General features: G+C 41.8%; 53 protein-coding genes (2 of these 53 cut by a window edge). 30 read left to right on the top strand and 23 right to left on the bottom strand.

The window, feature by feature from the left end; all coding sequences use genetic code 11:
- Together DPF90_RS09520 and DPF90_RS09515 are read right to left on the bottom strand one after the other, a co-directional pair.
- Positions 1 to 909, bottom strand: partial view of a putative bifunctional diguanylate cyclase/phosphodiesterase gene (locus tag DPF90_RS09520; protein ID WP_114786104.1) — the start only. The gene continues 942 nt to the left of window position 1, outside the view; the window shows 909 of its 1851 coding nt (coding positions 1-909); it begins with the start codon at positions 907 to 909; its stop codon lies off the left edge, out of view.
- A 123-nt stretch (positions 910 to 1032) separates the two neighbouring features.
- Positions 1033 to 1911, bottom strand: a complete 879-nt coding sequence (locus DPF90_RS09515) for a LysR family transcriptional regulator (protein WP_114786103.1) — start codon at positions 1909 to 1911, stop codon at positions 1033 to 1035.
- A 112-nt stretch (positions 1912 to 2023) separates the two neighbouring features.
- Here DPF90_RS09515 and DPF90_RS09510 point away from each other — a divergent pair, with 112 nt between their 5' ends.
- Together DPF90_RS09510 and DPF90_RS09505 are read left to right on the top strand one after the other, a co-directional pair.
- Entirely contained in the window at positions 2024 to 3202 is a 1179-nt protein-coding gene (locus DPF90_RS09510; protein WP_114786102.1) for a multidrug effflux MFS transporter, read from the top strand.
- Between the two features lie 58 nt (positions 3203 to 3260).
- Positions 3261 to 3608, top strand: a complete 348-nt coding sequence (locus DPF90_RS09505) for a hypothetical protein (protein WP_114786101.1) — start codon at positions 3261 to 3263, stop codon at positions 3606 to 3608.
- Between the two features lie 44 nt (positions 3609 to 3652).
- Here DPF90_RS09505 and DPF90_RS09500 read toward each other — a convergent pair whose 3' ends face one another.
- The 5 genes from DPF90_RS09500 to norR all read right to left on the bottom strand — a co-directional run bounded on the left by DPF90_RS09500 (position 3653) and on the right by norR (position 7960).
- On the bottom strand, positions 3653 to 4276 hold the full coding sequence (locus DPF90_RS09500; protein ID WP_114786100.1) for a glutaredoxin domain-containing protein: 624 nt from the start codon (positions 4274 to 4276) through the stop codon (positions 3653 to 3655).
- A gap of 52 nt (positions 4277 to 4328) precedes the next feature.
- Positions 4329 to 5219, bottom strand: coding sequence for a DMT family transporter (locus tag DPF90_RS09495; RefSeq protein ID WP_114786099.1), 891 nt, complete (start codon positions 5217 to 5219; stop codon positions 4329 to 4331).
- A gap of 92 nt (positions 5220 to 5311) precedes the next feature.
- Positions 5312 to 5941 (bottom strand): HAD family hydrolase, encoded by a 630-nt coding sequence (locus tag DPF90_RS09490; protein WP_114786098.1) that lies wholly within the window; start codon positions 5939 to 5941, stop codon positions 5312 to 5314.
- Between the two features lie 18 nt (positions 5942 to 5959).
- The gene (locus DPF90_RS09485; protein ID WP_114786097.1) at positions 5960 to 6319 is read right to left on the bottom strand and encodes a glutaredoxin family protein; all 360 of its coding nucleotides are present in this window, start codon (positions 6317 to 6319) and stop codon (positions 5960 to 5962) included.
- A gap of 51 nt (positions 6320 to 6370) precedes the next feature.
- Positions 6371 to 7960: a nitric oxide reductase transcriptional regulator NorR gene (gene norR, locus DPF90_RS09480; RefSeq protein WP_114786096.1), complete on the bottom strand. Its 1590-nt coding sequence runs from the start codon at positions 7958 to 7960 to the stop codon at positions 6371 to 6373.
- Positions 7961 to 8183: 223 nt separating this feature from the next.
- On the opposite strand from norR, the gene hmpA reads away from it, so the two are divergent.
- Positions 8184 to 9356: an NO-inducible flavohemoprotein gene (gene hmpA / locus DPF90_RS09475; protein WP_114786095.1), complete on the top strand. Its 1173-nt coding sequence runs from the start codon at positions 8184 to 8186 to the stop codon at positions 9354 to 9356.
- A 35-nt stretch (positions 9357 to 9391) separates the two neighbouring features.
- Here the strand turns inward: hmpA and DPF90_RS09470 are convergent, their stop codons facing one another.
- The 3 genes from DPF90_RS09470 to DPF90_RS09460 all read right to left on the bottom strand — a co-directional run bounded on the left by DPF90_RS09470 (position 9392) and on the right by DPF90_RS09460 (position 10739).
- A complete protein-coding gene (locus tag DPF90_RS09470; RefSeq protein WP_240314491.1) occupies positions 9392 to 9928 on the bottom strand; it encodes a hypothetical protein in 537 nt (178 codons plus the stop codon).
- Complete coding sequence (locus tag DPF90_RS09465) at positions 9921 to 10460, bottom strand: YaeQ family protein (protein WP_114786094.1); 540 nt, start codon at positions 10458 to 10460, stop codon at positions 9921 to 9923. The genes DPF90_RS09470 and DPF90_RS09465 overlap by 8 nt, the downstream gene beginning before the upstream one ends.
- Positions 10461 to 10529: 69 nt before the next feature.
- Positions 10530 to 10739, bottom strand: coding sequence for a cold-shock protein (locus DPF90_RS09460; protein WP_038204438.1), 210 nt, complete (start codon positions 10737 to 10739; stop codon positions 10530 to 10532).
- Positions 10740 to 11120: 381 nt separating this feature from the next.
- Here DPF90_RS09460 and arfA point away from each other — a divergent pair, with 381 nt between their 5' ends.
- From arfA to folM, 9 genes are all read left to right on the top strand, one after another.
- The gene (gene arfA / locus DPF90_RS09455) at positions 11121 to 11348 is read left to right on the top strand and encodes an alternative ribosome rescue factor ArfA (protein ID WP_114786093.1); all 228 of its coding nucleotides are present in this window, start codon (positions 11121 to 11123) and stop codon (positions 11346 to 11348) included.
- A 331-nt stretch (positions 11349 to 11679) separates the two neighbouring features.
- Positions 11680 to 12036 carry an NADH:ubiquinone oxidoreductase gene (locus DPF90_RS09450; protein ID WP_114786092.1) on the top strand — a complete coding sequence of 119 codons (357 nt, stop codon included), beginning with the start codon at positions 11680 to 11682 and terminating at the stop codon, positions 12034 to 12036.
- Between the two features lie 242 nt (positions 12037 to 12278).
- Positions 12279 to 13445, top strand: a complete 1167-nt coding sequence (locus DPF90_RS09445) for a D-alanyl-D-alanine carboxypeptidase family protein (protein WP_114786091.1) — start codon at positions 12279 to 12281, stop codon at positions 13443 to 13445.
- 109 nt (positions 13446 to 13554) lie between these two features.
- A complete protein-coding gene (locus DPF90_RS09440) occupies positions 13555 to 13908 on the top strand; it encodes a helix-turn-helix domain-containing protein (protein ID WP_114786090.1) in 354 nt (117 codons plus the stop codon).
- Positions 13909 to 13989: 81 nt separating this feature from the next.
- On the top strand, positions 13990 to 14208 hold the full coding sequence (locus DPF90_RS09435) for a DUF3820 family protein (protein WP_114786089.1): 219 nt from the start codon (positions 13990 to 13992) through the stop codon (positions 14206 to 14208).
- 126 nt (positions 14209 to 14334) lie between these two features.
- Entirely contained in the window at positions 14335 to 16905 is a 2571-nt protein-coding gene (locus DPF90_RS09430) for a hypothetical protein (RefSeq protein WP_114786088.1), read from the top strand.
- 357 nt (positions 16906 to 17262) lie between these two features.
- Positions 17263 to 17640, top strand: coding sequence for a dihydroneopterin triphosphate 2'-epimerase (gene folX, locus DPF90_RS09425; protein ID WP_114786087.1), 378 nt, complete (start codon positions 17263 to 17265; stop codon positions 17638 to 17640).
- Entirely contained in the window at positions 17641 to 18279 is a 639-nt protein-coding gene (folE, locus tag DPF90_RS09420) for a GTP cyclohydrolase I FolE (RefSeq protein WP_114786086.1), read from the top strand.
- On the top strand, positions 18276 to 18983 hold the full coding sequence (folM, locus tag DPF90_RS09415; protein ID WP_114786085.1) for a dihydromonapterin reductase: 708 nt from the start codon (positions 18276 to 18278) through the stop codon (positions 18981 to 18983). Before folE ends, folM begins: the two co-directional genes overlap by 4 nt.
- 157 nt (positions 18984 to 19140) lie before the next feature.
- Here folM and DPF90_RS09410 read toward each other — a convergent pair whose 3' ends face one another.
- The 3 genes from DPF90_RS09410 to glgX form a co-directional block, all read right to left on the bottom strand.
- Positions 19141 to 19389, bottom strand: coding sequence for a hypothetical protein (locus DPF90_RS09410; protein ID WP_114786166.1), 249 nt, complete (start codon positions 19387 to 19389; stop codon positions 19141 to 19143).
- Between the two features lie 120 nt (positions 19390 to 19509).
- Positions 19510 to 20370, bottom strand: a complete 861-nt coding sequence (locus tag DPF90_RS09405; RefSeq protein WP_114786084.1) for a glycerol kinase — start codon at positions 20368 to 20370, stop codon at positions 19510 to 19512.
- Between the two features lie 75 nt (positions 20371 to 20445).
- Positions 20446 to 22395, bottom strand: a complete 1950-nt coding sequence (glgX, locus tag DPF90_RS09400) for a glycogen debranching protein GlgX (RefSeq protein ID WP_114786083.1) — start codon at positions 22393 to 22395, stop codon at positions 20446 to 20448.
- 444 nt (positions 22396 to 22839) lie between these two features.
- On the opposite strand from glgX, the gene lamB reads away from it, so the two are divergent.
- Positions 22840 to 24063 carry a maltoporin LamB gene (gene lamB, locus DPF90_RS09395; RefSeq protein ID WP_114786082.1) on the top strand — a complete coding sequence of 408 codons (1224 nt, stop codon included), beginning with the start codon at positions 22840 to 22842 and terminating at the stop codon, positions 24061 to 24063.
- A gap of 116 nt (positions 24064 to 24179) precedes the next feature.
- Positions 24180 to 25031, top strand: a complete 852-nt coding sequence (locus DPF90_RS09390; RefSeq protein ID WP_114786081.1) for a MalM family protein — start codon at positions 24180 to 24182, stop codon at positions 25029 to 25031.
- 82 nt (positions 25032 to 25113) lie between these two features.
- On the opposite strand, the gene DPF90_RS09385 is transcribed toward DPF90_RS09390, so the two are convergent.
- Entirely contained in the window at positions 25114 to 26733 is a 1620-nt protein-coding gene (locus DPF90_RS09385) for a methyl-accepting chemotaxis protein (RefSeq protein ID WP_114786080.1), read from the bottom strand.
- A 343-nt stretch (positions 26734 to 27076) separates the two neighbouring features.
- On the opposite strand from DPF90_RS09385, the gene DPF90_RS09380 reads away from it, so the two are divergent.
- Positions 27077 to 28987: a methyl-accepting chemotaxis protein gene (locus DPF90_RS09380; protein WP_114786079.1), complete on the top strand. Its 1911-nt coding sequence runs from the start codon at positions 27077 to 27079 to the stop codon at positions 28985 to 28987.
- Between the two features lie 17 nt (positions 28988 to 29004).
- Here DPF90_RS09380 and DPF90_RS09375 read toward each other — a convergent pair whose 3' ends face one another.
- Positions 29005 to 29730, bottom strand: coding sequence for a UTRA domain-containing protein (locus tag DPF90_RS09375; protein WP_114786078.1), 726 nt, complete (start codon positions 29728 to 29730; stop codon positions 29005 to 29007).
- 247 nt (positions 29731 to 29977) lie between these two features.
- Entirely contained in the window at positions 29978 to 30526 is a 549-nt protein-coding gene (locus DPF90_RS09370) for a hypothetical protein (protein ID WP_114786077.1), read from the bottom strand.
- Positions 30527 to 30645: 119 nt separating this feature from the next.
- On the opposite strand from DPF90_RS09370, the gene soxR reads away from it, so the two are divergent.
- The 4 genes from soxR to DPF90_RS09350 all read left to right on the top strand — a co-directional run bounded on the left by soxR (position 30646) and on the right by DPF90_RS09350 (position 38929).
- Complete coding sequence (gene soxR, locus DPF90_RS09365; protein WP_114786076.1) at positions 30646 to 31110, top strand: redox-sensitive transcriptional activator SoxR; 465 nt, start codon at positions 30646 to 30648, stop codon at positions 31108 to 31110.
- 334 nt (positions 31111 to 31444) lie between these two features.
- Positions 31445 to 36436: a pullulanase-type alpha-1,6-glucosidase gene (gene pulA, locus DPF90_RS09360; protein ID WP_114786075.1), complete on the top strand. Its 4992-nt coding sequence runs from the start codon at positions 31445 to 31447 to the stop codon at positions 36434 to 36436.
- 365 nt (positions 36437 to 36801) lie between these two features.
- On the top strand, positions 36802 to 37227 hold the full coding sequence (locus tag DPF90_RS09355; RefSeq protein WP_114786074.1) for a BLUF domain-containing protein: 426 nt from the start codon (positions 36802 to 36804) through the stop codon (positions 37225 to 37227).
- A gap of 10 nt (positions 37228 to 37237) precedes the next feature.
- On the top strand, positions 37238 to 38929 hold the full coding sequence (locus tag DPF90_RS09350) for a methyl-accepting chemotaxis protein (RefSeq protein ID WP_114786073.1): 1692 nt from the start codon (positions 37238 to 37240) through the stop codon (positions 38927 to 38929).
- 21 nt (positions 38930 to 38950) lie between these two features.
- Here DPF90_RS09350 and DPF90_RS09345 read toward each other — a convergent pair whose 3' ends face one another.
- The 3 genes from DPF90_RS09345 to DPF90_RS09330 all read right to left on the bottom strand — a co-directional run bounded on the left by DPF90_RS09345 (position 38951) and on the right by DPF90_RS09330 (position 41996).
- Positions 38951 to 39445, bottom strand: coding sequence for a peptide-methionine (S)-S-oxide reductase (locus DPF90_RS09345; protein WP_114786072.1), 495 nt, complete (start codon positions 39443 to 39445; stop codon positions 38951 to 38953).
- Positions 39446 to 39598: 153 nt separating this feature from the next.
- Positions 39599 to 40597 carry a cytochrome d ubiquinol oxidase subunit II gene (cydB, locus tag DPF90_RS09335; RefSeq protein WP_114786070.1) on the bottom strand — a complete coding sequence of 333 codons (999 nt, stop codon included), beginning with the start codon at positions 40595 to 40597 and terminating at the stop codon, positions 39599 to 39601.
- A gap of 4 nt (positions 40598 to 40601) precedes the next feature.
- Positions 40602 to 41996 carry a cytochrome ubiquinol oxidase subunit I gene (locus tag DPF90_RS09330; protein WP_114786069.1) on the bottom strand — a complete coding sequence of 465 codons (1395 nt, stop codon included), beginning with the start codon at positions 41994 to 41996 and terminating at the stop codon, positions 40602 to 40604.
- A gap of 135 nt (positions 41997 to 42131) precedes the next feature.
- On the opposite strand from DPF90_RS09330, the gene DPF90_RS09325 reads away from it, so the two are divergent.
- Positions 42132 to 43379: an NADH:ubiquinone reductase (Na(+)-transporting) subunit B gene (locus tag DPF90_RS09325; protein WP_114786068.1), complete on the top strand. Its 1248-nt coding sequence runs from the start codon at positions 42132 to 42134 to the stop codon at positions 43377 to 43379.
- Positions 43380 to 43391: 12 nt separating this feature from the next.
- Here DPF90_RS09325 and DPF90_RS09320 read toward each other — a convergent pair whose 3' ends face one another.
- Positions 43392 to 44099: an SDR family oxidoreductase gene (locus DPF90_RS09320; protein WP_114786067.1), complete on the bottom strand. Its 708-nt coding sequence runs from the start codon at positions 44097 to 44099 to the stop codon at positions 43392 to 43394.
- A 217-nt stretch (positions 44100 to 44316) separates the two neighbouring features.
- Between DPF90_RS09320 and DPF90_RS09315 the strand changes: the two genes are divergently transcribed.
- A complete protein-coding gene (locus tag DPF90_RS09315; RefSeq protein WP_114786066.1) occupies positions 44317 to 45312 on the top strand; it encodes an ABC transporter substrate-binding protein in 996 nt (331 codons plus the stop codon).
- Between the two features lie 3 nt (positions 45313 to 45315).
- Positions 45316 to 46659: a diguanylate cyclase domain-containing protein gene (locus DPF90_RS09310; RefSeq protein ID WP_114786065.1), complete on the top strand. Its 1344-nt coding sequence runs from the start codon at positions 45316 to 45318 to the stop codon at positions 46657 to 46659.
- Here DPF90_RS09310 and DPF90_RS09305 read toward each other — a convergent pair.
- Positions 46656 to 47183: a flavodoxin family protein gene (locus DPF90_RS09305; protein ID WP_114786064.1), complete on the bottom strand. Its 528-nt coding sequence runs from the start codon at positions 47181 to 47183 to the stop codon at positions 46656 to 46658. The genes DPF90_RS09310 and DPF90_RS09305 overlap by 4 nt on opposite strands.
- 294 nt (positions 47184 to 47477) lie before the next feature.
- Here DPF90_RS09305 and DPF90_RS09300 point away from each other — a divergent pair, with 294 nt between their 5' ends.
- From DPF90_RS09300 to DPF90_RS09270, 7 genes are all read left to right on the top strand, one after another.
- On the top strand, positions 47478 to 48623 hold the full coding sequence (locus DPF90_RS09300) for an efflux RND transporter periplasmic adaptor subunit (RefSeq protein ID WP_114786063.1): 1146 nt from the start codon (positions 47478 to 47480) through the stop codon (positions 48621 to 48623).
- Positions 48624 to 48634: 11 nt separating this feature from the next.
- The gene (locus DPF90_RS09295) at positions 48635 to 51757 is read left to right on the top strand and encodes an efflux RND transporter permease subunit (RefSeq protein WP_114786062.1); all 3123 of its coding nucleotides are present in this window, start codon (positions 48635 to 48637) and stop codon (positions 51755 to 51757) included.
- A gap of 662 nt (positions 51758 to 52419) precedes the next feature.
- A complete protein-coding gene (locus tag DPF90_RS09290; protein WP_114786061.1) occupies positions 52420 to 53214 on the top strand; it encodes a winged helix-turn-helix domain-containing protein in 795 nt (264 codons plus the stop codon).
- Positions 53201 to 53683, top strand: coding sequence for a hypothetical protein (locus DPF90_RS09285; RefSeq protein ID WP_114786060.1), 483 nt, complete (start codon positions 53201 to 53203; stop codon positions 53681 to 53683). Before DPF90_RS09290 ends, DPF90_RS09285 begins: the two co-directional genes overlap by 14 nt.
- 488 nt (positions 53684 to 54171) lie before the next feature.
- The gene (gene tpx / locus DPF90_RS09280; protein WP_114786059.1) at positions 54172 to 54681 is read left to right on the top strand and encodes a thiol peroxidase; all 510 of its coding nucleotides are present in this window, start codon (positions 54172 to 54174) and stop codon (positions 54679 to 54681) included.
- Positions 54678 to 55286 carry a redoxin family protein gene (locus DPF90_RS09275; RefSeq protein WP_114786058.1) on the top strand — a complete coding sequence of 203 codons (609 nt, stop codon included), beginning with the start codon at positions 54678 to 54680 and terminating at the stop codon, positions 55284 to 55286. Before tpx ends, DPF90_RS09275 begins: the two co-directional genes overlap by 4 nt.
- A 595-nt stretch (positions 55287 to 55881) precedes the next feature.
- Positions 55882 to 56256, top strand: coding sequence for an SgrR family transcriptional regulator (locus DPF90_RS09270; RefSeq protein WP_114786057.1), 375 nt, complete (start codon positions 55882 to 55884; stop codon positions 56254 to 56256).
- A gap of 25 nt (positions 56257 to 56281) precedes the next feature.
- Here DPF90_RS09270 and DPF90_RS09265 read toward each other — a convergent pair whose 3' ends face one another.
- Positions 56282 to 56641 carry a hypothetical protein gene (locus DPF90_RS09265; RefSeq protein ID WP_114786056.1) on the bottom strand — a complete coding sequence of 120 codons (360 nt, stop codon included), beginning with the start codon at positions 56639 to 56641 and terminating at the stop codon, positions 56282 to 56284.
- A 68-nt stretch (positions 56642 to 56709) separates the two neighbouring features.
- Entirely contained in the window at positions 56710 to 56988 is a 279-nt protein-coding gene (locus DPF90_RS09260) for a hypothetical protein (protein ID WP_240314497.1), read from the bottom strand.
- Between the two features lie 406 nt (positions 56989 to 57394).
- On the opposite strand from DPF90_RS09260, the gene DPF90_RS09255 reads away from it, so the two are divergent.
- Positions 57395 to 57671: the 5' portion of a hypothetical protein gene (locus DPF90_RS09255; RefSeq protein ID WP_114786055.1), read on the top strand. 20 nt of this gene lie beyond the right edge of the window; 277 of the gene's 297 nt are visible here — the first part of the coding sequence; the start codon lies at positions 57395 to 57397; its stop codon lies off the right edge, out of view.

The raw sequence follows: 57671 nt of genomic DNA, 5'->3' as shown, positions 1-57671 counted from the left end.
GGATTTAATCGCCACACCCATGCTAACATTTACTTTTAAGTTATATGCTGGGTCTTGATAGCCTGGCTCAAGTTTTGCCAATATTGAATGGCATACTTCAACAGGATCATTAGCATAGGTCACAAAGGCAAATTCGTCTCCGGAGATCCGAAACGCAAGTTGTTTACTATGCAAAGAGGACTCGATAGCGTGTGAGACAAATTTAAGTACTTGGTCACCAATATATTGCCCGTATAAGTTGTTAATTGTCTTGAAGCTGTCGATATCGAGATAGACGAGGGTCAAATAGCCTGAGTGTGATTCAGACAATCGCTCGAGCTTGTCGGCTAGATAACTTCTATTGAGCAGGCCAGTTAGATTATCATGAGAAACTTCATAACTAAGTTGCCTAACCAAGCTATCAGATCGAGAGGCAAGCCATTTCACTCGAAGGCTGTGCATCACTATATTTGCGAAAAGCATATGGTAATAAATAAGTTCTTTAGGAGATTGGACGGGGTGCTTGAAGGTTGACAAGAGTACACCAAGTATTTCACCTGCGGCGGTCTTTAGTGGGATACCAATATAGGCTTCAATATTATGTTCACATAGATACGGGTCATTAGGAAATTGTGACATGACTTTCTGAGTGTACAGTACGTAATCGAGTTCAGAATGGCTCACGCGAAATGAAGGTGTGTTGGTGAGCGAATATGAAATAGGAACATTACTTGAATCAAAGCACGCCTGCGCTAGGCAATACCCGTTGGCATTAAACTTATCTATCTCGACGATGCACGTCGAGTACGATGTGAAATGCTGATGCAATACACTGGCAACCCGATTAAGCAATTCAGTGCCGTCGAGTTGTAACGTTAAGCTCAGAACATCTAAATCAATAGATGTTGCCTGTAATGATGCCCTAGCCATTTGAACTACCTGCTTAGCCGTGATTTAAATCACTTATTTATTGCTAATGTCACGCTTAAATATGGTACAGGTCTCATATTATTTCAAATTTTAGTTTGGATCTTTTTCTCTGTTGAAGCAAACCTACTCATCAAGGAGACGATTTTTCAGGTAGTCTAAAAATAATTTTGTTCGAGTATGTTGGTAATCCAGTTTTGGGTAATAGGCGTAGACGGTGGTTTCATCGGTAGTCGTAGATGGCAAGATCCTTCGTAACGCGCCGGTATTTAATTCGTCTTTAATCATCACATCATTAGATATAAGTATTCCGATAGCGTTTTTAGCTGCATAGAAAAGGGCTTCAGGGTTTGTTGTCGCGAGATTGCCCGAAAGTACGATTCTTTTTCCGTTATTAAGCTTGACTTCTCGTTGCGGTCTTTCACCCCAAATGAGTATGTTGTGCTCCGTAAGTTCCTCTATGGCAGTGGGTTCACCATATCTTTCAAGATAAGCAGGAGAGGCATAAAACCCTGCCTTGTGTTCAAAAAGCGGGGAAGCTTTAAAACTTAGTGAGTTTAGTTGTTCCAATTCACGGCTGATGAATAAATCTAAGCTTAGCTCTGGTAACTGCCCAGGAGTTGTGGTGATCAATTGGATTCGAACATCCGGGTACATCTGGAGAAAGTCATCGAGGTATTGCACCAAGAACTTAGAACCAACGGCAATGGTGGCTCCGATTTTTAAAAGTCCTGCAGGGGTTTGATTCACTGATCGGGTCTCGTCAACAACGGACTGCCACCCCTCCAATTGCACTTTTGCCCTTTGGTAAAACAGGGCACCAGCTTCGGTTTGAGTTACACTGCGAGTGGTACGTTTTAAAAGTTGAACACCGATCCTTTCTTCAAGCCACTGTATACGCTTGCTAATTGCGGAGCTGGTGGCATTCATCTTACGAGCGGCACCGTTAAAGCTTCCTTCATCGACTACGCGAATATAACTTTGAACACTTTGAATCCAATCCATTGTCTGCCTTATTCATTCCCATTAGGAATTAATTAGTTTCCAACTGAAGATATTATCATTATTTGGCGCTTAACTTAAACTTAGTTGCACATCAAAAGTATGAGGTATTGAAATGAAAAAAACGCCGATATTGATGGCGATGCTCATTATTTCGACCGGGCAGGTAGGGGTGAGTATTTATCTTCCTTCTTTACCCATGATCAGCAAAGCGCTACAAATTAGTCAATCCGATGTGCAACTTTTAGTCACTCTATTTCTTGTCGGTTTTGGTGTTTCACAGCTTTTCTATGGTCCCTTATCCGATGCTATTGGTCGCAGACCAGTCTTTTTGCTCGGTCAAGGCATATATTTAATTGGCACTCTAATGTGCATTTTATTTACTCACAACCTCTGGATTTTGGTTTTAGGCCGCCTTTTACAGGGTCTAGGTTCTGGTAGTGCTTCTGTGTTAGGACGTAGTGTCTTGCGAGATTGTTATGATGGTCGGGAATTAACTAAGGCATTGTCTTACGTATCGGTCACTGCTTCGATAATGCCAGTGCTTGCGCCCGTGCTTGGTGGTTGGATAGCCTTTTATTTTGGTTGGGAGGCTGTGTTTGTATTTGTGTTGAGTTATTTGGCTGCGACTTTTGTTTTAGGTTATTACATACTTCCTGAAACCATGACCTATGGTACAACGACATTTAGTCTAAATAAGGTCGTATCTGACTATGCTTACTTGATTAAGAGCAAGCAAGTACTTTGCAGTGCCAGTTATAATTGGATCACCTACCTAGCCTGTGTAGTATCTTTGTCTGTAATGCCATTTATCCTTCAACACGAACTGGGTTTAACGGCGGCTCAGTATGGAAGCGTAATGGTGATTCCCTCTGCTGGTTTGCTTGTAGGAACTTTGGTATTAAATGTTCTTAACCGCTATGTGAGTTCGCGAAAGATTCTAGCGCTAGCCATTTGTATTATTGTTGCTTCAGGAGTTTGGTTAACCGCGACTGAGTTGACGCTATTTAATATCATTTGGGCTTTTACTTGGATGGTGGTAGCTCAAGGCTTATCTTTTCCAATTTCTATCGCTATGCTGCTCGGGCCACATAAAAGGCAAGCTGGAGCGGTTTCAGCGTTAACGGGAGCAATCCAAATGTGCTTAGCTGGATTATTGGGGGGATATCTGGTTGAGACTTGGATACAAAACAGTGTGGCATTAGGCACATTTTATCTTATCTGTGCTGGAGCTATGGGTATTGCTTTATACACAGGTCGATTGACGGCAGTTACTCGTCGAGAGTTTGCTTGAAAGGCATAAACACCCTGATACAATGCGTTCTCTAATGTCGACATGTTAAAGGTCTACGATGGAACATAAAGAATTTTCTGAGTTAGTTACAGCGCTTTGTAAACAAGAAGGTTTGCCCCAAGCGCTCGAAATACTCAAATCGAATCATAATGAGGATGTGGCGCAAGCTGCGCTCTCGCTGGTAGGCCAGTTTTCGCTCGCTGAAGTCGAAGGCGAACGCCGTATTTATCATGTTACGATTGAGCAAAACGATCAAGGTGAAGAGCAAGAGTACATCGAGCATATCATGAACGAAGGTGATGATGTTATTCGATTTGTTGCTTGGTTCTTTGAAGTAATGTTTGATGTAAAACGTAAAGATACTTATCAAGCGGCAGGTAAAACTTTTCAACAGCCAAAGCGATAAACGAAACAGTTAAGCCCCCCCTAAATGCGGGGGGCCTAACTCATTTAATTTGCAGAACTTTGGTTATTTTCCATATTAACCACATTATCTGGCACTTTGTTTAGCCCTTTTTCTTCAAGCCATGCCGGCAGGTTATCTGCACCTCCAATGTATTGACCATCAAGCCAAATCTGTGGCACAGTAACTGGCGTTTTTTCACCTATGATTGTTTTGACTTCAGGGATCATTCTATATAGCGCTGCGCTATCTTTGACCACATCGTGGTACTGGTATTCAACACCAGCATCATCGAGCAATTTCTTGGCTTTTACACAGTATGGACAGGTTGCTTTTCCGTAAACAATGTTGCCTTTAAGTGTGTCACGCTTAGTCCACTCTTTTACGACAGATTGCACTAATACCCCGCGGTTTAATGCTTCGCCTTGGCTGACTACTTTTCCTTCCACCATTAGGATTGGAGCATGCCAAGCGCCTACTTTTAGCGGTTCCCACCAATGAGATAACCAGTCTTTAACCTCTAGCTCGACGGGAACATCGGCTAATTCGTTCTCAAAGGTATCTTTGAGAATATCTTTGGTTAACGTGCATTCACCGCATGGAATTTTAACGCTAAATGGTCCCCAGCTTCCACCCCAGCGATATAGTGTTAATTTGATTGGTTCTGCCATTGAGTACTCTCCCGAATATATGTCTAAATAATAGAACGGGATAAACTATTATTTATTTCACTTCGCGAGATTTTTTTGATTCCCATTGAGTGATAAAAGCAACAGATGCAATGATAATAGCGGCCCCTAACCACAGCCTTCCGGGCGGAACCCAGCTAAACACGACCCAGCCTGCTAAGACATTAAGAGGTAACTTTGCATGATCAAAAGGCTGAACAAACGAGGCATCGGCAACAGAATAGGCTTTGACTATTGCCCATTGAGCTAAAGCGGTTAGTGCTCCTGCGCCAATGAGCACTAGCCATATCAAACCACCTTCTGGTGTATGCCATTCGGGGATTGCAAGCAGGAGATTAAATGGTGTAATTAAAATAAGCAAATAGACCACCATAGTCGATGGCGAGTCATTGGAGGACAATTTCTTTACCATCAAGGAGTAACACGCCCAAAAGAATGCTGCACCAATAGGGAGTAATGCCGCCAAGCTAAAGTCATCAGCCCAAGGCTCTAAGATTAACATAGCACCGATAAAGCCAGATAATGTTGCGCCCCATCTCGCTATCCCTACTTGTTCTTTTAGAAACAGGCCTGAGCCTATCGTTGCAAACAGCGGAGATGTCATGAGCAAAGCGATACCTTGCCAAATAGGTACCGGATAAGCTAAAGCCCATAACCAGAGTTGGATACCAATGACGGAAAGAAAAACACGAAATATATGCCAGCCGAGGTGATTGGTTTGCAAGGACTCGCGTATGCCCAGGCTCAAAAGATAAGGAAGAATCACCACTAGCGCTATCGAATATTGAACAAAGGCGACAGTAGTCGAAGTTAGTCCAAACTTAATACTGGCAACTTGAGCAAGGCTATTGACTATAGCAAACGCTAAACCTGCGGTGAGCATCCAGCTCGCGCCCTGTATAGGGTGGTGGTTGTTTAAAGCCATAATTATCTTATTGAAAAAATAGTACGCAGAATCATACGATGTTATTGGATATGCGTCACCTATCTTATTGTTTAATTTGCGTTATATATGATTTAGTCAAGAGGTGGTCGACTCACTTGGTGATCGAGCAATAGCATAAGCAGCTCGTCTAACTCAGTGACCGTCACTGATGCTTGATGAGAGAATGTGTTGGCATTGCCATGAGTAACCAGGCATGAGGGCATATTCGCATTGCTAGCTGCTTGCAAATCGTAAACATAATCACCCACATAAAGAATCTGATGTGAGTCTAAGCCCCATTCATCTGCTAGTGATAACAAGGAATCTGGGGCTGGTTTAGGAGGGAAGTGTTCTCGACTTATGATACGCGAAATATTTAACTTATTGTGCTCGGCTTTACGCAGCGATGCTTCGAAACAATTTCGTGTGATGATTGCAGTGTACAGGCTGTGCTTTTCAATAAATCCAAGCAGATCATGGCAACCTTGCATGGGTGTTGAATGGTTGGCATCATCAAGTTCATGCTCGAGTACTATTTGATTCGCAGCCGCTGCTGACTGAGAGCAATTGAGTTGTTCAATAAATGTCAGTAAATCAACCTCTTTTGGACAACCAATTTGTGCTCTTAGCCAGTTAAAATCAAGATTTGAGCTTACTAGTGTGTTATCTAAATCAAACACGATCGCTTTGATTTGATCGATATCTAAAGCCACTACTTCCATGTAATCTCCTCTTGGGTACTACGCGAATTCTTTTTCCAAATATGCGACGATATCGGACGACTCATACATCCACTTTACTTTGCCGTCTATTTCTATTCTTAGACAGGGAACTTTGACTCTTCCTCCTCCAATTTCAAGTTCTTCTCTGTATTGTGAACTTGCTTTGGCATCACGTAGCTCAATATTGACCGATTGGCGTTTCATTGCTCTACGGACTTTGACACAAAAAGGGCAGGCTTCGAATTGATAGAGGGCCAATGCTTTGGCTTTTTCGTCGACTGCCTGTTGGTCTTGGTCAGAGCGTTTTATTCCTTTAGGAGAAAAAATAAAATTAAATAGCAGGATAAGACGGCCTAATAACCAGCGAACAAACTTCATATTATTCCTTACAGCATGATATTTGATGACGCATTGTACCCAAAATCACTTTCAATGAGTACTGATCTTATGCTGCTTTGTCACCGTTAAACCGAGCCGTTTGGCAAGTCGAGTCAGGTTGGCTCTGTCTGTTTTGAGTTGTCGAGCTGCTTTGGCCCAATTAAATTCGGCCTCCGTAAGAGCATGAGTGATCAGTTGTCGTTGGAAATCTTCTGTCGATTCGCGCAGCCCTTTGGATACCAGTGACTCTGACATATCAAACAATTGGGACGTTTGTACGGCAGAAGACTCTATTGGCATCGCATGTAAATCGCCTATGTCTTCAATTGAAACCGAAATCAATTTAGCGTTATTCGCTCTTGCTCGAGCTTTTAATGCTGCGCGATTAATGACATGCTCTAACTCACGAACATTACCAGGCCAGTTGTAGCGAGACAGGAGATACTGAGCTTCTTTGTTGAGTTTGATTTGAACTATCCCAAGCTTTCGTCTCGCTTGTTCTAAGAAATAGCCAGCGAGTAGAGTGACATCCCCTTCCCGGTGGCGAAGTGCTGGAACGCTAATTGGGTACACGCTGAGACGATGATAAAGATCAGCTCTAAATCTTCCTTCATTCACCTCTTCTGGAAGATCCCTGTTAGTCGCAGCTAAGACACGAACGTCTATAGTTTCGACCTTGTCTTGACCAACGGGCTGTATCTCATTGTTTTGCAAAGCTCTTAAGATTTTACTTTGTGCGCTGAGTGGAAGTTCGCCGATTTCATCTAAAAAAAGAGTACCACGATCCGCAAGAGCAAATTTTCCTAACCTTGATTTATCTGCACCAGTAAAGGCGCCTTTGACATGACCAAATAGCTCGCTCTCCACGAGGTTTTCGGGAATAGCCGCACAGTTTACATATACCAAAGGCTGTTTACGTCGATTCGACTGGTGGTGAATGCTCCTAGCAACTAATTCTTTACCCACACCAGTTTCACCATTGATAAGAATATTGAAATGAGAGGGAGCTACGACTTCTATATCGGATTTTAGTGATAGCATCTTTGGGCTAGCACCGATGATTTCCCCTCCCTCTCTTTCCCACGCATCTTCATTGAGTTCTTCAAATCTTTGTTGAGTTTGTTTTGCTTGTTGCTCAAGCTGGTTCACAGTCATGGCAACTTTAAGAGTTGATGCAACGATAGCTGACAGCGCGTCTAGGCTGCGAGTCGGTATTTGGTCGAACACATTCGGCGTTAGGCTATCTAGAGCCAGAACTCCGAGTAATTTATCAGCATAGAGTAACGGTAGTCCCATACAGGAGTGCATTGGAAGATCGCCCTCGTAATCCATAAGCAGATTATCGAAGGGATCGGGCAGGTTACAGCTTGCGTCAAAACGGACGGCCACTTTAGATGCACATATTGCTTCAAGGCGAGGGTGTTCACTAACAACAAAGCGACGCCCAAGAGTATCTCTTGTTAACCCTTGAATGGCTAGTGGTACAAGAGTATCTCCCTGAAGTGAGAGTAGTGCGACACTATCACATTGGATAGCTTTACGTATTGCGTCGAGCAACTTGTGGAATCGCTCTTGTTCATTATGGCCTGTTGCAAGGCCAATGGTCATATCGATTAGAGTAGAGACAGAAATGTCTTGCATGCTAGTGGTAGGCTCCAGAATGCTGTTCAGGGTGCTTCAAAAGCAATCACCCAAGGTGTGTGATTAATTTATTATAGTGTCATATAGACACTTTTCAACGGGGTCTTTATGACTTTTTTATTCTAATTAGTGAAGAAAATCCAAGTAATTAGGTGTTTTCCTACTTGGCACTGATCGTGCAAAAAGGGTGGAGAGCTTTGAATTATACTAGGAGAATATACAGATGCTTAATAATCAGCATATTGAAGTTGTAAAAAGCACCATCCCTTTACTAGAAGGTGCAGGGCCAGCATTAACTCAGCATTTTTATCAGCGCATGTTTTCTCATAACCCAGAGTTAAAAGATATCTTCAATATGACGCATCAAAAAACAGGTCGTCAGAGTGTCGCTTTGTTTGAAGCAGTAGCGGCATACGCAAAGAATATTGAAAACCTGGAAGCCTTAGCTTCAGCAGTAGAGCGGATCGCTCACAAGCACACCAGTTTCAACATCCAAGCTGAGCATTATCAGATTGTTGGCCATCATCTGATAGAAACCTTGCGTGAATTGGCACCAGAAGCTTTTACTGAGCAAGTTGAAGAGGCTTGGACAGCCGCCTATTTGTTTCTTGCGAAGATTTTTATTGACCGAGAGGGAGAGCTATACCTGCAAAGAAAGCATGCTATTGGTGGTTGGGAAAACTCACGTCAATTTGTGGTAAGGGAGAAAAGGCGCGAATCTGAGTTGGTGATGAGTTTTGTTTTAGCGCCAGTCGATGGGGGTGATGTATTGAACTATATTCCAGGTCAATATGTGGGGGTTGAGGTTAAACCATCATCAGGCGATCACAACGAGATACGTCAATACTCCCTATCACAAAAACCCAACGGTAAAGATTACCGTATTTCAGTTAAACGCGAGTTTGGTGAGCACAAAGGTTTGGTATCTAACTTCCTTCATGATGAGATTAGTGAGGGTGATGCTCTTCATCTATACGCCCCTGCGGGCGATTTTTATTACCAAGAAAAACAGGCGCCTGTTGTGCTTATTTCTGCTGGGGTTGGGGCGACACCTATGCAGTCTATGTTGCAGATGCTGGCAGAGTCAGGTAAGCACGATGTGGCCTATTTATATGCTTGTAACGGTCCACACCAGCATACATTTAAACAAGAAACTGAACAGTTGACTAGTCAAAATGGTTGGAACCAGTTTACTTGGTATTTGAATGATAAGGCTGATTTCACAGGCCAAATGGATTTATCTCATGTAGAGGACTCACTGGCTTTTGGTCAGGCAGATTTTTATCTATGTGGTCCAGTTCCCTTTATGGAAGCGTTAGTGAAACAACTGGAAGGGTTTGGTGTTGGAAGAGATCGTATTCATTACGAAGTGTTTGGACCGCACGCTTATCTTTAATATGAAGGCAGGGCTTTAGAAAAAGCCCTGCCTAATTATTCAAAGTAACGTTTTAGCCAATGCATGACAGTATGAGTCTTTGAGGTTTTGGGTGTATTTTCTAGGCCCAAGTAAAAACTGGCCATAAACTGAGTTCGAGTCTCATCAATGTTCAAGCTAGACAACTCGTTAAGAGTACTGGCTGTTGTTTGCGCATACTCATTAGCAAGGCTGAAGTTCATCTTTAAGTAGCCTTGAAGGTATAGCCAAACGTGTGTGACCAGATAAAGCATAGTGTGCTCTTGGTACTTGAATCGTTTGGCATGCTGTTCGCCAAGATTTGTATTGAGAGCCTGCCACATAGCTATAACAGGTTCCTGATTGGTATTAACCCGTGACAAGCTTTCGACGTGCGCCTTAGTTAAAACGCCAAGTAATTGAGAATCTTGGTCTTTATTGGCTCTGGCTTGTTTAACTTTTGTGAACAGTGGGGAATGTTGCTGCAAAAACTGTTGCCACAATATTGGGTGTTCTAAGACTGCTGGTAGTGAAGATGCAGCTATCTTGTCAAGCGCGTTAGCAAAATCAGTCATTGGATTGCAGCGTTTCTATCTGAACTTCAAATGACCCAGAAACACAGTCAATGAAAATGCTTGTTCCACTTATCATTACAGATAGGTCCATACCTCTCTCAATTACACTTGATAGCGCTTGAATCCCCTCATTGCTGAGGCGAAAAATATGTGCGTCGTATTGATATGATTTATTTTTTGTTTGTTCCCACCAAACGTCAGACTTACTTGTAAAACTAAAGATGTCCACTCGTTGTGCTAAGCGAGTTGCTTTTTTTATTCTATCTAAAGATGGCTCACCAACCTCGATCCACACAGACGTTGAACCGTCGAGCGTTTTAAGCCAGAGATCAGGCTCTTCTGTGGACGATAAACCTTTGGTAAAACTCAGCTCAGGTTGATACCTGATGCAATAAGCCAGCACACGAGCCATCATCCGTTCTGTGTTTTCAGATGGATGAAGAGCAATGGTTAACTGAGTTGAGTTATACAAGTCTCGATTTGTGTCTGAAATAGACAGACGGAATTTATATATTGTTGGTTTTAGTGCCATGGTTATTTGCTACACGTAAAAAAATAGCCAGCGTAATGCTGGCTATTGTAAATCCATAGTACAGTTCAATTAAAGTACTTTGATGTTCTCAGCTTGAGGGCCTTTTTGGCCTTGAGAAACGACAAACTCCACTTTTTGACCTTCAACTAGAGTACGGAAGCCGTCACCAGTGATAGCAGAAAAGTGAGCGAAAACGTCAGGGCCGTTTTCTTGCTGAATGAAACCAAAACCTTTAGTTTCGTTGAACCATTTAACTGTACCAGTAACAGTGTTAGACATAATGTTTATCCTTGATAAATCTTTTAAAAGCCATGACGGCAACTATAGCGTGGAAAAGGAGATTGCTATTGCGCACGACGTTACGGAAGAAATACAAGGAAATCCAACGAAACGGCGGAATAAAAACAAGAACCGTTTTCTAGCTGCCTGACAGTCTAAAGGTAAGTGGCACTAAGTCAATATAATTCATATGATAGTTTTCCATTATCAAGGAGTTTTCATTGGAAATTTGCGCTAGGTAGGGTTTCGAAAATATTACTGGTTTCGGCTTAACTAGTGTAACATTCGATATGTTGGTAGTTTTTTACATAAAACATCGCATAAATGATGTATCTATTACTAATGAGTGGTCGTTTATAAAATTAATGATAAGGAAATTTTATGGTCAAGAATACCCGAAAAAAAGTTGAGAATGAAACTCAACTGGCAGATTTAGAAGTCGGTCGAGGTGAAATTCACGATAATACGCTTAAAGCGATAGTGACTAGCAGATTATTTAAGACCCGGACAGAAAGAGCAAAGAAAGGAAGAGGAAGTTTTAATCGTAAAATGAAACATAAGGGTAAAGAGCCCTATTCAAAAGATACACAATCTTGCTTTTTTGAATAGGGCTTTTTAATAATATCGATATTCCTACCCCACTCCTTGCTTATCTTCTGAGCAGTACCTGAATTTATTTTTATCAATCAAAATGTGTCACTTGTTAATAAAGTGTAACCTTGTGTGTTTTTTACGCTTGTGGGTCAGCTATCTTCTCAAGTGTCAATGAATAAGAGAATACAAGGATTTAACCAATATTTTACATCTATGTTTTGTGGGATATTTCGATGTTTTCATCATAGATTTATCACTTGAATTAGTTAAAAAGGTGATGTAAATATACAGAAAATTAGTTTTCATTAATGAAAGTAAGCGTCCACAAAGTATATAGAGAGTAAAAATGAAGCTTTTTCTGATCATAGTTGCATCGATATCAGCAGGAGTGCTTTCTGCAGAACATCTTCATTCTTTTATGTTGGGATTGTGTGTGTCTGCTATTGCAGTTGGCAGTTGCTATTGGTTTGCTTTTCGTAGTACCCGTTTTCCTGAATTAGCGGTTTTACTCCTGATTGTCGGTTTGTTTTCTAAGCTCATCATTACTGTTGCAGGTGTTGCTTGGGGTATTTCACAGGAGCTTATCTCGTCGCCGTTCGTGTTTGCCTTGTCATATCTGTTCTTCTCTTTAGTTGTAACCTACTTGTGGTTTACATATAGAGATAGCATCACCCCGAATGCCAAGATAGCGAACAATTCATAAACAACACAATAAATTAGCATTTTAATCACGACTATTTTGTTGCTTAGGTTGATTGAGATCAGCGCTACTTGCGCTGATTTTTTGCAATTGTTTACCTATAAATCGCGCTGAATTCTCATAAATTGACAAAAGCTACTATCTAAAAGTAACTATTGGTTACAAAGCAAACACATAGCTCAGTTGTTTGTATATACTGATACAGATAAACCGTACGAGAATTGTGACTTGAGTGGTAATGTCCCATGATAAGAGATTTTGTTTACCGATCTGCCTTGTGGTGTACGTTGGCTATAACATTCAGCGCTTATTCCGCGCCAACCATTGTTCCTGATCCCCCTTCTTTACCAGCAAGGGGCTATGTACTGATTGACTATAACACTGGTGAGATATTAGTAGAGAAGAACGCTCGCACTAAATTAAACCCTGCAAGTCTAACAAAACTTATGACGGCCTATGTCGCTGGTCAAGAAGTGAAAGCAGGTAATATTACTCTTGAGGATAAGGTTTTAATTAGTAAAAAAGCATGGGCAAAAAACTTCCCCGACTCGTCAAAGATGTTTATTGAAGTTGGGACCAAAGTGCCTTTGATGGACTTGTATCGAGGCCTGATTGTCCAGTCGGGTAATGATGCCAGTGTTGCTATCGCGGAATATGTTGCAGGGAGCGAAAGCGCATTCGTTAATATGATGAATTCATGGGCACAGACACTCGGATTAGAAAATACTTCATATAGTAATCCCCATGGCCTGGATAGCAGAGGGCTTTATTCGACCCCTCTTGATATTGCTAAGCTGGGGAGGGCGATTATACATGATTTACCCGATATCTATTCTTTGTATAGCGAAACGTCGTACACCTACAATGGAATTACTCAGTACAATCGTAATGGCCTGTTACGTGATAGAAGCATCAACGTTGATGGTATGAAGACAGGCTATACAAGCGGTGCAGGATACAGCCTAGCGACGTCCGCGACTTATGGAAATATGAGATTGATTGCGGTTGTTATGGGAGCGAAAAGTGCAAAAAGCCGAGAGTCGGTGAGTAAGCAGCTCCTCAGTTATGGATTCCGTTTTTTTGATACTGTATCTCCAAACAAAGCTGATGATGTAGTGACTAAGGCCAAAGTATGGATGGGTGATAAAGACCAACTTCCTGTTGGGGTGAGTGATGATATTTACCTAACCCTTCCTCGTGGGGATGCTGATAAGCTTGAAGCCGAAGTAGAGTTTGACCGAGAATTAGTTGCGCCAATTACCAAGGGAGAGAAAGTCGGTAGCGTTATATATAAAGTTGAAGATGAACCTTTGGTGGTCAAGGATTTAGTGGCTAAATCTGACATAAAGCAGGGTAGTGTGATTAAACGCTTGGTTGATTGGTTTAAGCGTCTTCTTTCTGGATGGCTATGAGAGTTCAATCATAGTTCCGATTAATCTCGGCCAATGTTTACCATAATCTGACATTTTGGTTAGTAAAAAGTCCATAGTTTGATTCATTTATTTGAATTAAGGGTTAACTGTGGAATTTACTGAGAAAGACAGAGAGGTACTATACTCGACTTGGATGTCTAAGAAGTCAAAGATGCGAATTACTCAAATGGAGTTTGCGAAGAAGCTAGGTATTAGCCAGCTTAATTTTTCGCAGCTTCTTAGAGGAGAGCAGCCTCTAACAATGTCGTTTGTCAGTCAATTTTCTCGATTGCTTCACCTTGACCCTAAACTCACCTTTCCTTCTCTTAAACAAGTAAATGATTCGGGGCCAAAAGTTGTGTACCTGCAAAGTCGTATGAGTGTCGATGGTGAAATTCAAAACGCTTACATCGAGGGCAATCAGATTGTGGTTGAGTACGCACACACTATCGACCAAGATTAGTCGTATTTCGCTGGTCGCTACCATGGCTCTTTTCTCAGTGGCATTCTGTCCTCCTCGTACTTTTACACACTAAAAGTAACCATGTTAGAAAAAGAGAACTTGATTAAACTAGCGAGTATCCACATGCCATTTGGCAAATATTCTGGCCGAATATTAATTGACTTGCCTGAAGAATATTTGCTTTGGTTCGATAAAAAGGGCTTTCCGAATGGCGAGCTTGGGGAGTTGCTGAAGCTCTGCTTGGCACTAAAAATTGAGGGGTTAGATAGCTTAGTTAAACCTTTGAAACATAAATTATAACAAGGGAGATGACGGTTTACGTTCTGCTTAAATTTCTCCACTCCTGGTCTGACCAATATTCATAAGACATAGATAGCAAACTCGCGTTTTATACGCCGTTTTCAATGCCTGCGTGAGTTTATCTCTATGTACAAACAATTCCTAAAAAGTAGCTGGCTACGCAATCCAGTTCCTGCTTTCAAGTTGAACATCTCTCAACTCTCTATTCTCTGCGTTTTTTTTCTAACAGCGTGTTTTGGTGATGCTAAAAATGAGCAAAAGACCGAACCATCCTTTCTAGATTCACCGAGTACTGAGGTCGTTATTGCGGGGCAAGTTGAGCAGAAAGCTCCCCTTACGATCAATGGCATGCCGTTAACGTCAAAAACTATTCTTGCTAAGAGGGAAGAATGGAAACAACGTCTGAAGAGTCTAAATGTTAGCGCGGGAGAGGACTCTGCAATCAGTAACTTTTCACATACGCAATTTGTAACTATGCCCAGTTATGATCATATGGATCAGAACACAGTTATTAAATCCTCAGATCTCTTTGAGATTTATATGAATAATGTTCAAGAACAACTTGACCCCACAGAAGCGCAAACATCGGACAGTGTAGGATTAAAGAAGCTATTCGATTTTCTGGATGATTTAGGTAGAACGTATATTGGATTGCGTTTAGATAAGTCAGGGACCACAGTGAAGGTGGTGCACTACGGACCTGATGAGTATCCTAAGGTTAGAACTCGAGATGAAAAGCGAGTAGAGCCTGCTATATTTGGTGCATTTTTACAGTTCAGCCTCGAGGAAAAAGCCGAGTTCTTACGTTTAGCATCCTATATAAAAACGGTGGAAAAAATAGGAATACCTGATGACGCCTCACCTGAAGCCATAAACCAAAAGTTAAAGATCTATCAAAACGTCGGAGCTCAATTCAACTATTCTGATATGCCCCAAGATATAAACCTTCTCCTTCGAGAAAAAGAGTCAGAATTATCAAAGAAAGAGAAAATACTTGTCACTCATAATGGTATCTCATTGGCATTGAGTGCTGAAGAACCAGCGCCGATTAGCATGAGCGCAGATGTTCGTTTTCTTACAGATAAATACAATATAAATAATTTTGATGTGATTCGTGATTCCCAATCGCTCTCCGAGGAAAACAGGCATGAGGTTAGTGAATTTTTTAGTACTTTACTCAATAGCGATGGCCGAATTCTTATGTCTGGATACGCAATAGCTGGGTTTGGCGATCTCGTCAATTTCCAGATGCTGTATAAAACCATTATTAAGAAACATCCCGAACTTAAAGATCGAATTGATGCTTATGCTCATTTTTATCGCTACTCAATCAGTAATGAAACACTAGATAAATTGCTAGATAAAGATATTAAAGTGATTACTCACCAAAATGCGAATCGTCAATGGGACCCCAATTATAGTTATCAGTTAGTTCGTGAATTAGGCAAACGTCATAACCCTCAATTCGAAATTCAATACAATGTAGGGTCAGTATACAGCGTTGTGGATAGGCCCAATGTACTTCGCGTTGGTGAAATTGGGGGTATGGCTGGAGTTAGTCAGGTAAAAGATGCGTATTTTACCGGTCTTTCTCGTGGTGCTATTGGCTTTGGAATTCCATGCGCAAATACCGATATTGACAGCCCTAGCGTCAAATCTACGCTAGTGGAGATTATTCGCAAGGTGCTGGGCCATGAACCCGATAGTCATGCCCCGCTATCCACGCTTATCCAAGATCACTTTGCCCTCATGATGGCTCGCGAAAACTCTCAAGTGATTAATCAAGGCCGGTTTTACAATGTAAATGATGTTCAAGATGGGCAAAACTTAAGCATAGGTAAGCGAGTTTTAGCCGAAATTTTAAAAGCTATGGCAGAGAATCCGGTGTCTGGCAGCACAATTATTCTCGCGACAGGTAGAATTGATGCACTCCAAGAGCAAGCACAAGCCGTGGGGGTTAGCTTAGAACAACAGTCTAGTTTTTCTTTACAAGGTAGTCGTTACAAGTTGTTCGAGTTGACGACTGAAAGCGGTAACAAGGCATTTGTTGTTCAGGGCTTTTTTGATAATGCTCTGGTCAACGCTGTTATGAAAGATGCCAGTATACCGACGGTTTATTCTGGGGAAGGTTCGATGAATGAAGGCCTATCTTTCCGTGGTAAAGGATTCATGATCCCTTTCTATGATTATCAAGTGACTACATTGATTGAATCGGCTGGCATAATTGAAAAGAAAGATGCTGCTGTGTTCGAAATTGAAGTTGATGGGAATGATGAAGGTTTTCAAGATGACCCCAATAAATTGGTTAAGATCAAACCTGAAACGGATGCTCTGCTAGTAAATAGTGAAGTATATGATTTAGTCAAGTTAACTTTGGATAATCGGTCTCCGCAGATGTATATGGTTACAAAGAAATCTACTTCAGAGGTTCATCTGAAAAAGCTCGACAAGACTGACTTAGATTTTCAGGTTTTATCATCGGGCACTTCACTCGAGCATGTCTCTAACACTTACCATGCTGAAGCTACTATATATAAGCTAGAGTCATGGGCTCAAGAGTGGCTAAAGTTGATTTACGATCGAGAGAGTTCAAAGTTGGATTTAGACAAGCTCGGAGAGCAAACGGCATCGATGCTGAAAGAAGAAACGATTCAAAGGGCAAATTGGTTTGATTTGTTCGATCAACTCATTGACTAAATGTATCAATGATACTTTGTTTCTATGAGAGAAGGCTAGGGTAAATTCCTTCTCTCATAGCTATGGTATTCCATGTTACCTAGTTAAGATCCTGCTTCAATATATCGCTGAGGCTGAATATGATAATCGTGAATTCAGAGGCCTCTCTTGATAAAAAAATAAACATAATGCCTTAGTTTGAGTAAGTAATGTCTGATTTACTATGCATCAAGTTGAGTTTTTTGTGTGGTGTGTACTAGTATGATTTAAGCGCATTTATAACTATATAGCTGACTTAAATAAGCTTTTTCTAGTTTAATGATCGGTTCTGTGGTGGAGAGCGTATTGATAAAATGCACCTACTAGCGAGTAATTATCATGATTCATAACGCAATAATCAATATCACTAATCTGAGGCTTAGAACCTACATAGGTTTCAACGAAGAAGAAAAACAAAAGCAACAAGACATCATTATTAACGCAGAGATACATTATCCAGCCAATAACCTGTGCCTAAGAGATAATGTTGAGAATGCACTGAACTATAAAGTTATTTGTAAAAATATTATTCGACATGTAGAAAGTGGGCGTTTCTTGTTGTTGGAAAAACTAACCAGTGATGTACTTGGCTTATGCGTTGATAATCCGCAGGTAAGCTTTGCTAAAGTCACTATCGATAAACCCCATGCGCTAAGGTTTGCTGATTCAGTGTCTTTGACTTTGAGTTACACAAAACAAGACTTAAAGGGGGATTAAATGATAAGTGAAGAAGCGAAACGAGTAAAAGAGGCACTTATTGATCAAGGTTTAGAAACCCCTATAGTAGAAAGTGATATGATGCCCGAGCAAAAGTATCAGAGGATCAAAGGGCTTCTGACTGAAGTGATCTCGGTGATGGGGCTAGATCTAAACGATGACAGCTTAGCTGAAACGCCACATCGCATTGCAAAGATGTATGTTAACGAGATTTTTTCTGGGTTAGATTATATTAACTTCCCCAAAATCACCGTTATTGAAAATAAAATGAAGGTTGATGAAATGGTAAAAGTCTCCAATATCAACCTCACATCTACCTGTGAACATCATTTTGTTACCATTGATGGCTTGGCGAAAGTCGCGTATCTACCTAAGTCTAAAGTCATTGGTCTATCTAAGATCAATCGTATAGTGCGCTTTTTTGCTCAGCGACCTCAAGTTCAAGAACGTCTAACCCAGCAAATTCTTTTGGCTATTCAGACATTAACTGAGACAGATGATGTTGCTGTAACCATAGATGCAACACATTATTGCGTAAAATCCAGAGGAGTTATGGATGTGAATTCTAACACCACCACCACAGCACTGGGTGGTTGCTTTAAAACGAACCCTCAAACGCGTGCGGAGTTTCTTCAATGAGTAAAACTATCGTTATTACTGGTGTGGGCAAGCGGCTGGGATGTGAATTATCTAAGGCATTGTTAAAGGATGGCTATCATATAGTCGGCACCTATCGCACGGAATATCCATCTCTTGCTGATTTAAAAGAGCTTGGCGCTGAGCTTTATCAGGCTGATTTCTACCAGCAAAATCAAGTCGATGATTTCATCTCGCAATTGGCAAATAGATATAATGCGATAAGGGCTATTGTTCATAATGCTTCGGATTGGTCAGCCGACGATAGTGCATATCATAACGCCGCCGAAATCATGCAACGTATGATGACGGTTCACGCCTCGGTTCCCTACCAAATGAATTTAGCGCTACAAGACAAACTCCGTGCTAGTGGCCATGCTGACGTCATTCATGTAAGTGATTATGTTGCTGAAAAAGGGAGTAAAAAACATATCGCATACGCTGCAAGCAAAGCTGCGATGAACAATATGACCTTGTCTTTTGCGTCTATGTTGGCTCCTGAAGTAAAAGTAAATACCATCTCTCCGGCATTATTAAAATTTAATCCACATGATGGTGAGGCCTATAAAGAAAAAGCAATAGCCAAAGCTCTTTTGCCTAGGGAAGCGGGTTTTGACGAAGTGATTGAAGGGGTAAAAATGCTGCTGAACAGTCGTTTTATGACAGGTAGGAACCTTCAGTTTGATGGTGGACGTCATTTGCGTTAGATAGCTACACATTACTTACCGTTTCATATGTTGGCACCGTTAGTCACTAGAATGATGTGATAGGGTTTAAGTGGACAGCCATTTGGTGGCTGTCCTTTTTGTTTTGCTCAGTTTGTAAGGCTCTAATCCTGATCTGCTTTAACTCAAGTATTCTTTATTAATGGCTTTTCTTTGGGCCATTACGTACCAGTTCCTGTCCGTTTTGGAAAACTTCATCAGTGACCCATCTTGCCAATAGTAATTGATGATTATCATCCAATACAGCGACAAAGTGGCGTCCATCAGCGTTATTAGTTGCGAGAGCAATTCCCGCAATTCCTTCTAATCCAAAGCTGCCATTTTCTACAGCGATAAGAAAAGATTCTAGTTCTTCTATATTGTCAATAATACGATCATCGCTAAACATAAGGTTTGTCTCTACAAGCTTCATTGAGAGTTCAATGTGAAAAGAACACACTCTAGCTATCATTATCGTTGATTTCCAGAGCTGGTGGCTTTTTCGAACACAACTTAGACTTAAAATCGTTTAGTAAGCTGCGATTCCGAATTCTTTTAACTGAGCAGGAAGAGTGTCGTCAAGTTTGTCAATATCTTGGAAATCAATCTCGATCAAGTTGAACTGATGAGTTTGGTAAACAGCCCTAAGTTCTCTTTTTTCATAATCGGTATAATTGTCATTGTCCCAATACTGGAGATAAACTTTGCCGCTGGGCAGATAAAAATCACTAAGAATGTGCTCTTCAATAGGCAGTTGGCGATCGTACGCATGCACAATGCCGTTCATGTAAAGCCAGTTGTCGATTTTTAGTTCACCTTTCGATCGGACATAATGCCCATCTAAGGTGCGATACTTGGCCTCAAATTTTTGCCTAAAGTTTGAAAGTGATTTGTCAGTTGTGTGCTTTTCTGCCTGCTGACCTGAAAATTCATTAACAGATTGTTTAAGGCGTTTATTATGTGCAATTGAATCATGCCACAAAGCATATTGCTGGCCTGTCTGTTTATCAATTTTTTGATAGCCACCTGATTTCAGACCGTTGTTAGTCACTTGCCATCCGTCAGGGATTTTTTGCAACCAGCCAAGCTCTTGAAGTAGTTGATTGATTTTCTTTGCATTAAGCGAGAAGCGTTGGCCTAGTTGGGTAGCACTGAGAAGTTTCCCACTGGTAGAGCAGCTATCAATAAGTAAATTTTCAGGCCAGACGATAAACTGCCCATACTTTGGGTGTTGTGCGTACTCCCCACCAAATTTTTTACCTATATCGGTCAGTATCCAAGAGTTATTATCTCGATTGACGTAACCAGCCGTTTTGAGAGTATCAAATAGCTTTTTAACTTCAGTTTTACGTAACTTAGCTAGCGCCGTAGTAGAAATCTTATCTGCCATCGTATTGTTGATTAACCAGTGGTCTTGAGCAATATAGTAAGATATATACTAACACCAAATAGAGCAGCCGCTAAGTTACTGTACAGCATGCATGATCACAATTGATCGAGGGGTAGCGAGAAACTGTTTACCCTCGACAATTTTTCCTATGTCATAGCTATGGGTATCACAGATAGTGATCCAACATTGCATCCTGTCATCTGGCAAAGTAAAACGTGCGGGTGCATTGGTTTGATTAATGCAGTAAAACATTTCATTTCCTTCTTCACCTAATCCAATGCGTAATGAGACAGCGTTAAGCGTGTTCCAATCATCATGTTCTATTGCCGTGCCATCAACACGTCGCCATTCAATCTTGTTATTATGCCTTTGTTTGCCACTGAAAGCTTTAATTAGCGGCAACATAAAATGCTGCCGAGCTTCGACCATATGACTCATCCATTGTTTAAACTGGTCTTTTTGTTGAGAAGGTTGCCAGTTAAGCCAGCTTAATTCGTTATCTTGGCAATAAGCATTGTTGTTACCATTTTGGCTATGTGACAGTATATCTGCTGTCAACATGTGCGGAATCCCAAAAGAAAATAATAGACTTGCCATAAAATTACGTTTTTGTTTTTCGCGTTTTTCGACAATGGCAGGATTGTCTGTCTCACCCTCTATGCCATAGTTATCTGACCGGTTATCGCCATGTCCATCACGGTTTTCCTCGCCATTAGCAAGATTGTGTTTTTGCCGGTAAGACACCAGGTCTTGCAAGGTGAATCCATCGTGATAAGTAATGTAGTTAACGGTGAGGTTATGTGGCCAGTTGGCAGCGCTGTATAAGTCTCTTGACCCCATTAAGCGTGTAGTGAATTCTTTAAGGTAGCCTTGGTCACCGCGCCAAAAGCTTCGTGTAATATCTCTTAGCCTATCATTGCACTCGTTCCAGCCAACTGGAAACTGTCCAACTTGATAGCCATTAGGACCAATATCCCAAGGCTCAGCAATCAGCTTCACCTGTTTTAGTATAGGGTCCTGTGCTACGGCTTTGAAAAAGGCTGAATGTGAGTTGAAGATATCACCTTCGCGGCCTAAGGTTGCAGCCAAATCAAAGCGAAAGCCGTCAACCTGATATTCAACAGCCCAGTATCTCAAGCTATCCATCACAAGATTGAGGGTAGGTTGATACGACAAATCTAGCGTATTACCACATCCTGTAAAGTTGGCAAACTTATCGTCATGTTTAAGGTAGTAGTTGTCATCGAGAGCTTTAAGGTTAAATATAGCGCCCTCACTACCACCTTCAGCGGTATGGTTATAGACCACATCTAGGATGACCTCTATATCGTGACGATGTAGCTCTCTAATGGCGCTTTTTAGCTCATGTACAGCATCCGTATCGGCAAAACGTGGGTCGGGAGCCATGAATACATAAGGGTTGTAACCCCAATAATTGGATAGTTCGCTTTCTAAAAGATGAGGCTCATGCATGCATGCAGCAATGGGTAACAGCTGCAAGGTATTAATATTCTGTTGCTTGTAGAAGGTGATCATAGCTTCGCTGACTAAGCCGAGGTAGCACCCCTGTTGGAGACTTTCAACTTCTGGGTTCAGTTTAGTCAGCCCTTTGACATGAGTTTCAAACAACACCATTTCTTCTTTGGCTCGGATAGGTTTTTCGACTCCTTGCCAATCGAAATTGCTATCAATGACGACGGACTTGGCGATTTGAAAACTTTTGGATGGAGTTAGCGGAGGCATGTAGTGAGGCGGTTTTTCTATCGCTTTTGCATAGGGGTCCGAAATGAGATAATCACCATCTGGATGCTCAACAATAAAACCATATTTTTGCCCAGCTTTCACCCCTTTAATATGAGTGTGTAATATGCCGGCATAATCATTGTTTAGCGGATGTGTAGTGTATTGGTCGTCTTCGCCAAATAGAGCTAGAAGCAAATTATTGTGACCGGGAGCGTAAATAGAGAAATTACACCCTTCACCACATAAAGTGGCACCAAGGGGGTAAGGCTTAGAACAAGGCATAATTAACATTGCATTGATTGACGATGAATAACTGACCTAAGTAAATCTCTTTGTTGTAAGGACGTCAAGCTCCTGATAGTTGAAAATAAAATTGTTATTAATGGTGTTTTTCTTCAGTCTTTTTATATTAATAAGTGATCAATATAGGATTATTTCCGGTTTTTAAATACATATTCAACACTTTCTCATCCCTATATTTGTGAGACAAGCCAAAAAAATTTTTGCTGTTTATTTTTCTCATCCTTTCTCATCCCCCTAAGAAATTAATCAGGGTGGAGGAAGTCAACCTTGCCTCTTATAGTTAGTCTGTCAGTAGTTAGAGCATAAGGGTTAAGGCTGTGTTCTTGCCCCTTCTACCTCACTTATTAATGATTCTATTTCTGCCTTTATAGAAGCATGTAATGAGTTAGGTATAAAAATAATAAATCTTAATTGGAGTCAATAATGAAAAAAGTGAACTTAGTTGCGGGTGCAGTGGCTGCAGCACTTGCTGCTTCCCCTGCACTAGCCGTTGATTTTAATGGCTATTTTAGGGCGGGTACCGGGATTAGTGGTAACTCAGGTAGTGATGTGGCTGTTAACAAAGCTGGTATTGGTCGCTTGGGTAATGAAAACGACAACTATTATGAGTTCGGTTTTTCTGAAGAGCTAGAAACAGGTGAACAAACTTGGCGTGTTGAGTCCATGTTAAATAAAGGCGATACTGGCCAATCCGGTAGCGAAGATGGGGATATCAATGTTGCCCAATTTGCAGTAAAAGCCAAAGGTTTGATTGCCTCTGACAAAGAAGCCACCCTATGGGCTGGTAAAACCTATTATCAGCGTAAAGATATTCATATTACTGATTTTTACTTCCTCAATACGTCCGGAACAGGTGGCGGTATTGAAAACTTATCACTAGGCAATCAGAAGTTATCCGTTGCGCTTATCCAGGATGGGGAAAATGATAACGGGTCAGGCTATATTCTTGATACGCGATTAGCAAATATTGGTGTGTGGGAAGATGCATCCCTTGAACTTGCATTGGCCTATAACTTCTCTAACGAGAAAGATGGGAAAAATGTAGATGCTGATGATGGCCTGTTGGTATCGGCAATCTTGCACCAAAATATGAAGATTGGTTTTAACCAGACAGTACTCCAGTTCGGAACCAATGGTTATGGGGCTCAGGTCGCATCATTCGGCTCAGGTGCATACTACAACCGCGCAAACAACGCTCATAATGAGGCTTCCGGTTACCGTTTACTTAACTGGGGTGTTGTGAGTCTAGGTAGTGACTGGGAAATGGGCCATCAATTCGCCTTTATGGTGGGCAGTGATATAGGTGGTACTGATACAAACGATAATGCTACGTCATTTAAGTCTGATACTGACCAATTCTCGGTAGTTGTACGCCCTATGTATAAATGGGATGACACTATGCGTACCATTTTTGAAGCTGGCGTAAATATGGGTGAGAAGATCAATTCAGCGGGCACAGCCAAAGAAGACTTTGGTAATACTAAGTTTACAGTGGCGCAAGGCTGGGCAATGGGTAATGATTTTTGGGCGCGTCCTGAACTTAGAGTGTACGGGTCATATATAACTGATACTGAAAATGACAATGCGTTTGGTACAGGAGAAGACTCAGAGTACGTTGTTGGTATCCAAGTAGAAGCTTGGTGGTAATCACTCAAATTCATTGTGCCGTATGGCTCGTCTAGTTATGATAGCCAGCAATAATAGCTGGCTATTTTTTATTGGTATTGTCGGTCAAAAATAAAAATTCAAATAAGGAAGACATCATGTATTTTCGTATCTTTGCTCTTAGTAGTTGCGTTGCCTTACTTGGATGCCAGTCCCCAGAGGTAGTTGAACAGATTAATGTCGCCAATACAAAGCAGGTAACTGTGGTATCAGACCTTCAGTCTGTTCAAATGAGATTACCCAGCAATAAAAGCGTGAGCATTACCACCAAGTCTCAGACACTTAAATATCACGATATTGATAGCCCTGTAGCCTTGTTTGAGCTACCTGCTGATAGGGGAGAGTTTTCAATAAGCATTACAAGTGAAATCGGTGAAACCGCCTTTGTGCCGAGAGCGATTATCTTGGATAAAAGTGGACGTGAGCTAGAACGCTATGGTGAAGAGGCATTTGAATACCAACCGCCAAGGTTGGGTGCAGGAAATCGTTTGAGTGCTGAGGTAGATTTCTTTCCACCAAGAGATGTCGAAAGTGTTTACCTGCTGATCTATACCGATAGGTCTGAACTTAACAAAACGACTATGGTGACTCACCCTGCAAGATTATATGCGGAGGGAAGAGGAAACTATTTACCAGAGGTGAAAGACATTGCTATCCCCAACTCTGAATACGGCTTGGTAAATGTCTCCATTGACAGAGTTGGTTTTTTGAAACAGTTGGGTACATCAAGTTCCTTTTCTGACTCAAACTCGCAGCCAATGGTGGCAAAAGCGGTTGAAGTGGTTCAACCTGAAACGCAGAAATATTACCACCAAGCCATATCGGCAGCAGTTGCTAATGATGATCTCAACAAAGCACTTAGGTTATTAGAAGAAGCAAAAGCGCTGAACGTTGAGGGAGCTCAGCAAGTCTTCGTTAAAGCAGTAGAAGACAGCAAAAGTACTTTATAATAAAGTAGGGCTTAAACATGCACAGAGGTTTTTCATTGATGCAAAAACCTCTTCTTATGCAGTATAACGATTTTCTACGCCATCACACTTTGAAGTATTTTAATTGCTGAGTTAACTCTTCTGCAGTGCATGCCATGAATTGGCTGTCTTCTGCAAGCCTCTGAGAGGCTTGCAGAACGTCGTTGGCAGCCAGATTAATGCCTGAAACATTTTCATTCATCTCTGTAGCTACAGCGCTTTGCTGCTCCGATGCCGCAGCGATTTGTGCCACCATATCATTGGCGTTTTGCATTTCTGCGACGATGACATCTAATTGCTGGCGTGTTTTTTCAGAAGCAGCCACCGTCTCATCAACTCTCTCATTACTATCTTCCATAGCGGCAAAGGTTTTTCCTGCTTGCTCGATTAACTTTTCAATAGTGAGTTGGACTTCATTAGTTGAATGTTGGGTTCTTGAGGCTAAGTTGCGTACTTCATCGGCTACAACCGCAAACCCTCTTCCTTGTTCTCCAGCCCGAGCGGCTTCGATTGCGGCATTTAGAGCCAGCAAATTAGTCTGCTCGGATACTTCTCTTATCACGCTGACGACATTACTTATTTCATTGACGCCCGCTTGAAGGTCGGTTACTAAGCCATGGGCAGTTGAAATATTTTGTGAAACGTCAGCAACTGAATCAGAGGTCATCTGCATGGTTCGATCATTTTGGCGAGCATGCTCGACCACACGATTTGAGCTAGCAGCAGTATTCTCAGCATTATTTGCCACATCTGAAATGGTTGCGCTCATCTCTGTCATTGCCGTAGAAAGCAATTCCAGCTGAGTATACTGAGTATTGACGCTGGTTGAAGCCTCTTCACTAGCTTGGGCAATATTGCTTGCCATATGGCTGGATTGCTCGGCAGATTGATGAGCGGTACGCAACGTTTCTTGGAGTTTTCCTATCGTAATGTCAATCTGCTTACTCATGTCCCCAAGCTCGTCTTTTCTCGACATATTGATGCGAGAACGCAGATCACCCTCGGAAATTTTATGAGTGTGGAGAATAAGCTTGCGTAGCGGGGTAATGATATTGTTTGATATCAGGTAGCCCATTCCCAGTAGTATCAAGGATAATAAGCTGGCGACAAGTGCTTCTTTCATGACGAGGTTATAGAAAGCTTGCTCTATATCAGAAACTAAAATGCCTGAGCCGAGTATCCAGCCCCATTCTGGGAATAATTGTACGTAAGATATTTTATTTTTTAGTGTGCTGTCAGGACTTCGCCATTGATAATCAAGAAATCCCTTACCTGGCGGGGTTTGAGAAATAGTTACCATCTCACGCCAGTGGTATTTACCTGCACCATCACGAAGCATGGAGGCGGTTTTGCCATTAAGTTCTGGTTTCAAAGGGTGTGCTACAACCGTTAGGTTTTGGTCTAGCACCCAGAAATAGTTTGAACCATCATAGCGTAGCGCATTAATAGCCTTCAAAGCTCTTTGTTTCGCGATATCAAAGCCGATGGTGGAACCTTGGTCATAGTAATGTTGGACTAAGCTCATCGTGGCTTCGACTTGAGAACTGAGTTTATTCTCTCGCTCGGCTAATGATGTTTGCTTTTGCAACAGCAAATTATACAGACATGCCATAGCAATAAAAATGATCGCTAGAGCAACGATCGCTCCCAATTTATAAGTGATACTTAAGTTACTGAGTTTCATCATTAAGCCATTTGTTGAGAAGTCTTATGGCTAGGCTATTGCTCGCTCTACTTTCACAAATTGATTTGAATCATGAACACTAACTTTTCATATGGTTGCATATATATTTGTGAAATAAATCAGTATCAGCTTTGATTTTGGATTGTACTGAATGTCGATCAGGTTTGAAGAATTCAGCGGTATAGATTCAGTTTTCAGAGTGATCAAGTATAAAATTTGGCGTTTGTCTGTATCGATACCACAATGTTATTAGCAAAATAATCAATATAATTTCATGTTTGTCCCCATGTTCAAATTCAACATTAGGGGTAATGGTGTTCAGACAGAATAAGGACGGTATGAGATGAGAAACTTGGGATTTAAAAAGTTATTGCTCATTTCCATTAGTGCAGTGGTTGTGGTTTCTGTATCTGTGTCAAAATACATTGCCTATGTCAAGCAAGAAGCTAATCTTGTTGAGTTGATTACGGCTTCAAACCAAAGTTATGTTAAAGGTCAAGCCCTAAAGATTTCAGCTCAATTAGAAGAAAAAGTGGGCGGCTTGGATAAGCTGGGTCAGTACTTTTCTAATAAAGAGATAACAGGTACGCCTGAAGAGTTGATCGATCTGACTCATACCATCGCTAATGCTGCCAACCTAAACAGTTCAGTCGTGGCCTTCACTAATGGTGACGCTTACTGGAATCAAACCGCTAAAACTTGGCCAAATCATAAGTTTGATGGTGATGTCACCACTCGTGGTTGGTATCAGCTGGCTCGAAAAAATGATTCTGCCGTATTAACAGAACCTTATATGGGAAGTGAAGGGGATGTCTACTGGGTCTCGATAGTAAGAAAGACGCTCAGCGGTATGATTTCTGTTGATATGCAGTTGGGCTTTTTAAATGAAATTGCCAAAAATGTTAACGAGATTCCAGGCGCTATTGCGGTCATATTGAATAGCGACACCACCATTTTGGCTTCATCAGTTGATGACATTAAAGCGGGTAATAGAACGGCCAAATATCCTTGGTTGGACACTGTTGCAAAAAGAACGTTAGGCCAGGTGGAGGTTGTCTACGAGGGTAAAAAAGACGAGATAGAGGAGTTGTTTTTTTCGCATGAAATCAATATTGCGGGCAAAAAGTGGTACTTTGTTGTTGGTTTAGACAAAGATATTGTTTTTGCGGATCTCCATGCAGCAAAATATGAAGCCATTATTACCGCTCTTCTTGCGTCTGTGATCAGTATTCTGGTTGCGCTTGGCGTCATGCAAGTCTTATATCGCCCAATTTTGGTACTCAAAGAGACGATTGCAGGCCTGACTGATGGTAATGGCGACCTGACTCAACGAATTGAAGTCAAAACTCATGATGATTTAGGCATGATTTCTGAGGGTGTCAATAAATTTATCGCGAGCTTACAATCGATGATGCTTGAAATCAGTGAAGCGACAAGTCAGCTTAGTGGCAACGTTGAAAGAATGCGCGAACAGAGTCAGCACAGCTCATCCATATTACAAAATCATGTGCAAGAAACCGAGCAAGTCGTCACCGCGATTGAAGAGATGAACTCAACGGCAGAATCTATGGCCTCTGATGCTGCGAATACCGCTCAACTCACACAAAAGGCAAACCAAGCGGGTAATACTTCCAAGGCTACTGTGACGCAAGCACAAACGAATGTTCAGGATTTGGTTGAAGATGTCAGTGTTGCTTCAGAAAACGTGAATAAAATGGCGTCAGAAACCGATGGTATTAATACAGTTTTAGGTGTTATCGGTGATATTGCAGAGCAAACCAACTTGTTGGCGCTGAATGCGGCGATTGAGGCTGCTCGAGCAGGTGATCAAGGGCGTGGTTTTGCGGTGGTGGCTGATGAAGTTCGCAACTTAGCGAGTCGGACAAAAGAGAGTACCGAAGAAATTGAAACGGCACTTGCCAGTCTTCTCAAGGGAAGCCAATCGGTGGTGGATTCTATGGAGTCAACCAAAGAGAAGTGTGGTCAGACGGCTGAAGGTGCGGGTCAAGTTGCGGAGAGCCTAGATGTGATGACAGACTTTGTTACTGAAATTAACGACTTAAGCACACAAATCGCCGCAGCGGCTCAGGAGCAAAATAGCGTAACACAAGAGCTAAGTCGAAATATGACAGCAATTAATGACATTGTTGGTGAACTTGATAACAACGGTAAACAAGCGCTTGAAGATGCGCATAGTATTGCTGAAATAAACACTCGTTTGTCCGATATCGTTGGCCGTTTCAAGCTGTCATAATTTCGTTTATCAACGATTTATTCACTCCCAACACGGATCATCACCGCATCTGGGCGCCAATATTCGAACTCAGCGTCCATGAGCTGGCCGTCTTGCTTATAATTGACGCGGCAAATCTTAAGAACGGATTGACCCGATGCAATGTTGAGTGCCTTAGCTACATGTGCTGGAGCGGAAGTTGTTAACACATCAAACTGCGAACGCTGAGTATGATATCCATATTTTTTGTCGTAAATATCGGTAAGTGACAACGTAAGATTTTCAGATAAAATACCTTCGAATAGTGATGATTTCAGCACATTTTCGACAAACAATACCGCTCGTCCGTCTATATGACGAAGTCTTTCGATAATATGAATTTGGGTGATTTTATCAATATCTAGAGCTTGTGCGTATTCTCCAATGGCAACTTCGGTGCGAGTACTGACTAGCCTTGTTTCTGCGCTTCTATTTTGCTCTTTGACCATTTGATGGAAATGAGTTCGTGCTAATGGGTTATAGCTTAGTCGCTCAGGTGAAACATACCATCCACGGCGTTCTTCTCGATAGATAAGCCCTTCTGTTTCCAGTGATATTAATGCGTCCTTAATAGTGATACGTGTGGTTGAAAAGAGTAGGCTAAGCTCTCTCTCCGAGGGCAATTTATCTCCTTTAGAAACCGTCCCCGATTGAATCCAGTGTTTAAGATAGTGTTTGATACTACCTAGTTGTGTAGAAGAGTGATAATCGATAGCTGAATTCATGGTTGACCTAGTCCAATGATATAAACCGCTAGAGCATAAAATACTGATATAACTGAAATATGACAGTACAAACTTTACGCTAATTTTGAGGGTGAAACACAAATGACATTAAAAACCAGTCAAACTGTCAAATCAATAGTATGCAATTGTCATACATTGCTTATGTCTTTCTGGGTGATAATTTTCTGACCTAGTCCATAGGGGAGTAATCTGGTATCAACTGGATAAGAAAAGTGAAATTTTCGTATCATAAATTCAAATATTCAGAAACTTTCATGACCCCAGCATCTGCAATTCCATTATCTTTTAACATAGTTATTAGGCAAATAAACATCGCATTGGTTCCGACAATCGAGTTTTTCTCCGCGGTAAATATTACGTTTTTGTCGCTATCGGTTAGTACATTTACCATGATCATTTCGTTATTTGGTGTGAGCATCACTCGGAATGACTTTCGGCAATAACTGTATTTAAGATCATCAACATCTTTATATAATAGTGCAATGTTTTCAAATTTCGTTTTCGCCTTTTCGTCGACCATTTCTTTTAGACTTGTGAAAATTCCATATTTATTGATATTTTTTTTAAATCTATCAAGTAAATCAAGGTAATTGCTTCGATCTGGAGAGCAAATAAACATTCGTGAGGTTTCTAAAGGTTGTCCAGGAATGGGTTTTGATGCTGAGTAAGGAATGTCTTCTGTCCAGTTACACTCGAGGCTCATAGCAAAGGTGGTACCGACAGGTATGTTTTGAGATATTTCAATGTCTACTTCAAAGAAAAATAAACGTTTCAATTTATATACCAGTTAGCTTTATGAACTGGTTTTAATTATAGTTGTATTGGTGGTAGCTGTACATTTCAGGTGGTTCATTAAATACAATTTATCAGCCTTATTATGATGGATGATTCAATATGGAAATGACAGTTGGTGAGGTCGCTAAAAGAGCAGGTGTAAAAGTGTCGACATTGCACTTTTATGAGCAAAAAGGGCTGATTACCAGTTGGAGAAATCAAGGTAATCAGCGTCGCTATCATCGTGAGGTTTTACGTAGGCTGGCTGTGATTAAGGCCGCGCAAGAAGTGGGGCTCACTTTAGAAGAAATCAATCAATCCCTGTCTTTCCTACCCAAACATCAGGCACCGTCAAGAGAGCAATGGAATCAAATGGCTTCAAATTGGCATGATTTGCTAGCACATCGTATTCGTCAGCTTGAAGCGCTTCAAGATGACTTGGGGAGTTGCATTGGTTGTGGCTGCTTATCGATGAAGTCGTGCGCCATATATAATCCTAAAGACATCAGAGCAGAATCTTTCGAAGGCAAGACCATGCTAACGCATCCTGAGGAGTGGAGTACAACTCAATGCAAGGATAAATAGGCAACAACAAATTTATTAAACAGCAGGTTGAAGATCTAATTTTTTAACATTTGGGGGATTGTTGTAATTCTACATTCCACGCTATTTCTCTATCACTAATTGTCAGCTCTATCACTATTGGCAGCGCTATTTGGTAATTTTCTGACCAGTTCGAGAGGTTTATGTGTGAGGTGGATTGTCTTTTAATCTCTCATCCCCCCTTTCTACGCCTTTTTAACTCCTAACTAAGGAGGAGAGTATTCACTTCATCAAAATTATAACGTGAGCTTGAAGGTATCTCATCGGGTCAACTGGGGTATCAGATCAATAACGGGAATAATCAGTGGAAAAGTGAATGAAAATAAAGCTAACCAAACTCAATGTATTGACAGCTGCATTTGGATTACTGGCCGGCTATGGCAGTGCGCTAGAAGCTCAAATAATTGAAACACATTTGGGCACCAATACCATGCATGCTGATGACAGTTCTATGGTGTCTAACGCGTCATATCGAGAAGCGATTATTTACTACAAGCGTGATGACAATAGTTATGACGAGTGGGGGCTGCACCTATGGAACAGCAGTTCTTGCGATTCTATTTCTGATGCATTGACTTCCGATATCAATTGGAGTCGTCCGTTACTTCCCCAAGATATCGACTTAAACAATGGCGCTCGATTTGTTGTACCACTGAAATCTGATCACAATTCATGCATGAACTTTATCCTTCATAAAGGTGAGGATAAAGCGCTCGGTAATAAAGATTTACAACTTGAGTTTGATAAAGGCAATACGCTTTTCACTCAGCATGGAAGTCCAACACTTAACTATTCCCCAGATAATCCATTGTCGGTCAAACTCGATGGCGCCGCTGCTCATTGGCTCGACCTGAATTCCATTGCTTGGTTTGACCACAGCAAAGCGGTGAGTTATCAGATTTGGAGTAACGAATCTGGATTGAGTGATATTAGTCATCCACAAGATTTCACCAAGTACGACATGGTGGTTGGCGGACTTATTGATAAACCGAAATTTCCCCACCTTAAGGGGCGCACTGGTTTTGAGCTTACTGTCAGTCTAGAAAGGGCCAAAGCACTGCTCAAAACCCAATTAATTGCGGTTGCCCTTGATGAGCAAGGTAAAATCATTGTTGCCACGCGGATACAAACTCCGGGCGTGATTGATGACTTATATACCTCGGGCGAAAATGATGCTGACGAGGCAAGATTGGGCAGCTGGATGGATGAAAATGGAGCCAACTTTGCTTTGTGGGCGCCAACGGCTCAGAAAGTCGAATTGCGTCTGTACGATAAAGCTAAGGCGCCTTTATCGGGTTCGCCCTATAGTTTGCAACTTGATACTTCGACTGGTATTTGGCATTTTCGGGGCGAAGCTTCACTGAAAAATGTGTTTTACCGCTACGAAGTAACTGCCATTCACCCTCAAACAGACCAGATTGAGTCTATGATGGTGACAGACCCATATTCACTGTCACTCAGCACTTCCAGCCGTTATTCCCAGCTTGTTGACCTAAATGATGCAGAAACCAAGCCTGATGATTGGGACAGTCATAGTGCGCCAGAGCTTGCCAACCCAGAAGACAATATTGTTTACGAACTTCATGTTCGTGATTTTAGCGCGAGCGATAAGCAAGGAGAAAAGCGCAATAATGGCAAATACCTCGCGTTTCTTGAAGATGAAAGAGACAGTGTTAAGCATCTGATATCACTAAAAAATGCAGGCTTGACGACGGTTCACCTCTTGCCCACTTATGATCTTGCCTCAATACCTGAAGATCCAGAAAAGACATTAAATCTGACCGATTCGGTTGAAAAGCTCTGTGGCATTAACCCTCAAGCAAACCTATGTGCCATAAACACTCCTCGTCAGTTTTCGATTTTGTCGTTATTAGAAAAAACTGATCCTAAAAGTGGTGAAGCGCAGGCATTACTTGCGGATATTCGCCCTATAGATGGCTTCAACTGGGGCTATGATCCATTTCATTACAGTGTTCCAGAAGGCAGCTATGCGGTCGCCAGTGATGGCATTTCGCGTATTCGAGAGTATCGTCAAATGATACAAAAACTTCATCAGATGGGCTTTAGAGTCGTTCAAGATGTGGTGTATAACCACACTTATGCCTCTGGAGTGTCTGACCATTCGGTACTCGATAAGGTGGTGCCTGGATATTATCATCGCCTCAATCCGATTTCCGGTGCAGTTGAGAATTCAACATGCTGCGACAATACGGCCTCTGAGCACCGTATGTTTGAGAAGTTAGTTGCGGACAGTGTCGAAATGTGGGCGAAACACTACAAAGTAGATGGGTTTAGGTTTGACTTGATGGGGCATTTGATGAAGTCGAGTATTTTGCATTTCTACGAGCAAACCAAGCGGGTGGATCACGATACCTGGTTTTATGGAGAAGGGTGGAATTTTGGTGAGGTCGCCAATGGTCAACGGGGAGAAAACGCGACGCAATGGCCAATGGCGGGCACAGGCATTGGCACCTACAATGATCGCTTGCGTGATGGGATACGTGGTGGAGGTCCTTTTGATAGCGGGGATGCGCTTCTTAAAACTCCGGGTTTTGCAAATGCAGGCAATCGATTTAGTGATGAATTAAAGTCGAAGACAGATTTGATTCGTTACGGCATGGCGGGTAACTTGCAAAATTATCCATTAGAAACATTCAGCGGTGCTATGGTGAATGGGCGGGACTTTCTGTATGGCGGCCAAGGATCAGCCTATACACTCGACCCTCAGGAGTCGATTAACTACGTCTCAAAGCACGACAATCAAACCTTGTGGGATTTCAATCAATACAAAGCCGACTCTTGGGTAAGTTCTGCTGAGCGAGCGCGCATGCAAATTGTTGGCTTATCAACGGTTATGCTTGGTCAAGGTATCCCATTTATCCATATGGGTTCGGAACTGCTCCGTTCTAAGTCGATGGAGCGTGACAGCTACGACAGCGGGGATTGGTACAATAAAGTTGATTTTACAAAACAAACCAATAACTGGAATGTGGGCTTGCCTCGTGCTGATAAAGACATCGCAAATTGGGATGTAATCCGCTCTGTCATATCTAATCCCAATACCTTTGCTCAGCCACAAGATATCATTTGGACTGACCAAATCTTTAAAGAATTGCTTCAGATTCGCTCAGCCTCACCTTTGCTGCGCTTAACGAATGAAGAGCAAGTTTTACAACGTGTACATTTTCACAATACAGGGCCTGATACGCTTGCTGGCATGATTGTTATGTCGGTCAATGATGGGATAAGTGCAGGAGAAGATATAGATAGCAATGTCGATGCTTTGATTGTTGCCATTAATGCCAATACTTCTGAGCAAACAATTTCGATTCAGGGTGCTAAGGACTTTCAACTTCATCCTGTTCTCGTCAATTCTTATGACTTATCGGTCAGACAAGCCAAGTTTGAGGGCAGCTCTTTCACTATTCCACCTCTTACCGCTGCGGTATTTGTTCAGGTACAAAAAGGTGCTCAGGGACCAGGTTTAGTCGTGGACTCAAGCTCTGAACCTGCTCCTTTTGGTAACACCAAAGTGTTTTTGAGAGGTTCGATGAATGCTTGGCAAGCCAATAGCGAGCTCATCTACCAAGGTGATGGTGTTTATGATGTAGAAGCCTATCTAACACCAGGTGTCTACGAATTTAAGTTTGCTTCATCAGACTGGGAGCAAGTCGACCTCGGTTTTGATGAGCTAACGAATCTGAATGATTCTATTGGATTTGTGAGAGGCGAAAATGGCAATATCAAAGTCATCACAAACAACCAAGGAGTACACAAGTTTAGGCTTGATGCATCTCGGCAAAATATACTTACAGCTTCTGTTCAGTACACTAACCGTGATTACGCCTGCTATCAAGATGATACCCAAGCTTGTAATCTGAGGATCTACCAAGTCATGGTGGAGTCTTTTGTTGATGGTGATTCGCAACATGGTTATGGTGTTGGCTATGGCAACTCACACCACAATGGTGATTTGCAAGGTGTGATTGATAGCTTAGATTACATCGCCAATCTCAATGTGAATGCCTTATGGTTAACCCCTGTATTTGACTCTTGTGCTGGACAAGCAGGGGACGATCGATTAGATGCAACGGGTTACTTTCCTTGTGACTATTTTAACGTCGACCCTAAATTTGGTACTAATGACAAACTAAGAGAACTGATCGATAAAGCGCATGCAAGAGGTTTATATGTTTTCTTGGATGGTGTCTTTGGTCATTCTAACCTATCGGGTGTGAAACCGTCTCCAACTGGAAAACTACCGCATTTGAAATTGGAACAAGGTTACCCTGGCCACTATGTTATCTATCCAGATACGGCAAGTCAGGACTTTTTTACTGAAGTTGCAACGTATTGGATAAAAGAATACGGCATCGATGGCTGGAGGCTCGACCAATCCTATCAACTTCCGTTAGACACTTGGCGTGATATCCGATTGGCAGTTGAGCAAGCATCGATGGAGAATAAACAAGCGGGCAAGCAATGGGGAACCTTAGGTTATATGGTGGGTGAAGTATGGAGCGGTGCCGATGATATCACGGTAACGACTTATAGCAGTGATGCCGAGCCAGGACTGTCATCGGCGTTTAATTTTCCTTTGCGTTACGGACTTGTTCAAGCACTTGCGGTGGAAGAATCGGGCCAAAAGGGCAGTGCAAGAGCCTTAGATGCGATATGGAATAGTCGAGCTAAGTCTCCTTATCACGCGATGCCCAATCTTATGCTAGGCAACCATGATTTGGTTCGCTTTGGCGATCTTATCCAGCGAGGAAATCTGGGGGATTATACCAAGAGGCACAAAGCGGCATTGAGTTTTCTTGCTGCGTATTCGGGGCCAATCACGATTTATTATGGTGACGAAATTGGCGATGAAGTAACAGGCTTTGCCAAACAAATTATCCAGAACTGTGTCTCACAAGGTTTGTGTGATGACCATGTCTCACGTTCTAGTGCCAAGATTGAAGGTGTAACAGTCGCAGAGCTAGAGCCTGAGCAACACAATATAAAACAGTATGTTACCGAGCTAATGCGTCTGCGCAGCCAGCACCCTGCCTTATATGCTGGAAAGCGTTGGAACCTTTGGCTAGATGATAATATTTATGCGGATCTTAAAGTCTATGGCGACGAGCAAATCCTTTATGTTCTGAATACCTCTACCTCTGACCAAACCTTGTTGTTAGACGCCAGTCATCTAAAAGCCACCCATGCTCTTAGAGATCTCATCGATGGTGAGCGACTCACTGTAACAGATGGTATTGCCCAGGTTGGGGTGTCTGCGTTAAGTGGTCGTTTTTTATTGGTAGAGTAGGGATTATTCAACGAATCTAAAACTAGATTTTCTCTATCTAACTTGGAGTTTATCGCATATTGCATTTGCACTATGCGATTTTTTTGCGATTTGCAATGATTAATATGCATTCAATGGCATCTTTTGGCCGAAGTTACTGATTTTGGTATCAACATGGGCGTATTTCTTTTGGCACGTATCTTGTAAATTGTCTCTGGTGTTCTGGAGTGGCTCTCATGAGAGCAAGTGGTATGTGATGCACTTCTTTCTTCCCAAACGCACCCACAAAATGGCTTAAAAGTGCGTACGACGGGCCGAGCAAACAGCGTGTAGTAGAACAACAATAAGCCGAACATGTTTGTGATTATCCAAGGAGTGGAGGCGACATGACTTTGATAGAGCTCGTCTATGTCAGCAAAGCGGGAAAACGGCTCGTCCAAGATGAATTGGAAGGCATACTTTCTAAAGCCCGCAAAAACAATACAGATACCGACATCACAGGCCTATTACTTTACGATGGCTATGGTACTTTCATTCAAGTACTCGAAGGCCCTGAGCCAGCGGTTGAAAACCTGTTCGAAAAAATCCAACAAGATTCTCGCCATACCAATATAAACCGAATCGGTTTCCATCATATTAAGAAAAGAAGTTTTCCGGATTGGAAAATGGGTTATCGCGTACTCGATCAAGATCTCGAATCATCACTTCCCGGCTACAGCGATTTTATGAAGCACAGAGGCGAGGTGCAGTACCTTGTCGATCACTCAAGTTTCGCCATGCAGATGATCCACTATTTTGTGAAAAAAGATTAGGAGAACTCCCATGCTTTCACATTTTAAAATTGCTCACAAAGTCTACTTATTGGGGTTCTTTCTTCTAGGAGCGATCCTTGTAATGGGCGGCTTTGCACTAAATCAAATGAACAAGATTGGTAACGAACTTGTCGATATCGCTGAACGAGATATTCCGCTTACTAAATCGCTAACATTGCTAACTGAGCACCAGTTAGAACAAGCCATTTACTTTGAGCGCGCCTTGATTAAGGCGATCCGAGTAGAGCAAGGGCTTGCGCCGATGAATACATTTGAGGAGGCGAGAGGTAAAGTTGAAAAACTCACCCTTAAAGTTGAAAAAGAAATTGTAGAGGTTGAAAACTTTATTGCTGACTCTATTCCCAAGCTCCACGAACCAAAGGCTAAAATTAAGTTCGAGGCTAAGTTAGCAGAACTCAAAAAGGTGGAAGAGTCGTACCATTCGCTTGTCGATGAAGTGAAAAAGACTATGCTGTTGGGCTTTCAAGGCAAGATTAATGAAATGCTCGAGTTTTCAAAGAAAGTTGAGAAGCATGAGGACGAAATAGACACCTCCCTAATCAAAATTCTCGATGATGTTCAGAGCTTTACGTTGGCAAGTGCATTGAAAGCGGAAGAAGATGAGAAATTTGCCATCAAATGGATGACAGTGATCGCTATTGTGTCGATCATTTTTGGCATCATTATGCCCATTGTGATAGCGCGTGCGATAAGAAACCCGATCGTTGCCTTAATTGGAAGGTTGCAACAAGTGGCTAATGGTGATGGTGACTTAACCATCAGGCTTGATTCCAGTGCTAAAGATGAGACAGGGACGGTGGCAAGCGCCTTTAATACATTTTTGGGTGTGCTGACGGGAACGATTAATGTTGTTACCTCAAAAGCAGAAGATTTGGGCAAATCGTCAGAGTCTGCATTAGGTGCGATGCAAAGAACCCTCGCCAATGTCGAAAAGCAGCACAGAGACATTGAGCAGGTTGCCACCGCGATCAATGAAATGAATGCGACAACACAAGAAGTGGCCAATAGCACGGCCAATGCTTCGGCGGTAACGGATGCGGTTAAAAAGCATGTAATAGAAGGCCAGAGAGAATCTCAAGAAATTCAGAAGATCATAGAAGAGCTGACCAATGAGGTGACGCAGTCATCCGGTGTTATCGAAAACCTCGTCTCGGAGACCAACAATATTGGGACGGTTCTTGAGTCTATTCAAGGCATCGCGGAGCAAACTAACTTACTAGCACTCAATGCGGCGATAGAAGCGGCGCGAGCAGGGGATACAGGTCGAGGGTTTGCTGTGGTTGCTGATGAAGTACGTTCATTAGCACAACGCACTCAAGATGCGACGGTTGATATTCAGCAGCTGGTTGAAACCTTGCAGTCTGAGGCGAAAAACGCTGTTACCAGTATGCAAAAAGGAACCAGCACGGCTCAGCTTTGTCTAGAGAAAAGTACTCAATCAGCCAACACGTTCCTATTAGCGGCTGAGTCTGTTAATGAGATCGCTGGATTAAATGTTCAGATAGCAACGGCTGCTGAAGAGCAAGCAGTTGTGGTAAGAGATTTGGATGCCAACTTAACCAACATTAAATCTTTATCAGAAGAAACGGCTGAAGACTCAAGGAGTACGGCGACAGCAAGCCAATCCATTGCTAAGAACGTGATTGATCTCCACCAAAACTTGAATAAATTCCAAGTGTAGTTATCGACTTGGCAACAACCCTTAGGATTTGACTTTGTACTTATGAAGTAGTGACAAAGGAATATGGCAGTAATCTTGTGGGTAATTTGTGAGGCGGTCCTGATGTTCAGGATCGCTTTTTACGTAATTGGTTAAAGGTAAAACCTCAACGGCAATACTGTGATTTTTGGGTTGCCGGTCAATAAAGAGTTTGGCTTTTTCTAGATGCTGATTGCTTTGGCTGTAGATACCTGTGCGGTATTTTAGTCCTATATCTTGCCCTTGCTGATTAATGCTGTGTGGGTCAATGATCTCGAAAAACTGAGTCATAAGTCGTTCTATATTGGTTACCTCTGGATCAAATTGAGTCCTGACACATTCTGCGTAGCCATCATAGTCTCCTTTAGTATCCTTGCGAACACCATTTGCTCGCCCAGCTTCAGTCGACACAACGCCGGATAAATGGCGAATAAATTCCTGAACACCCCATAGGCAGCCGCCAGCAAAGTAAATTTCTTCTGTAGAGTGTTGTTTCATGATTATCGGTTTTAGGTTAGCTCAATGAGGTGCTATTTATACCAGATTTATTTTCCTATGCCATACCCAGCGCGGCTTTAATCGCAAAGGACAGCAGCCCGAGTAAAGCCACACTAGATATCCAAATAAAAATAAACCACGTCAGTTTTTTCATTAGTGGTAATGCTCCCCATGTTTCATCTTGCCTCTGAAGACCCAGTAGGTGTAGGCGCTGTATGCCATGATGAGGGGGAGGAGAAAAACAGTACCAGCAAGCAAAAACTTCAGGCTTTCATCCGGCGCGGCGGCTTGGCTGTAGGTAAGGCTAAAAGGAATGAGGTAGGGAAAAGTGCTTACCCCAAAGCCTGTTGCTGCCAGCACGAACAGAGCAATACCACAGAGGTAGGCTTTGAGGGCTTTATGGTTTTGCAAAGCAACATAGAGCTGCCTGATAAACCAAGCAGAAAGCGCTGGGATGCATAGCAGAACAAGCGCATTGGGGAAACTGAACCAACGATCGAAGATCAAGCCATTTTGCAGCGGTAACCAAATGCTGACGATGGCGATGCAGACGACCATTCCAACGCCTGCTCGTTTAGCAATCATCTCATACCGGTCTGTAAGATCATTGGGTAGCTTCATCATAAGCCAGCATGACCCAAGTAAAACGTAGGCAAACACAAGGGCGAGAGAACAAAATAAACTAAAGGGGCTTAACCAATCAAACCAATACCCTGCGTACGCTCTACCTTCCATTTCAATGCCTTGCAATAGAGCACCAAGCATAATGCCTTGCATTAACGTTGCAGTCAGGGAGCCGACAAAAAAAGCAGTATCCCATAGAAACTTGCCTTTTTTGGTTTTAAACCGATATTCAAAAGAGACGCCGCGAAGGATCAGCCCCAGCAACATGAGAATCAGTGGCGCATATAAGGCTGGCATGACGACCGAGTATGCGAGTGGAAACACGGCAAACAGACCGCCTCCACCGAGCACCAACCACGTCTCGTTACCATCCCACACCGGAGCAATGCTATTCATCATCATGTCTCGTTCAGTCTCACTATGAGCGCTGGGAAACAGAATACCAATGCCTAGATCAAATCCGTCGAGGATCACGTAGATAAGGACAGCGAGCCCAATCAATGCATACCAAACAAGCGCATAATCCATAGTGCTATCCTCGTGTAACATGGTTGGAATGGGTGGCTGGAGGCACGTCGGTCCCGTCGGGTAGACGGCTATCGAGAGCCTGTTCGTAACGAGTAGGCGATTTTCGCATTAACCTCAGCAAGTAGAATATCCCCGCACCGAAAACTAGGAAGTACACGACGATGAAAGCGGTTAAAGACACACTAATCGCGGTTGCGTCAATCGGCGACGCCGACTCTGCTGTTGTCAGTAGCCCATACACGGTAAAGGGCTGACGACCTACTTCTGTGGTTATCCAACCTGCCAGAACAGCAACAAAGCCAGCAGGTCCAAACACTATGCATAATTTGTGGAACCAAGGTGTTTCATAAAGCTTGTTCTTATACCTCAAGTAGAGGCTACAGGCTCCAACGAACAACATGCCAAAGCCAATCCCAACCATGGTTCTGAAACTCCAAAAAACAATACTTACCGGGGGATGCTCATTTTCAGGAAAGGCGTCGAGCCCTTTAACTTCGCCATTCCACTCATGAGTAAGAATTAAGCTACCCAGATGAGGGATTTCAAGTTTGTAGTCGACGGTTTTTGTCTCGTCATTGGGTAGACCAAATAAAATAAGTGGGGCACTTTTGTGACTTTCATAATGTCCCTCCATTGCCGCGACCTTTGCTGGTTGATGCTCCAATGTATTTAGGCCATGCATGTCTCCTGCGACAATCTGTAGTGGTGTTACGATCGCTGCCATCCACATTGCCATGGAAAACATGGTGCGTGCCAGTGGATTGTGGGGTGCTGACAAAAGGTGATAAGCACCGACCGCGGCCACGACAAAAGCGGTAGTAAGATACGCTGCTAATAGCATGTGTACCAACCGGTAAGGAAATGATGGATTGAAAACAATCTCGAACCAGTTTTCGGGAACAAACTGTCCTGCTTCGTTAATGGAGAAGCCTGCTGGTGTTTGCATCCAACTGTTGACGGATAATATCCAAAATGCAGACAAAAAAGTGCCAAAGGCAACAATGCAAGTTGACATAAAGTGCAGCTTCTTGCCCACCCGCTCCATGCCAAATAGCATCACCCCTAGAAAACCCGCTTCAAGGAAAAATGCGGTGAATACTTCATAACCCATCAAAGGTCCAAGGATAGGGCCCGTCTTATCGGCAAAGACACTCCAGTTAGTACCAAATTGGTAGCTGAGAACAATCCCGCTAACTACTCCCATACCAAAGCTTACTGCAAATATCTTGATCCAGTATTTGTACAATTGGATATACTTCTCTTTGCCCGTTTTAAGCCAAAGGCCTTCGAGCACAGCTAAATAACTTGCTAGCCCGATAGTGAATGCTGGGAATATGATGTGAAAGGAAACAGTGAAAGCGAACTGAAATCGGGCTAAGTCTACGGCTAGTGTGTCCATGATCATTTCCTGCTTATGACTCACACATTAATACGATGCTCTCGTCGTGAACGGTCAACCTGCGTAAAACTTTTATTGCTCTTATTACCCGTTCGGTTCGTAACAAAATATATCTGGTTGATAGGAAGTACGAATATGAGCTTGAAATCCAAAGTTGAGGCTGTGGCTCCGACGTTTGAGCCAGGCGGGAAATATGAGAAGTTTTATCCGATATATGAGGCCGTTGCCACGATTCTATACACCCCCGGAATGGTAAATAAAGGTGCGACACATGTAAGAGACAGTATTGATCTCAAACGCATCATGATTTTTGTTTGGTTAGCTACTTTCCCTACCATGTTCTGGGGGATGTACAATATTGGCAACCAATCTGTCTTGGCGATGATGAGCCAATATTCGCCTCAACAACTCGAATCAGTCGTCACAGAGAGCTGGCGCCTAGCTACAGCGTTCGGCAGCTATCAGGGGCTAATAGAAGCTGGTTGGGGTAGTAAAATGTTGCTTGGGGCCCTGTATTTCTTACCCATTTATGCCACGGTGTTTGTAGTAGGAGGGTTTTGGGAAATATTGTTCGCGGTTGTGCGTAAACATGAGATTAATGAAGGCTTTTTCGTTAGCTCAGTGCTGTTTGCGCTGATTCTGCCGCCTACCATTCCTCTGTGGCAGGCCGCTTTAGGTATTACTTTCGGTATCGTGGTTGCCAAAGAGATTTTTGGCGGAACAGGGCGTAACTTCTTGAATCCAGCGCTAGCTGGCCGCGCATTTTTGTACTTTGCCTATCCTGCCAATATGTCTGGAGGAGGAGTTTGGGTTGCTGCCGATGGGTACTCTGGCGCAACACCATTAAGTCAGTGGTATGAAGGAGGCTCGAGTAATCTCATCAATAATATGACGGGTGAAGCGATTAGCTGGAACGATGCGTTTTTGGGGAATTTACCAGGGTCGATGGGGGAAGGATCCACGCTTCTTATCATACTTGGGGGCCTACTCTTGATCGGGATGCGTATCGCGTCGTGGAGAATTGTCGGCGGTGTGATTATTGGACTTGCGGTCGGCTCCACCTTACTCAATATGATAGGCTCTGACACAAACCCCATGTTTTCTATGCCGTTTTACTGGCATTTTGTCTTAGGCGGGGTAGCTTTCGGTACCTTCTTTATGGCAACGGACCCGGTCTCTGCTGCCTACACCAATTCAGGTAAATGGGCATACGGAATTTTGATCGGCCTGATGGCAATAGCAATTCGTGTGTTGAACCCAGCCTATCCAGAAGGGATTATGCTCGCCATCTTGTTTGCTAATTTGTTTGCTCCTTTGTTCGATTTTATCTCCAAAGAAGCAAATGCTAAGAGGAGACGTCAGAGGGTTGGTCGTCTCGGATAATTGATCGTTTGATCACCAAGGCAGCGTTTGTCCGTCATAGGACAAAAAGCTGCCTGTGATTTCAGGGTCAGCTTTTTCGATAATGTGTAAAATATCCGATGCGACTTTGTCTGGCTCAAACAGTTTACCGTCAGGAACGTTGGCCTGAAAAGGCTTTGATAATGGCGTATCGGTAGTACCCGGGTGAACAGATAAAATGCAAGCTTTTGGCATACGTCTTGACCATTCAATACTGATATTTTTGATGAGCATATTGAGTGCTGCTTTTGATGAACGATAGCTGTACCAACCTCCCAATCTGTTGTCTTCTATACTTCCTACCTTAGCGGATATAGTGACGAAACGTGGGTGGCTACTCGCTTTTAAACATGCTGAAAAGTGTTTTGCGATTAATAGGGTTGGCAATGCATTGACTTTGATATTTTCTAAGAAAAACTCAGATTGGCAAGATTGAATGTTTTTCTCTGGGCCGTTGCTCGGTGTATGCAAGAGACCAATCGCATTGATTATCCAGTCAAGCGATGAGAACTGAACAGCCAGTTCACGAATTTCATCTTCAGAAGTGATGTCAATATTATGCCATATGATGTCATCAGAAAGATCGTTGCGTTTGTTTGCACGATAGGTTGCGTGAAGCTCGATTTCTGGGCTGTGGTTTAGTAACTGCTTACATAGTGAATGGCCAATACCGCCATTACCACCAAAAATAAGTACTCTCATAGGCTTTCTTATGTCGCTGTATTTTCGAAAGAACAGCATAAAAACATAGTGAATTCTTGTCTGCGATGGTGTTCTTATTGTTTTGTGTGATTCGATTCACGCAAACAATAATCCGTTATACGGAAATCTATAAAAACGAACCTTGTCACTAAAGATCCTCGATCCATACACTAGGGTTATATGAATGTTTTTTATATTAACCTAATGGAGTCAATCTATGTCATTGATTCGGAGAAGTTATGTGGCGGTGCTGCTCTGTCTTGTGATAACTGGAGCCGCCATTTGGGGCGTCAATCAGCACAATGTGCAAAGGAATATTGAAGTTACCGAAGTGAAGATCGCTGTATCTTTAACACCATTAGCATCTCCTTTTTTAATCGCGGAGCAACTTGGTCTATTTGAAAAGCAAGGACTTAATGTGTCGCTTTTTCCATGTGCAAGCAGTATGGCTTGTACTCAACTCATGTTAAATCGTGATGTTGAATACGCAACGGCTTCTGACTCTGTTGTCATGTTCCAAAGCTTTAAGCAGAGTGTTTTAGCATTACTAGTCAGTTTTGTTGAATCAGATAATGACTTAAAACTCTTGGCGCTTAGCCCTTCTAACATCAGCGAAGTAAGCCAATTAGAGGATAAGAGAGTTGGGGTAGTTAAAGGAAGTGCGAGTGAATTTTATTTCGACTCCGTGCTTATTGCCAATAACCACAAAGCCTTAGATGTCGAGAAAGTATATTTGCAACCTCATGAACTTGTTCCCGCGCTCTTGTCGTTTCGTGTTGACGCCATTTCAGCCTGGGAACCGATGGGATACAAAGCGGATCTACAGTCAACCTCAACCGTCAAGAACCTTGGTACATTGGGTATATACCAGCATTCGTTTAATTTGCTCTCTACCACACCTTACTTAGAGTTTGCAGGTCAAGAGCCTGCGTACCTACTCAAAGCTCTTGATGAGGCAGTGGAGTGGATCAATGCGTATCCCGATGAAGCATCAAGGTTAATAGCAAAAAGACTTAATATCCCACTAAATCAGGTTAAGTGGTCTTGGGAAGACTATGTTTTTCGCTTGTCATTGGGGAATTCATTACTTTCAAACCTCCAGCTTCAGGCCAGATGGGCGCAAGCAGAAGGTTTAGTAGGAGATGAGCAACCTGACTTTAGGGAACTCCTTTTTACACAACCATACCAACAAATTGTTGCTTTGAGAGACTAAGCTATGTTGAATTCTCTGTTTAAAAAGCTGTTTGTTTTATCAACCACAACGTTAATACTGACGTTGTTTATTATTGTCTCTTTCACTAGAGTCTCAGCAGAGCAAAAAAAAACCAAAATAGAGTTAGATCAAATTATTGATCTGCAATTATCGGTCGATCTATTGCGAAGTCAGTTATGGTTTTTCCTGCAGTTCGGTGATGAATTAAGTTTAAATCAAGTCGAACTCGCACAAGCTGAGCTATCAGTTAAGCTTGCTAAATACAGAAAAGAGAGTGCTCAGTTAGGCAATATTCAGAGAATGAACCATAGTTTGAATGCTTTGCTGACAAAAGAGATACAACTTTATGCTGAAGAAGGGAGCGTATCAAATGGTAAAGCTCCAGAGAGCGTCAATTCGATAGGCTTTCTTCACTCTAGATACAATATGATCGTTCAAAATATGACAGAAGAATTGGCGTATGTGCATAAATCCGTACTCAACGGCAAGACCGATAATGTGCATAATGTTATGATGTATGCTGCGGCTTGGTTAATTGTGTGCTCAGTTTTAGTGAGTGCTACCGCTTGGTTAATCTTGTTTCGTTTTAAAGCTGGCGTTGAAGCGATGAAAAAAGCAATTGGTGATCTTGCGGCTGGGAAGCTCGACTCAAAAGTAGAAGTCATCAGTATGGACGCTGAATTTAGGGAAATGGCTGGTTTTTTTAATGATATGACACACTCTCTCAGAGACACCACTGTGACCAAGCAAGAGTTGGAAGATGAAGTAAAGCGCCAGACTAAGCAACTGATGCATAAGCAAGAGCAATTGATCTTTCTTTCTGAACACGATCCTTTAACTAACCTAATGAACCGTCGAGCATTCGACAAAGCATTAGAAAGTGCTATCGTCAAAGCAAACCGAAGTAACTGCAAGCTGGCGCTGTTTTTCATCGATCTCGACGAATTTAAGTCAGTAAATGATACTTACGGTCATGATGCAGGTGATGCTATTTTAGTCGAAGTGTCCAAGCGTATTCTTACCGCTATTAGAGAGTCTGATTTTGCGTGCCGTCTTGGCGGAGACGAATTTGTTGTATGTTTAGACTTACTTCATGACTTTGATATTGTGTCAGAAAAGTCAAAGCAGTTGCTAGAAGCTATTAGTCTTCCGATTGAGTTTAACGGTCATAAATTAAAGGTTGGCGCGAGTATCGGGGTAAGCTACTTCCCTGATCATACAAGAAACAAGGAAGTATTAGTCAATCTAGCAGATGAGGCTATGTACCGTGCTAAGCAAATCGTTGGGTCTGCTTGTTATGATGGCCAAGAATCAGAGACTAAAAGGTTACCTCGCCAATACGGTTAATCTCTATTATGCAAGGGAATAGCATTGTTTAATGCGTTATTAAACCGATCTATTTCATTGTCATCTATGCTGTAGCCACTTCGGGTACAGGCATGAAGTGTTGCAACGTAACTGATTTTATTGTACGCGAAAAATTCACTAAAAAATGCCCGAAATACCGGACACATTCTGCGATTTCCTGAGCTAGAAACCACAAACCCTCGTTTTGTTTTGAACAGTTGATGCTGATTCTTCAGCTTGGGTGAAGCACTGAGTTCTGTCATACGATCAATCAGGTCTTTCATTGGTGCAGTCACGGCATACCAATATACCGGGGAAGCAAAGACGATATTGTCAGCGTCACTGATTCTGTTAAGTAAGTTATAAAAATCGTCATTGGGGTACTGGTTATCATATCGGTAGGGGGTGATGTCTAATTCATCGATATGGATCACTTCGCATTGGTGGTTGGCATGAACCTTGCCGACCGTTTTCGCCGTATTGCCATTTTTGTTGGTGCTCGAGAATAGAATGATAGTCTTCATTTTTTGTCCTTGATATTTACCGAGGACAGTGACCTTAAAACCTAAACTAAACTTTAGGTCAATGCTTATTCGAAATTCTCTGGTAAATCGGATAACTCATCGCTCGCTTTGATGTTTTTTAACTCATCGCAACTCCTTATTTTATGTAGTTTTTACATTTATGTTTCATGTTTGTTACGTATGTCATTAAAAAATAAAGTTAATATTCATATGTAAAAATATTCATATACTATTGTTGTCGAATTTGTATTTTTCCGTATAAGAATTGTTCTCCATGTTCTAGAAGGGTTGTATATGAGAGTGAAGTTGTTGCGTTGGTATTTGCCTTTTGTCCTATTGGCGGTGGCATATGGAGGCTATATTGCAATCTCTTCTGGAAATGCAGAAGCGTTAAAAATAGAGCAGGTTGAAGTACCGCTAACGGTTAAGGTGTCTCATTTACGCTCCGGAGATCATAATGTCGTTATAACCAGCCATGGTGAAGTGGTTCCAGTTGAAATAACGCAGCTTTCTGCGCAAGTTTCAGGTGAAGTGATCAGTTGGCACCCAAGTTTTGTCCCTGGGGAAGTGGTAAAAGAGGGCGAGATCTTGTTTTCAATCGAGAGTGAAAACTACAACGCCGCTGTTTTGCAGGCAGAAGCGGACCTTGCCACGGCTCAAGCAGCTTTAATAGAAGAGAAAGCCAAAGCTGAAGTGGCAAAGCGTCAAGCGAAGAATGTCCCTTCTAATCAAGTCACCGACCTCTACTTGCGTAAACCCCAAGTATTGAGCGCACAAGCTCAGGTAAAGTCAGCGTTAGCTTCACTTAAAAGAGCAAAGAGAGATCTAGATAATTGCCGAGTGGTTGCCCCGTATGATGCGCTTGTTGTTGAGCGTGATATTGGCGTAGGACAATATATTACAGCAGGGACTCGTGTCGCTGTTTTAAATAACATCGAATCAGCAGAAATTCATGTTCCAATTGCTGGATTTGATAGTGTATTTCTACCTGAAGATTACTCAGGTGTTACTGCTAAAGTGACTCAGAAAGGGGTTGTCAATATCGAACGAGAGGGAATCATAAAAAGAGATTTAGGTGTGATTGATAGCGCGACGCGCATGACCAGTTTGGTCATTAACGTCGATGATCCTTACGCATTGACGTCAGACATGTCGCCTCTTAAATTTGGGTCTTATGTTGAAGTGAACTTCGTAGGTAAAACCTTAACACATATTTATCGCCTACCCCAAGAGTTAGTGAATAATCGTCAGGTATGGATTGTTAATGAGGACGACGAGCTTGAGCCTCGCACTGTCAATGTATTGCGCGCAGAACAAGAATTTATGCTCATTAATGAAGGTTTAAAAGATAACGATCGGCTGGTGTTGACCGTACCTGAATATCCGCAAAAGGGGACTCAAGTCCAACTTAGTACTTTTAATGACGAATCAAAACAGTAAGGCTCGCAGGCGTGGATGATAGAAAACCTAGAGGTCTGATTGTATATTTCGCACATAACCCAGTGGCTGCGAATTTACTGATGATGTTCGTTCTCATTGTGGGTACAGTCAGCTTTATTTTTATTCAAAGACAGATGTTTCCCAATCTTGAAGTTAACTACATTAATGTGCAAGTTCAGTATCCCGGAGCCTCCCCTCAAGAAATTGAAGAAAGTATCTTAATCAAAATAGAGGAATCTTTAAAAAATGTCTCTGGTATTAAACAAGCGATAACTAACGTCTATCGTGGCAGTGGTTCGATAGAGCTAGAGATCGATGTGGACCAAAAGATAGAGGATGTTCTTGATAAGGTGCAACAAAAAGTCGACTCGATATCTAATTTTCCAGTTGGTATGGAGCCGATTCAAGTTTATCAATATGAATTTCAGCAGGATGTTATTCAAATTGTTCTAGCTGGTGATCGGCCCCTACTGGAGCTTAAGCCTATAGCCAAGCAAATTGAAGATGAACTATTGCAACTCAATAATGTTTCTTTGGTTGATATGAGTGCACCAGAATATGAGATTGGTATAGAAGTCGAACCCGAGATGCTGCGCAAGTATGACTTGACCTTAATGGATATCAGCACCGCAATCCAGCAATACTCAGCAAATTATTCCGCAGGTGAAGTCAGAACCGATGGAGGATTCATTTCTGTTAGAATTGAAAACCAATATTATAGCGGCGATGAGTTTAGAGATATTCCTGTCAAGATAGGAAATAATGGTGGTAAGGTTTTACTTCAAGATGTTGCCACTATTAAAGATGGCTTTACCGAGGACGAACGTTACTTTAAGTATTCGGGTGAAAATGCAATCTATCTCTCTGTGAATGCCACAAAAGATCAAAATATGGTGACGGTTGCCGAAACAGTCAAAGCTTATATAGAACAGAAAAACCCAAAACTTCCAGCCGATATTAAAATCAAGACATTAGTTGATATGACGTACTATCTTAACGCGCGTCTCGACATGATGTTAAAAAATCTACTTCAGGGTGCTGTACTTGTTGCTTTGATGCTGAGTGTGTTTTTGCGTGTCAAGCTCGCGATGTGGGTGATGATTGGTCTGCCAGTCTGCTTTTTGGGCGCAGTTATGTTGATGCCTTTGGTTGGTGTCAGTATCAATATTGTGTCATTGTTTGCCTTTATCATGGTACTCGGGATTGTGGTAGATGATGCCATTGTTATAGGTGAAAGTGCCTATACAGAAATAGAGAAGCATGGAAGTGGTATTGATAGTGTTGTCCGTGGCACACTAAAAGTGGCAACACCTGCAACATTTGGCGTCCTGACAACAATTGCGGTTTTTGCACCTTTTCTTATGTCGAAAGGCATTGAAAGTGCATTCTTTTTTGGTATCGCTGCCATTGTCATTCTGTGCTTGGTCTTTAGCCTGATTGAGTCTAAGTTGATCTTACCCGCACATTTGGCGCATTCACGTTTTAAACCGATTGAAATAGGCAGTTGGCGCTATCGATTTAATCAAAACTTTTTTAATTTTGTCAATGGACCATATCGCCGCTTTGTTTTCTATTCTACGTATTGGCGCTGGAGTGTGCTAGCAAGCTTTATCGCTGTATTGGCGATAAGTATTGCTTTAGTGATGGGGAATTATGTTCGAATTATACCTTCACCTAAAGTTCCTCATGATTTTCCTACCATCAAGCTCATCATGAATGACAATGTATCGAGTGAACAGACGATTCAAGCTCTAAAGATAATTGAAACTACGGTGCTTAACATTGATGAAGAAATAGAGCAGCAAACTGGGCAGAAGATGATTCGGGATATCTTGACATTTAGCCAAGGGCGTAAAGAAGGTTTGATGGTGATCGCTCTGGTTGATGAAGAAAAGCGGCTGTTCAATACATTTGAGTTAGCGCGTCGCTGGCGAGAAGCAATCCCCAACATACCAGGCAAGAAAACGCTGACGGTGTCTGATAACGTCAATGATAGTGATAAAGGAGATGAATTTGGATTTTTGCTGTATGGCTCTGATATAGAAACGCTGAATGCCGCTGGGCGAGACCTTATTTTGCAATTACAGCAGCAAGATGGGTTATTCGATATCTCGTCGTCAATGGACACAGGAAGTAAAGAAATACTGCTGTCACTTAAGCCTGTCGCTTATGATTTGGGTGTCAACTTATCTGATATTGGTACTCAGGTAGGAGTCAGTTTCTATGGTGGAGAAGCGCAGCGCATGATCAGAGAAGGTGAGGAAGTCAAAGTGATGGTTCGTTACCCTCAATTGACACGAGAGGCCTTCGCCTCACTGCGCTATGCGCTAATCACGACTCCAGATGGACAAAAAGTGATGTTAGGTGATGTTGTTGATATCGTTCAGCAGCCTGGAGTGAGCAGTATTCGCCGTGAGGGTGGCTTTCGCAGTGTTTACGTATTTGGGTCGATTGATGAGGAGCAGGTTGAGCCTAATGAGGTGGTTGATAGAGTCAATGAATCCATTTTGCCCGACATTTTGTCCCAATACAGAGGGGTGAAAAGCCAGCTTGGTGGCTCGATTGAAGAGCAGCAAGCACAGCAGGACGAGCAAATTATTTTCTTTGTTGCAGGTATGATTATTGTCTATATCCTGCTCGCTGTCCCACTAAAAAGTTATACCCAGCCGTTAATTATTATGTCAGTTATTCCATTCAGCCTGACCGGAGCGATTTGGGGGCATTATTGGTTTGGTCTTGATCTAAGTATGATGTCCACATTTGGTCTCATTGCGGCGGCGGGTGTTGTGGTTAACGACTCTTTAGTTATGACGGATCATGTCAATCAAGTTAGAAACAATGGATTGTCTGTCAAAGAAGCGGTTGTCGAAGCTGGTTGTGCTAGGTTTAGGGCAATTATCCTGACGTCTATTACCACGTTTGTCGGGGTTTTACCGATTATGTTTGAAACCAGCTTGCAAGCAAGGTTTGTTATTCCCATGGCAGTCGCTCTGGGTTTTGCTGTTCTGTTTGCTACTATGCTGACCTTGATCCTCGTACCTTGCTTGTACTTGATTTTGGATGATCTAAAGTGCTTTGTACAAAAGTTAAAGTATCGTCTTATTGCAAAGCACTCAATCAGTTCTGGCCGCTAAATAAACCGAGTATCACTCAAGATGAAAACCATGCGTCTTGTTTGTATGGTTTTCTCGCGTTTCCCCGTTTATGGGTAGCCATTTGAAGGTATCTTTGAGTTGATAAACCTAATCTTTTCAGTAGTAAAAAATGTTGAAAACTGGTCTTACCTCTATATTTTTTAGTCAGTGCAGAGTTTTAACATGGGATCGGTTCCTTGAACGTATACGCATCGCTAGTTTGCTATTTTAGCTTTGAAGTAGATTTCCATTTGTCTGGTCTATGTTACTTAATATTAAAGATATTTTATGAAAATACTTGGTGTTGTTTTTGCTTCATATTCAAAGCTATTGGTGTTTATTCTTCTTATTCCACACCATGTATAGTTCCTAGTTGTTTATAACAAACTGTAATATTTCACTATTGTTTTTTATAATATTAATCAGTATTGTACGCTGAAAAGTGACAAGAAGAGTCACTCCATCGAGTTTGCTAAACAGGTTTGTTTGCTAAGGGCTCTTTCCCACTATCGGTGTATCTAATTTAACTACGTGGCTCCAAGGTGGAGTGATGTCACACTCTGAAATTCGGGGTGTAAAGGCCAACAACGGCTAAGCTTAAGGAAAGCAGGGGCTTTAGGCATATGGTCTGAAATTTTGTTGAAAAACTTAGTTAAGCATATATGAATTATGAATCTTTATGGCAGTTGTACCCTCTAGCGCGAGAGCAGCTTGTTCATGTTAAAAATCGGAGTGCTAAGAAGCTCAAGGGCACAGAGTGCCGTGTGCTGGAGATTTTGATTGCTCAGCAAGGGCAAGTTGTGTCTAAGAAGGAGCTGTTTGAAAAAGTATGGGGAGAACGTGTCGTCTCTGAAAATAGTTTGACCCAGTGCATCGCACAACTTCGTATCGCTTTGGGTGATAGTGGTAAAGAACAAAAATTCATTAAAACAGTGCCATCTCGTGGCTACATGCTGTTTGAAAATGTGGTGGAATTAGTCGATATCGAGAAACTATCGAGTGATAATTCAGCCGTCTCAAGTCCTAACCCTGTACAAACTGAACCTAAAACAGAGGATGTCAATGAGTACAGTTATCGACAACAATTCAAACTGCTGCTTGCGCTTGTTTTAGGCGTTGTATTACTTATTCAAGCGTCGGCTGCTATTCACCGTTTGACATTCTCATGGAATGTTCCGACGGACACATGGGTTGAGACTGAGCGTGATGGACGAGATTATTTATATTTCGACAATCAGGCAAGTGAGGCTATGTATCGATACTTGAGCGAAAACAGTAGCCATTTAAATGATTCCCCAGTGACTGACCTATTAATTTCGACGGGCGTTAGCAACTATTATTTGTCTTGTGTCTACCGATCTGAATCCAGTGGTGATCAGCAAGTGAAGAATTTGAACTTCTCACTGCGTGAAAACTTCTATTTTATTGGAGAAACAGTGCGTGATGTTTGTAGATAAGGTTCTTAAAGCACTGTTTGTTTTGGTTGTTATTGCAACAGTGTCTAACATAGGTTTAAAACTGCGCGATGTGCCAGAGATAATGAATGGCAAGCAGAGCCTACTTTATTACAGTAACAACCTGAGTTTTAGTCTTGATGGAGACGTCCTATTTAGTGAGGATTATCATACGATTAACTATAGGTTGTTCTTAAATCAAAAATCTCACACAAGCAGGAAAGTATATGGAGAGCCTAAAGGGTTGTACTTTAGTTATTACACCCAATTTTATGATAAAGGCTTGATTCAGTCTACCGATTTTACCTTTCCTGACGGTGCGCTTTCTACAAGCCACATAACTGAAATAGAGGCTCATAACTTACGGCGTATTAGCGAAGAGAAACTACAAATTATATACAAAGAAGGCAAAGTCGTATGTTTTACAAAACTTTTGGATGGGGGCGTAAAATGTCACGTCCGGCGCCAATAGTGATATAAAATAGACTCTTTTAGCATCTGACACTCCACAGAAAATAGAAAATCCTCTTTAATTTTCAATATCCTAATTGAATATTATCTTGGCAGTCATAAGACTTTTTGACTCCTAATCTTAATTGTTAATCCGCGAGCTCGCCTTGGCTTTAGTGTTAAAACTAAAGCCTACACATCTCTATCTAAGTGGTTGATATTTATAGCTAGTCAAAGATTAAAATAGACAATAAATGTACATTTTTTACATGTTTTAGTGTAAATATACTAGTGCTTTAGATTATTTTTTATTTAAAAACAAATACTTAATGGCTATCGGTGTGATTCACAAAGGTTGTTATAACTTCATTCAGAGTTTGACGAGACTAAGGGCATTATGGATAGGTCGTTGAAAAGAGCAGCGGGGCGCACTGACGCTCGCTTTTGTATAAAGCTGCATTTTCAATCCAAGATAAACCAATAAATATAGTTAAAATAAAAGAGGTAACTATGTCAGTCACATTCTTAGGAAATCCAGTTGAGCTATCCGGTGAATTGCCACAACAAGGTCAAGTCGCGCCTAGTTTTACTTTGTGTGATCATGCTTTAGCTGATATCGGTCTTGAACAGTTTGAAGGCAAGAAGCTAATACTGAATATTTTTCCAAGTGTTGACACGCCTACTTGTGCTAACAGCGTTCGTGCATTCAATGAATTAGCTGAAAATCTTGAGAATACGGTTGTATTGTGTGTATCAGCAGACTTACCGTTCGCACTAACTCGCTTCGTAGAAAAAAATGAACTAAATCATGTATCTATCGCTTCATTTTTCCGTTCACCAACGTTTGCATTAGATCATGGTGTCGCTATCTCAGACTCTGTTTTGCGCGGTTTGGCTGCACGAGCTGTGATTGTGTTAGATGAGGAGCGGACAGTATTGCATTCTCAACTTGTTCCTGAAATAGCGGATGAACCTAATTACCAACAGGCATTAGCAGCGGTAAAGGGAGTATCATCGTGAAACGAGCTCTAACTCTGCTAACAATGATAACTTCTGCTTGGGCTTATGCAGGTTTTGAGGTGACGGATCAATCTGCTGGTTTGGGTGAAACACAGAGTGTTACTTTGGAATACAGCACAACATTCAACCTTGGTGGTCAGACGTTGGAAAAAGGTGACCTTATTCCTTCTATGATGCTTTCGACGTCAAGTCTAGAGAAAGTTGAAACTCAAGGTAGTGGCAAGGTTCGCATCTATAATGTTTTGGTGTCTGTTGATACCCCCGTTTGTGTTGAGCAGGCCATAGCATTTGATCAAATAGCTCAAGATAACCCTCAATATGATGGAAAAATTGAGTTCATAAATGTCAGCGCTGATACGCCATTTGCTCAAGCTCGGTTCATAGCTGACAAAAAATTGAGCCAGAAGGCATCATTCTTATCAGACTCTTTTAATCACGAGTTCGGTCAAAAGACTGGAGCCCACATAGAAGAGTTAGGCCTATTATCTCGAGCTGTCATTGTGGTTGGAAAGGATGATCGCATTCTCTATATCCAGCGTGTTCCAGAATTAACACAATTGCCAGACTTAAATGCTGCTATTGATATAGCCAAGCGTAATATTTAACTAATGACCAAGCCCTAAGCGTGTTTGTGAGCGCTTAGGGCTTTGTACAGAATTCTTATATAGATTTTTATGAAATTGCTTGTCCCGCTATGCCTGGCGCTGTTTGTTGCACTAGGTTTCTATGCGGTATTTTTTGTTGTTATTGATAGTTTTGATGGTTACTCGCTTTGCAAAGAAGCATTGCGTTATCAGCAATTTCAATATTATCCCCATAGAAACCCTTGTATGTAGCGAGTTAGGTTTCTGATATGAAATAAAAAAATCCTCAGATATGAAAACATATCTGAGGAAAAATACGCAGGCATAGACAGGTATAGCCCGCAAATAGCAAATACTTTAGCTATTAATGAGGATTCATACAGGCATAGGGCCATTAATCTGAATCAGCCCAGCCATTATAAGCGCTCAAACATCAGCTAAATAGGTAGAGTTTCCTACATAGCTTGCTTGTTTTGCGCAAAGAACACTCTTATTAGAGTGGGCTAGGCAAAATGCCCAATAGTGGGACGAAAGGATACTCCCTAAAACTAGAAAGGAGGGAAGCGCTCCTAAACATAGCGCTTTAACCACTAACTTGTATTTTGAGAGGAAAATTATGGCAGAAAGTAATATTCGCCGTCTAAATCAACTATTGAAGGCATATAAGTGCCACAATACTTACAATGTGTTGGTAGAAGACTTGGCAGTAGCACTAGCTTCATCGAGGAGGAATGTCGCTTTGATTATAAAGCGTTTAGTTGCTTTGGGTTGGATAGAGTGGCAGCCAGCTGTTGGTCGCGGCCAGACGAGTATATTGAAAATTCAAACATCGGTTGATGAAGCACTATACCAGACGATGGTAGAACAACTTGAAGAAGACCGCTTTGACCTTATTTCCAAATTAATTGAGCAATATCGGGAAAAAGCGGTTAGAGCACTGACTCGTGCTATGGGGATTGAGTGTGCAGATCTCTCGATGATACAGAAATAAATCGAAAAATCGTGTACCAGAAGACTTAAAACCAACGTCTCGCATACTCACCGTTTAGTTGCATTACAGTATCAAAAACAGATGTGTGGCGGATAAATTGTGTGTAAAGCTGTTCTCTGTACTCAAGTTGAGCGTTACCGTTGAGTTGGCTGTAGTGTAAAAGAGCATTCACAGCTGCTTGGCAATCGGGTGCGAAGGTTTCACTAAGTGCAGCGACAACCGATTTTGCTTGGTTTGATTCTAATGCAAATGAAATTTCTTTAGCTTTCTTAATAAGTGCTTGTGCAACTGCGTGCTTTTCTGCCTGATCTACTTTAAGCTTTAACTCGTCTTTATCATAAGTCAGTCCAATTTGATCAAGTTTTTCGGTTAGTTCTTTATACATAACATTGCCTGGGTAAAAATATAAAATTTGGACATCAATCAGAATAACTGATGGTATTCTCGTTCTTTTTATGGCGAGTGTTGAGTAAGTTTTTCTAGTAGGGCATCAGAGACTTTAATATGTAACACTTGGTACTCTCTGGTTGTTTTTAGTGCTTGTATGAGTCCCCATGACTGATTAGCGTAAATCGCAGACAATATGGCACCTATATTATTTTCATGACCAGGGCACATTACAGCGGCTACCATACAGGCGATTACATTGTCGTCGGTTACGTTAAATTCGAGTAACTTTGCACAGCGAATCACTTCTTCAATACGTGTAATCATACCCTCTAGCTCTCTCATCACTCTTGGTTACCTACATAAATGATCTCAGGTCACTAAGTATTTAAATAACGAATTTGTAAATAATTGCAAACTATACGTTGTCAGCTTATAAGAACTAATTACTTTAAATAATGAAATAAAGTCATAGATCAATTCATTATTTATTGTTTGACCAAGGTGCTTTCTGACCTATTCATGATGCATTAAGGGTTAAGTTTGTTGAGAAATAGTCGGATAAAAGCAGACTATTACTTATGAACTCTTAGATCATAAAAGTTCATGTAGGTTTACTATCTATGATGATCAGTTCTTTGGCACTATCCGTGTCCCCAAATTCGATGCTCGTAGTTAAGATTCTATGTTCTTGCACATAAGGCGAACTGTTATATGGGTTTAAACTAGCGAGCTATAAGTAGGAGTGCCAGTGATTACATTTGAACTGAATGACATAAATGCCATGTTACCTTTACTGGGTGATATTTGTTGTGCCAATGATGTGAGTTTAAGATACGAAAATCGTCTTTTCCCTATTGAAGCGGCTCAAACTGTGGTGACTGATTTTGAACAATATGGGCAGATTCAATCTATCGAAACGCATTATCATCTGCTACTGCGCTCAGGTATTACATTAGTATTCCCATTATCGTCAGGTAAACCAGTGACGACAGCTCATGTTATGGAAACACTAGATTCTATTGCTC

The sequence above is a fragment of the Vibrio tetraodonis genome (assembly GCF_003350295.1).
GTDB lineage: Bacteria > Pseudomonadota > Gammaproteobacteria > Enterobacterales > Vibrionaceae > Vibrio > Vibrio tetraodonis.
This window is presented reverse-complemented; position numbering and strand designations above follow the sequence as displayed.

Bases quoted from the DNA above. Each gene is read 5' to 3' on its own strand.
- DPF90_RS09515 (WP_114786103.1), bottom strand. From the start codon at position 1,911: ATGGATTGGATTCAAAGTGTTCAAAGTTATATTCGCGTAGTCGATGAA.
- DPF90_RS09510 (WP_114786102.1), top strand. From the start codon at position 2,024: ATGAAAAAAACGCCGATATTGATGGCGATGCTCATTATTTCGACCGGG.
- DPF90_RS09505 (WP_114786101.1), top strand. From the start codon at position 3,261: ATGGAACATAAAGAATTTTCTGAGTTAGTTACAGCGCTTTGTAAACAA.
- DPF90_RS09500 (WP_114786100.1), bottom strand. From the start codon at position 4,276: ATGGCAGAACCAATCAAATTAACACTATATCGCTGGGGTGGAAGCTGG.
- DPF90_RS09495 (WP_114786099.1), bottom strand. From the start codon at position 5,219: ATGGCTTTAAACAACCACCACCCTATACAGGGCGCGAGCTGGATGCTC.
- DPF90_RS09490 (WP_114786098.1), bottom strand. From the start codon at position 5,941: ATGGAAGTAGTGGCTTTAGATATCGATCAAATCAAAGCGATCGTGTTT.
- DPF90_RS09485 (WP_114786097.1), bottom strand. From the start codon at position 6,319: ATGAAGTTTGTTCGCTGGTTATTAGGCCGTCTTATCCTGCTATTTAAT.
- norR (WP_114786096.1), bottom strand. From the start codon at position 7,960: ATGCAAGACATTTCTGTCTCTACTCTAATCGATATGACCATTGGCCTT.
- hmpA (WP_114786095.1), top strand. From the start codon at position 8,184: ATGCTTAATAATCAGCATATTGAAGTTGTAAAAAGCACCATCCCTTTA.
- DPF90_RS09470 (WP_240314491.1), bottom strand. From the start codon at position 9,928: ATGACTGATTTTGCTAACGCGCTTGACAAGATAGCTGCATCTTCACTA.
- DPF90_RS09465 (WP_114786094.1), bottom strand. From the start codon at position 10,460: ATGGCACTAAAACCAACAATATATAAATTCCGTCTGTCTATTTCAGAC.
- DPF90_RS09460 (WP_038204438.1), bottom strand. From the start codon at position 10,739: ATGTCTAACACTGTTACTGGTACAGTTAAATGGTTCAACGAAACTAAA.
- arfA (WP_114786093.1), top strand. From the start codon at position 11,121: ATGGTCAAGAATACCCGAAAAAAAGTTGAGAATGAAACTCAACTGGCA.
- DPF90_RS09450 (WP_114786092.1), top strand. From the start codon at position 11,680: ATGAAGCTTTTTCTGATCATAGTTGCATCGATATCAGCAGGAGTGCTT.
- DPF90_RS09445 (WP_114786091.1), top strand. From the start codon at position 12,279: ATGATAAGAGATTTTGTTTACCGATCTGCCTTGTGGTGTACGTTGGCT.
- DPF90_RS09435 (WP_114786089.1), top strand. From the start codon at position 13,990: ATGTTAGAAAAAGAGAACTTGATTAAACTAGCGAGTATCCACATGCCA.
- DPF90_RS09430 (WP_114786088.1), top strand. From the start codon at position 14,335: ATGTACAAACAATTCCTAAAAAGTAGCTGGCTACGCAATCCAGTTCCT.
- folX (WP_114786087.1), top strand. From the start codon at position 17,263: ATGATTCATAACGCAATAATCAATATCACTAATCTGAGGCTTAGAACC.
- folE (WP_114786086.1), top strand. From the start codon at position 17,641: ATGATAAGTGAAGAAGCGAAACGAGTAAAAGAGGCACTTATTGATCAA.
- folM (WP_114786085.1), top strand. From the start codon at position 18,276: ATGAGTAAAACTATCGTTATTACTGGTGTGGGCAAGCGGCTGGGATGT.
- DPF90_RS09410 (WP_114786166.1), bottom strand. From the start codon at position 19,389: ATGTTTAGCGATGATCGTATTATTGACAATATAGAAGAACTAGAATCT.
- DPF90_RS09405 (WP_114786084.1), bottom strand. From the start codon at position 20,370: ATGGCAGATAAGATTTCTACTACGGCGCTAGCTAAGTTACGTAAAACT.
- glgX (WP_114786083.1), bottom strand. From the start codon at position 22,395: ATGCCTTGTTCTAAGCCTTACCCCCTTGGTGCCACTTTATGTGGTGAA.
- lamB (WP_114786082.1), top strand. From the start codon at position 22,840: ATGAAAAAAGTGAACTTAGTTGCGGGTGCAGTGGCTGCAGCACTTGCT.
- DPF90_RS09390 (WP_114786081.1), top strand. From the start codon at position 24,180: ATGTATTTTCGTATCTTTGCTCTTAGTAGTTGCGTTGCCTTACTTGGA.
- DPF90_RS09385 (WP_114786080.1), bottom strand. From the start codon at position 26,733: ATGAAACTCAGTAACTTAAGTATCACTTATAAATTGGGAGCGATCGTT.
- DPF90_RS09380 (WP_114786079.1), top strand. From the start codon at position 27,077: ATGAGAAACTTGGGATTTAAAAAGTTATTGCTCATTTCCATTAGTGCA.
- DPF90_RS09375 (WP_114786078.1), bottom strand. From the start codon at position 29,730: ATGAATTCAGCTATCGATTATCACTCTTCTACACAACTAGGTAGTATC.
- soxR (WP_114786076.1), top strand. From the start codon at position 30,646: ATGGAAATGACAGTTGGTGAGGTCGCTAAAAGAGCAGGTGTAAAAGTG.
- pulA (WP_114786075.1), top strand. From the start codon at position 31,445: ATGAAAATAAAGCTAACCAAACTCAATGTATTGACAGCTGCATTTGGA.
- DPF90_RS09355 (WP_114786074.1), top strand. From the start codon at position 36,802: ATGACTTTGATAGAGCTCGTCTATGTCAGCAAAGCGGGAAAACGGCTC.
- DPF90_RS09350 (WP_114786073.1), top strand. From the start codon at position 37,238: ATGCTTTCACATTTTAAAATTGCTCACAAAGTCTACTTATTGGGGTTC.
- DPF90_RS09345 (WP_114786072.1), bottom strand. From the start codon at position 39,445: ATGAAACAACACTCTACAGAAGAAATTTACTTTGCTGGCGGCTGCCTA.
- cydB (WP_114786070.1), bottom strand. From the start codon at position 40,597: ATGGATTATGCGCTTGTTTGGTATGCATTGATTGGGCTCGCTGTCCTT.
- DPF90_RS09330 (WP_114786069.1), bottom strand. From the start codon at position 41,996: ATGGACACACTAGCCGTAGACTTAGCCCGATTTCAGTTCGCTTTCACT.
- DPF90_RS09325 (WP_114786068.1), top strand. From the start codon at position 42,132: ATGAGCTTGAAATCCAAAGTTGAGGCTGTGGCTCCGACGTTTGAGCCA.
- DPF90_RS09320 (WP_114786067.1), bottom strand. From the start codon at position 44,099: ATGAGAGTACTTATTTTTGGTGGTAATGGCGGTATTGGCCATTCACTA.
- DPF90_RS09315 (WP_114786066.1), top strand. From the start codon at position 44,317: ATGTCATTGATTCGGAGAAGTTATGTGGCGGTGCTGCTCTGTCTTGTG.
- DPF90_RS09310 (WP_114786065.1), top strand. From the start codon at position 45,316: ATGTTGAATTCTCTGTTTAAAAAGCTGTTTGTTTTATCAACCACAACG.
- DPF90_RS09305 (WP_114786064.1), bottom strand. From the start codon at position 47,183: ATGAAGACTATCATTCTATTCTCGAGCACCAACAAAAATGGCAATACG.
- DPF90_RS09300 (WP_114786063.1), top strand. From the start codon at position 47,478: ATGAGAGTGAAGTTGTTGCGTTGGTATTTGCCTTTTGTCCTATTGGCG.
- DPF90_RS09290 (WP_114786061.1), top strand. From the start codon at position 52,420: ATGAATTATGAATCTTTATGGCAGTTGTACCCTCTAGCGCGAGAGCAG.
- DPF90_RS09285 (WP_114786060.1), top strand. From the start codon at position 53,201: ATGTTTGTAGATAAGGTTCTTAAAGCACTGTTTGTTTTGGTTGTTATT.
- tpx (WP_114786059.1), top strand. From the start codon at position 54,172: ATGTCAGTCACATTCTTAGGAAATCCAGTTGAGCTATCCGGTGAATTG.
- DPF90_RS09270 (WP_114786057.1), top strand. From the start codon at position 55,882: ATGGCAGAAAGTAATATTCGCCGTCTAAATCAACTATTGAAGGCATAT.
- DPF90_RS09265 (WP_114786056.1), bottom strand. From the start codon at position 56,641: ATGTATAAAGAACTAACCGAAAAACTTGATCAAATTGGACTGACTTAT.
- DPF90_RS09260 (WP_240314497.1), bottom strand. From the start codon at position 56,988: ATGAGAGAGCTAGAGGGTATGATTACACGTATTGAAGAAGTGATTCGC.